The following is a 57,268-nucleotide window of genomic DNA, read 5'->3' on the forward strand; positions in this document are numbered from 1 at the left end:
TCACGCCGAGCTCTTCGGCGACCGAACGTATCGTCCGGTCGCCGCGTGAGTGCACCTTTACCAAGGCTTGTTCGATGAATGCTGCAGGATACTTCACTTGTACGCCTCCCATTGAAAAAGGAGGCGACAACTAGTCTGACATAGGGGGCGGCACGAAGATGCGCTGCTCGACGAACTTGTCGTAGGTCTGGCCGGACACCTTCTCGATGATGGCACCCAGCAGGAAGTAGCCGGAGTTGTTGTACCGGTAGCGCGAACCCGGCGCGAATTCCAGCGGATCGTTCTTGAAAGAGTCGACCATCTGCCGCACCGTGAGGTCCTTCTGCATGTTCGCCATGTAGTCCGGCTTGCCGGTATAGCTGACGATGCCCGAGGTATGGGTCAGCAGGTGCTCGATGGTGACCTTCTTGCCCTGGCTCGGATAGTCGGGCAGGTAGACGGTGATGTCGTCGTCCAGCTTGATCTTGCCCTCGTCGACCAGCATCAGGATCGCGGTCGAGGTGAACTGTTTGGTGATCGAGCCCAGGCGCATCGGCGTATCCGGGGCCAGCGGCTGCTTGTGCTCGACGTCGGCCAGCCCGTAGGCCTTGCGCAGGATGGTCTTGCCGTCCTTGACCACGATGACGGTGGCCCCCGGCGCATCGGCTTCATAGGTGGCGGCCAGTACCTGGTCGATGCGCGCCGCCACATCCTGGCCGCCATCCGGCGCGGCGTGGACGAGGGGCGCCGCCAGCAGGACGGCGATGGCGGCGCAGACGGGGGACGGCTTGAACATGGCGGCTCCTTCTCTCTCGATGGTTGTGGTCGAGACAAGATAAGAGATGTCATTACGTCAAGCAATGATTTTCCGACGAGCGGTGATCGCCGGAGATGAGCGGTCGGATCGGCGGGGCGAATGGGACTGAAAATAAAAGGCAACCCGCAGGCTGCCTTCCTTTTCAGCGTCGCCAGGCCGGCGCTCCACGGTTCAGGCGGCGCGCTCGTCGCGGTGAGGCAGGCGCCAGTCCTTGCGGATGAAGTGGCAGGTATAGCCGTTCGGATGCTTGACCAGGTAATCCTGGTGTTCCGGTTCCGCTTCCCAGAACGGGCCGGCAGCTTTCACTTCGGTCATGACCTTGCCGGGCCAGAGGCCGGAGGCATCGACGTCCTGGATCGTGTCCAGCGCGACCTCCTTCTGCGCGTCGTTGGTATAAAAGATCGCGGAACGGTAGCTGGCGCCGATATCGTTGCCCTGGCGATTGGCCGTGCTGGGGTCGTGGATCTGGAAGAAGAATTCGAGCAGGCGCCGGTAGCTGATTCTCTCCGGGTCGAACACGATCTCGATCGCCTCGGCGTGGGTGCCGTGATTGCGGTAGGTGGCGTTGGGCACGTCGCCGCCGGAATAGCCGACCCGGGTCGACAGCACGCCCGGCATCTTGCGGATCAGGTCTTGCATGCCCCAGAAGCAGCCCCCTGCGAGGATCGCAGTTTCTTGTTTCATGGTCCGTCCTTTCAAGCGATCGTTGTGATCCACGCTAGATAAGGACGAGAGGCCGTATTTCCAGAACGGCCAGGCAATAAAAAAAGGTAGCCCGCAGGATGCCTTGTTAGTCATTACAGCAACTCAATTATCGTTCGCCAAATTTTTAAATTGAACTCAACAATACTAGACAGGTTTCAAGTTGCTGTATGTTAGTCGTTCAAGCGCTATCCCAATTGCTCGATTGTCAAATAAGCGTACTTTTCTCTCAGCTGCACGCTCACCACCTCGCCAGTTTACAAGACCTTCACGCACAGCTTGAATACTTGGCTCGACGCTCTCTCTAGCTAAAAGCCAATCAACAGTTGCAAGCAATTCCATTCCAAAAGGGGACTCAAACCCGTCGATTAAGTCAGCAGTAGCTTCTAATGCTTCTAAGTAATCTCGTGCTTCGCTTTTCAGATAGGCTTGTAAAAAGTCTTTCCTCGTTTCCTCAAACCATATTACTTCCAAGGGATCAGCATCGCTTATACGCTTATTACAGTGTAGATAACTTCCGTCAAGGTTATTCAATAAATGATCTAGCCTATTTGCGTACGGTCCGTATTTGTGGGCAGTGAATTTCAGATTCAAAGGATTAGCTTTCGGATTAAATTTCTCGATTGCTCTTTCAAGGAACCAAGCTAACTTTTGAATTTCAAGCAAGCTGCACTCCATTCCCATAACCCAATATCTACGTACAAGTTCAGCGATTAATGCTCGAGCAGGAGTTAGCTTTTCGACGCCAGTTTTTTTCTCTACGTTTTGATATCTTTCCGTTGGCTCGAAAACGAGTATATCGATATCAAGTTGGCCTAATTCCTTTTCAATTTCTGGCTTAACTTTATCCCAATCCAATCCGCCGTTACCAGCCCCAAGCGGCGGAATAGCAATCGACGAAACGTTATTTTCAGTCAAGAATTTCCTGAGATCTTTAAGACCTTCAATCACCCATGCTAATTGTGATGGTGATCGCCAATGTTGTTTGGTCGGAAAATTTACAATCCATTGAGGTCCATCTAACTCATTGACACGAGTAACGAACATCTCTCCCGTACGGACCTTTTGAGCTTTGCACGCAGCAGCATATTGTCGGAAATTTTCAGGAAACCGCTCTTTAAACATCAAAGCGATACCTTTTCCCATGACTCCGACAGTATTTACCGTGTTCACTAGAACATCGGCTTTTGCTTCTAGTAGATTTCCGGTCGTAAATTTAATCATTGAAAGTACCAATCTTTTCTTGCATGGACTGTCAAGTCTAGGTCAAGTTCGGAGATTTGCTCTCTGATGTCATTTTTTTGAGAATCAGTATAGCAAATCATACCTAAGAGCGCTTTTACAGGCAGATTTTTATGAATTAATGCTTCAGCTTGATAACGTTCTACTTTGCGAGGATCATCTGGGTCCCGTTTAAAATCACGAGCTTGAAGCAGATTCCAATCAATTTGATCCAGATCTTCGAGCTCGCTGTAATAATTAGTCCAGCTAGGGTAAGCATGGGCATTCGTAAATAGAAATGGAAGGCCGAGCCTATCTATTCGGCGCAAGCTCGATACCAAAATTACAATTTCCTCGTTACGACGTTTTACAACACTTCTTCCTGAATGAATATTCATCATCATCACTGAAAATGGCGTGAAGTAAAAAGGAATGTAATCGGTCAACGTACCGCCTGGTTCTACAGGAACAATACGATGTCTGCGCTTGTCAATCAAATCTACGTTTCCAATGTTTACGTAGTTAGGATCTCGAATCTTTGAGTTCGCGCAGTGCAGACCATTCGTTAGAATCCAAGGAATATTATCTCTATGGACAATCCTCCATATCAGCGCTTTTTCCGGATTTAGACTTTTGTACATCATTAGTTAAACATTCCTGGAATCACTTCTACTTCAAGTTGAAGGCGCTCTACATTGATCAAATTCCTTACGGCTTGCGCTACCTGTTCGTTTGGAGCATAGATCCTGAAAAACTCGTTTGCCAAGACTGGACGCGGCGATACGCATTCGGCCATACATATACTCTTGCATTCGCTGTCGTGATAATCACGTTGATTCATTTTATTCCAGTCGATCGCACCAAAGCCAGCCTGATAATCTAACAGTTGCGGTGCCGCACTAGCTAACGGATGGCGTGGAATGACTTTCCAGCTCTCCGCTACAGCTAGTGTACGTCTCACGGAGATGAGCACAAAAGAAGTTTCTGGATGATCTCGCTGAACACGTCCATCGAACGGGTTACGAGCAAACCAATGGAAAGGAACGTAATGTTCCAAGCCGTGGTCCCTTCGGCCGTTTATGATCTCGGCATCCGCAATATCCGCGAAGTTACTGAGACTTGCTCTTGGTAGGAGACCAAAACGTAAGATAGATGGAACATTGTCTAACGCGGTCAGGTGGTAGAGAAGTTTCTGATCCTTGATATCAGGCATTGATCCTCCGAGCACAGGGCAGAGTGAGAGATGCATAATAAGTAGATGCGCGAAAGCTACTTACATGATACTCGTGATCAACGGAAACAGTGGCAGAAAGTTACGGTTTGCTGTGAAAGCTTTCTAATTTCCTGGCATGGCGTTAGAACGGTATAAAAAAGGCAGCCCGCAGGCTGCCTTTTTTTTCATCACTTGAAACCGCTAAAAATCAGCGGCCCTTGTGACGCAGCTTGGCGATGGCCGCCAGCTGGGCGATCGCGGCCGCCAGTTCGGCTTGCGCCTTGGCGTAGTCGATCGCGGATTCCTTGTTCAGCATCAGCTCTTCCGCCTGGCGCTTGGCTTCCTGGGCTTTCGCTTCGTCCAGGTCGGCGCCGCGGATGGCGGTGTCGGCCAGGACGGTCACGCCTTTCGGCTGGACTTCCAGGATGCCGCCGGCGACGAAGACGAATTCTTCTTCGGTACGGCCCGGCACTTTGATGCGCACGGCGCCCGGACGGATGCGCGTGATCAAGGGGGTGTGCATCGGGTAGATACCCAGCTCACCCGATTCACCCGGCAACGCGACGAACTCGGCTTCGCCCGAAAAGATCTGCTCTTCGGCCGAGACGACGTCAACGTGAATGGTATTTGCCATGTGTGTCCCTTAAAGGAGGCCGCTTAGGCAGCCAGCTTCTTGGCCTTCTCGATCGCTTCTTCGATGGTGCCGACCATGTAGAACGCCTGCTCCGGCAGGTGGTCCAGTTCGCCCGACGCGATCATCTTGAAGCCCTTGATCGTGTCTTTCAGCGAAACGTACTTGCCCGGTGCGCCGGTGAACACTTCAGCGACGTGGAACGGCTGCGACAGGAAACGCTGCATCTTGCGAGCGCGTGCGACGACCAGCTTGTCTTCCGGTGCCAGTTCGTCCATGCCCAGAATCGCGATGATGTCACGCAGTTCCTTGTAGCGCTGCAGGGTGCCCTGCACGGCGCGCGCGGTGGCGTAGTGCTCTTCACCGACGACCAGCGGGTCCAGCTGGCGCGAGGTCGAGTCCAGCGGGTCCACTGCCGGGTAGATACCCAGCGAAGCGATGTCACGCGACAGAACGACGGTCGAGTCCAGGTGGGCGAAGGTGGTTGCCGGCGACGGGTCGGTCAAGTCGTCCGCAGGGACGTACACGGCCTGGATCGAGGTGATCGAACCGGTCTTGGTCGAGGTGATGCGCTCTTGCAGGCGGCCCATCTCYTCGGCCAGGGTCGGCTGGTAGCCCACTGCCGACGGCATACGGCCCAGCAGTGCCGAGACTTCGGTACCGGCCAGGGTGTAGCGGTAGATGTTGTCGACGAAGAACAGAACGTCTTTACCCTCGTCACGGAAGGCTTCGGCCATGGTCAGGCCGGTCAGCGCGACGCGCAGACGGTTGCCCGGCGGTTCGTTCATCTGGCCGTAGACCATCGCGACCTTCGAGTTGCCCAGGTTGTCCAGATCGACGACCTTGGCATCGGCCATTTCGTGGTAGAAGTCGTTACCTTCACGGGTACGCTCACCCACGCCGGCGAACACGGACAGACCCGAGTGCGCTTTAGCGATGTTGTTGATCAGTTCCATCATGTTGACGGTCTTGCCGACGCCGGCGCCGCCGAACAGGCCGACCTTACCGCCTTTGGCGAACGGGCAGACCAGGTCGATCACCTTGATGCCGGTTTCCAGCAGGTCCTGCGACGGCGACAGCTCGTCGTAGGCCGGTGCGGTGCGGTGGATCGATGCGGTGCGCTCGGCGTTGACCGGGCCGCGCTCGTCGATCGGGTTGCCCAGCACGTCCATGATGCGGCCCAGGGTCGCGTTGCCAACCGGCACCATGATCGGGTTGCCGGTGTTCTGGATAATCATGCCGCGACGCAGGCCTTCCGAGCTGCCCAGCGCAATGGTACGGACGATGCCGTCGCCCAGCTGCTGCTGGACTTCCAGGGTCAGTTCGGAGCCTTCCATTTTCAGTGCGTCGTACACTTTCGGCATTGCGTTGCGCGGGAATTCCACGTCAACCACGGCGCCGATACACTGAACGATTTTGCCATCAGCCATGTTCGTTCCTTCAGATATAGTTTTAATTTCGTTTCGAGAGGTCGTTGATTCAGCTTAGCTGCCGCTTTTAAGCGCTGATTGCAGCTGCGCCCGACACGATCTCGGAGAGTTCTTTCGTGATCGCTGCCTGGCGGGTCTTGTTGTAGACCAGCTTCAGCTCGCCGATGACGTTGCCCGCGTTGTCGGTTGCGGCCTTCATCGCCACCATGCGCGCCGACTGCTCGGACGCCAGGTTCTCGGCCACCGACTGGTAGATCAGCGCTTCGACGTAGCGCATCAGCAGCTCGTCGATGACGACTTGCGCGTCCGGCTCGTAGATGTAGTCCCACGAGTGGCCGCCTTCGTCCGCCTTCAGGTGCCCGGCCGGCAGCGGGAGCAGCTGCTCGACCACCGGTTCCTGGCGCATGGTGTTGATGAACTTGGTGTAGCACAGGTACACCGCGTCCAGCTGACCATCCTGGTAAGCGTCGAGCATGACCTTGATCGGGCCGATCAGCTTTTCCAGGTGCGGGGTGTCGCCGATTTGCGTGACACTCGAAACGACCTTCACGCCGATGCGGTTCAGGAAGCCCAGACCTTTGTTGCCGATTGCAACGACTTCAATGCGATTGCCCGCGGCTTCCAGCTCGCGGGTCTTCTGCGTCACCTGGCGCAGCACGTTGGTGTTCATGCCGCCGCACAGACCCTTGTCGGTCGTGACGACGATGAAGCCGACGGCTTTCGCTTTCGTGTCCTTGGCATTCGCCATGAACGCGTGGGTGTACTCCGGGTTCGCAGTGGCGAGGTTGGCCGTGATGTTGCGGACCTTCTCGCTGTAGGGACGGGCGGCGCGCATCCGGTCCTGCGCCTTGCGCATCTTGGACGCGGCGACCATTTCCATCGCCTTGGTGATCTTCTTCGTATTTTCTACGCTTTTGATCTTGCCACGTATCTCTTTGCCTGCTGCCATGAGCCCTTACTCCTTATAGGGACCGGGTCGCCCCGGTCCCGCATTCCATCAGATAGCCGCGCTTAGAACGACTTCTTGAAGTCGGCGATGGCGGCGGCCAGCGCTGCTTCGCCGTCCTTGTCCAGGGCCTTGGTCTCGTCGATCTTCGACAGCAGGGCACCGTGGCTGGACTTCAGGAAGTTGTGCAGACCGGCTTCGAAATCCAGCACGCGCTTGACTTCGATATCGTCGAAATAACCTTTGTTGACGGCGAACAGCGATGCGGCCATCAGCGAGATCGGCAGCGGCGAGTACTGCTTCTGCTTCAGCAGTTCGGTCACGCGTGCACCGCGGTCCAGCTGTTTGCGGGTCGACTCGTCCAGGTCCGATGCGAACTGCGCGAACGCAGCCAGCTCACGGTACTGCGCCAGGTCGGTACGGATACCGCCGGACAGGCCCTTGATGACCTTGGTCTGGGCAGCGCCACCGACGCGCGACACCGAGATACCTGCGTTGATCGCCGGACGGATACCGGCGTTGAACAGCGAGGTTTCCAGGAAGATCTGGCCGTCGGTAATCGAGATCACGTTGGTCGGCACGAAGGCCGAGACGTCGCCAGCCTGGGTTTCGATGATCGGCAGTGCGGTCAGCGAACCGGTCTTGCCGGTCACGGCGCCGTTGGTGAAGGCGGACACGTAGTCGGCGTTCACGCGAGCGGCACGCTCCAGCAGACGGCTGTGCAGGTAGAACACGTCGCCCGGGTAAGCTTCGCGGCCCGGCGGACGGCGCAGCAGCAGCGAGATCTGGCGGTAGGCGACAGCCTGCTTCGACAGGTCGTCGTACACGATCAGCGCGTCTTCGCCGCGGTCGCGGAAGTATTCGCCCATCGCGCAGCCCGAGTAGGCCGAGATGTACTGCATGGCTGCCGATTCCGAAGCGGAAGCGGCGACGACGATGGTGTACTCCATCGCGCCATGCTCTTCCAGCGAGCGCACGATGTTCTTGATGGTCGAGGCCTTCTGGCCGATCGCCACGTACACGCAGGTCATGTTCTGACCCTTCTGGTTGATGATCGCATCAACTGCCACGGCCGACTTGCCGGTCTGGCGGTCGCCGATGATCAGCTCGCGCTGGCCACGGCCGATCGGCACCATCGCGTCGATCGACTTGATACCGGTCTGCATCGGCTGCGAGACGGATTCACGCGCGATCACGCCCGGGGCGATCTTTTCGATCGGAGCGGTCAGCTTGGCGTCGATCGGACCTTTGCCGTCGATCGGCTGGCCCAGTGCGTTGACGACGCGGCCACGCAGTTCCGGGCCGACCGGGACTTCCAGGATGCGGCCGGTGGTCTTGACGGTGTCGCCTTCGGAGATGTGCTCGTAAGCACCCAGAATCACGGCGCCGACCGAGTCACGCTCGAGGTTCATCGCCAGACCGAAGGTGTTACCCGGGAATTCCAGCATCTCGCCCTGCATCACGTCCGACAGACCATGGATGCGGCAGATACCGTCGGCGACGGAGATCACCGTGCCTTGGTTACGAACATCAGCCGAACCTTCGAGGCCCTGGATGCGGCTCTTGATCAGTTCGCTGATTTCAGACGAATTAAGTTGCATGAGTGCTAACTCCTAATAGTTTCTTGATGCGTAGGGCAAGGGCTTGGACGCGGTAGACGGTGCAAAGATCCTCAGGCCACCAGCGCGTTGTGCATCTGCTGCAGCTTCGCGCGGACCGAGGTATCCAGCACTTCGTCACCGACGACCACGCGCACACCACCGATCAGCGACGGGTCGACTTCGACCGTGGGGTTCAGCTTGCGGCCAAATTTCTTTTCGAGCGTGGCGGCCAGCGCATTCACCTGGTCGGCCGACATCTCGAAGGCGCTGTAGACAGTCGCGTCGGCAGCACCTTCTTGCGCATTCTTCAGCACAGTGAACTGGGCGGCGATTTCCGGCAACAACGCGATACGGCCGTTTTCGGCCAGCATCACGATGAAGTTTTTCGCTTCGGCGTTCAGCGGCGACTTGACCAGCGACGCAATCGTCTCGGCCAGTTGTGCCGCCGTGACGTTCGGATTGCCGGCAAAAGCCTGCACGTCCGGATTGGCGCCGATTTGCGCCAGTTCCGAGACGATGCCGGACCAGGCCGCCATGTCGCCGTTCTGGGCGACACGGAACAGGGCTTCGGCGTAGGGGCGGGCGACGGTTGCGAATTCAGCCATGATCAGAGCTCGGTCGACAGGCGGTTCAGCAGGTCGGCGTGGGCCGCTGCGTTCACTTCGCGCTTGAGGATCTGCGTGGCGCCGGCCACAGCCAGGCTTGCCACCTGGCCGCGCAGTTCTTCGCGCGCGCGGGTCACTTGCTGCTCGGCGTCGGCCTTGGCAGCTTCGACGATGCGGGCGGCTTCGACGGCAGCGGTCTGCTTGGCTTCTTCGATGATTGCGTGGGCACGCTTTTCGGCGTCGGCGATGCGCTTGGCGCTTTCTTCGCGGGTCGACGCCAGTTCGGCGGCGATGCGTTTTTCGGCGGCAGCCATTTCTGCCTTGCCGCGGTCAGCTGCGGCCAGGCCGTTCGCGATCCTCTGGGCGCGCTCGTCGAGCGCTTTCATCACCGGCGGCCACACGAATTTCATCGTGACGAACACCAGGATGAAGAAGACCACGAACTGAACAAACAGAGTTGCGTTCAGATTCACGGTAAATTCCTTCTCACAAAAACGGATGCCGAACCGCAGAGGTTCGGCTCATCAGATCACTTGTCGTGAAAAGCGTGATTAGCTGGTGAACGGCTTGGCGAACACGAACAGCATGGCGATACCGACACCGATCAGGAATGCCGCGTCGATCAGACCAGCCAGCAGGAACATCTTGGTCTGCAGGGTGTTCATCAGTTCAGGCTGACGTGCCGAGGCTTCCAGGTATTTACCGCCCATGATCGCGATACCGATACATGCGCCAATTGCGCCCAGGCCGATGATCAGACCGCAAGCCAGTGCAACGAAAGAAACGTCAGTCATGAGATTTACTCCAAAAGATTGAAAATTAAAAAACTAGGATTTTTACTACTTCTTTACTACCACTATCTTGTTCGTTCTTGCGATCGCGTCGGTCAGTGGCTCTCGTGGGCCTGACCGATATACACCAGTGTCAACATCATGAAGATGAATGCCTGGAGGAGCACGATCAGGATGTGGAAGATTGCCCAAGCCGAACCTGCAACGATTTGGCCGACGATGCCGAACGGACCCGCCAGGGCGCCGAGCAGGGCAATCAACAGGAACAGCAGCTCGCCGGCGTACATGTTGCCGAACAGTCGCATGCCGAGCGACACGGTACGTGCTGCGTATTCGATCATGTTCAACAGGAAGTTGAACGGAGCCATATAGATGCCAAACGGAGCGGCGAACAGTTCGTGGATCCAGCCGCCGACGCCCTTGACCTTGACGTTGTAGAACAGGACCACGGCCAGCACGCCCAGCGACATGCCCAGCGGACCGTTCAGGTCGGCGGTCGGGACGATGCGGAAGTGCGGCTCACCCATGCCCAGCAGGCGGAAGATGCCGGCGAACAGGTCGACCGGCAGGAAGTCCAGGCAGTTCATCAGGAAGACCCAGATGAAGACGGTCAGGGCCAGCGGCGCGATGAAGCGGCGATCGCCGTGGATGATCGACTTCGACTGGTCTTCGACCATTTCGACGACGGTTTCGAGCAGGCCCTGGAAACGGCCCGGCACGCCGGAGGTCGCCTTGCGGGCGCCCAGCCACATGACGAAAACACCGACAACGCCCATCAAAACCGACCAAAACACCGTGTCATAGTTGATCACGCTGAAGTCGACGATGAAGCCCTGATGGATGTTGGTCAGGTGACCGAGGTGGTGGGTGATGTACTCTCCCGCAGTCGGCGCGTGCGCCGCGGCGTTTTCTACCGTTGGACTCGTCATTGTGAATGCCTAAATAATAAGATGATGTAACTTTTCAGCGCCACGATGAAGCCACCCAACAGGGCCGGCCAGTTCAAATCGTGGTACACCCGCGCGATGATCACCAACAGCGCCAGTGTTAAAGCAATCTTTACAAATTCCCAGATGAAAAATGCGGCAGGGTTCGCTCCGCCCGGCTTCTGGGCGCCGGCAAACAGGCGCACCGCCATGACAGCATTGGGAACGACACAACACAACCCGCCAAGTACCGCCGAAAACATCGCAGACCACCCCCCTAGCAGTCCGGCGATCACGCCGGCTACAACTGTTGCCATCATTTGCAGGGAGACCAAGCGCAGCATTGTTTTTGTTCTTTCGCGCCAGCCGTGTGGAACCGAGTTACGGTATGGTAATTACATGAATCAGCGGGATTATAAGGGCTTATGAAGTGCAGAGTCAAACTCTTCCGTCCTTATATCGCGTCTACAACGATGTAAAAACGACAAAGAAATTTAACGTCAATCCCGGAAAAATCCTACGAAATTCAGCCTATTACAGGGAACATAGTGCGATCTACCAAAAGTCCTGTAGATGCATATACCGGCGATCGATGAGGGGGTGTACTGTGGGCAATTCGACACTTGCCCACAGCTTCGATGCGGATGCGGGATCAGTCGCGCAGGCGGGTCAGCACGCTTTCGAGCACGTCGAGGTCGGCAAAATCGATGATCATCTGCCCCTTGCCCTTCGGTCCCATCTTGAAGGCGACCGGGGTGGCGAGACGGTCGGACAGTTCTTCCTCGAGGCGGACGATGTCGCCCGACTTTTCCTTCTGGCGCGCGGTGGCCGCCGGCGCGTTCTGCTCTTCCAGGGTACGGGCGACCAGTTTTTCGGTTTCGCGTACCGACAGGCGTTTCGCGATCACCTGGGTGGCCAGCGCGATCTGGCTGGCGGCGTCGACCGCCAGCAGGGCGCGCGCATGGCCCATGTCGATATCCCCTGCCATCAGCATGGTCTGCACCGGCTGGGCCAGGTTCACCAGGCGCAGCAGGTTCGACACCGCACTGCGCGAGCGGCCAACCGCGGTGGCGGCCTGTTCATGGGTGAAGTCGAATTCCGAGATGAGGCGCGCGATGCCTTGCGCTTCTTCGAGGGGGTTCAGGTCTTCGCGCTGGATGTTCTCGATCAGGGCCATCGCGGCCGCGTTCTGATCGTCGACCTCGCGCACCAGCACCGGGATCTCTTCCAGGCCGGCCAGTTGCGCCGCGCGGAAGCGCCGTTCGCCGGCGATGATCTCGTAGCCGATCTCCCCTGCCCCGGTGATCGGACGCACCAGCACCGGCTGCATGATGCCCTGGCTCTTGATGGAGGCGGCCAGCTCGGACAGCGAGCCGTCGTCCATGCGGGTGCGCGGCTGGTACTTGCCGGCCTGGATGCGGGTGACAGGCAGGGCGGACGGGCTGCCGCTTGGTGCGGCCGGGGTCTCGTGGGCGTCGCCGCCGAGCAGGGCGTCGAGGCCGCGGCCGAGTCCCTTCAGTTTTTTGGTTGCCATGATGTTGGACTGTTCTGTTTATATGTGGATTACATGGTCTTGATGCGCTCGACCATCTCGGCGCCGAAGGCGATGTACGCCTGCGCCCCTTTCGACGAAGGATCGAACACCACGCCGGGGATGCCGTACGAGGGCGCCTCGGCCAGTCGAACGTTGCGCGGGATGATGGTCTTGAAGACCTTGTCGCCGAAGTGCTGCTCGAGCTGGCTTGACACCTGCTGCGACAAGGTCATGCGCGGATCGAACATCACCCGCAGCAGGCCGATGATGCGCAGGTCGTGGTTCAGGTTGGCGTGCACCTTCTTGATCGTGTTGACCAGGTCCGACAGGCCTTCCAGCGCGTAGTACTCGCACTGCATCGGGATGATCACGCCGTGCGCGCACACCAGGCCGTTCAGGGTCAGCATCGACAGCGCCGGCGGACAGTCGATCAGGATGAAGTCGTAGTCGGCGTCGACCTTGGCGAGAGCGTCCTTCAGACGGCGTTCGCGGTTTTCCAGTTCCACCATCTCGACTTCGGCGCCGGCCAGCTCGCGGTTCGCCGGCAGTACGTCGAAGCGCCCCGCTTCGCTGCGCAGCTTGCTGCTTGCGACGTCGGCCTCGCCGAGCAGCACCTCATAGATCGAGGAGCTCAGGCCGGCCTTGTTGATGCCCGCGCCCATGGTGGCGTTGCCCTGCGGGTCGAGGTCGACCAGCAGCACGCGCTGGTCCAGCTTGGCCAGTCCGGCGGACAGGTTGACGCTGGTGGTGGTCTTGCCGACGCCGCCCTTCTGGTTTGCTACGCAAAAAATTTTCGCCATGTATGCCTTCAAAAAGCCATACCGTTAATACCATTAAAACGATTTATACGATTTACTTGGTAATACGGTATAAACGGTTTATATCGTTTAGCTGGTTACCCTTTGGATGAAAACCAGATGACGTTCCGCCCCCAGTCTGGGCACCTGCAGGGGTTCCACTTTCGTCACCTTCCATTCGGCCGGCAGCCTCTGCCGCTCGTCCTCCGGCGCCACCCCTTTCAGGGCAATGTATCTGCCCTGCTCCGCCAGCAGGTGCGCAGACCACTCGACGAAATCCGAGAGGTCGGCAAAAGCACGCGAGGTGATGACGTCGAATTTGTCGCTCACCTCCAGCTCCTGCACCTTCATGGTGTACACGCTGACGTTGGCCAGGCCCAGCTGCGCCTTCACCTGGGTGAGGAAGGCGGTTTTCTTGTGCACGGTGTCGATCATCGACACTTTCATGTCCGGACGGACCACCGCCAGCACGATCCCGGGCAAGCCGCCGCCCGCGCCGACGTCCAGCACGTTTTTCGCACCGGCGAAGGCGGGCACCGCGGCCAGGGAATCGAGCAGGTGGTGGGTCACCATCTGCATCGGATCGCGCAGCGAAGTCAGGTTATAGACGGAATTCCACTTGAACATCAGGGCCAGGTAGTCCAGCAGCTGTTCCTGCTGGGCCGGGCTGACCTCGAGCTGCATCTCGGCGGTGCCGTCGCGCAGTACCTGAGCAAGAGCATTGCGGTCGAAATTCTTCATTCGGCAAGCTCCTGCTGCGGCGCCTCGCCGCTGCCTTCCGCTGGTGCATTGGTAAAGCCCTTGGCGCCCCGTTTTTTCAGGTGCACCAGCAGCAGGGAAATCGCCGCCGGGGTCACGCCGGAGATGCGCGACGCCTGGCCCAGGGTTTCCGGACGCTGTTTATCGAGCTTCTGGCGCACCTCGATCGACAGTGCCGTGATCTCCAGGTAGTTCAGGTTTTCCGGCAGTTTCAGGTTCTCGTAGTAGTCGTGGCGCTCCACTTCCCGCGCCTGGCGGTTGATGTAGCCCGAATACTTCAGCTGGATCTCGATCTGTTCCTTCACCGCCGGATCCTCGACGCCGGGGCCGGCCAGGGCCTGGCCCTCGTTGCCCTGCAGGGTCATCAGCTTGTCGTACTCGACGCCGGGACGGCGCAGCAGGTCGGCCAGGTTGTACTCGCGTTCGATGGCCTGGCCGATCACGCGTTCGGATTCGACGGCCGCCAGGATGCGCGGGTTGACCCAGGTCGAGCGCAGGCGTTCCAGTTCCAGGGCCACTGCTTCGCGCTTGCGCTCGAAAGCTTCCCATTGCGCATCGCCGACCACGCCCAGCTTGCGGCCGATTTCCGTCAGGCGCATGTCGGCATTGTCTTCGCGCAGCGACAGGCGGTACTCGGCACGGCTGGTGAACATGCGGTAAGGCTCGGCCACGCCCTGGGTGGTGAGGTCGTCGACCAGCACGCCGAGATAGGCTTCCGAGCGGCCCGGGGTCCAGGCTTCCTTGCCCTGGGTCTGGCGTGCCGCATTGATACCGGCAAGCATGCCTTGCGCCGCTGCTTCTTCGTAGCCGGTGGTGCCGTTGATCTGGCCGGCGAAGAACAGGCCGTTGATTGCCTTGGTTTCCAGCGACGCCTTCAGGCCGCGCGGGTCGAAGTAATCGTATTCGATCGCATAGCCGGGACGCAGGATGAAGGCGTTTTCCAGGCCGCGCATCGAGCGCACCAGGGCAAGCTGCACGTCGAAAGGCAGGCTGGTCGAGATCCCGTTCGGATAGAACTCGTTGGTCGTCAGCCCTTCCGGTTCGAGGAAGATCTGGTGCGATTCTTTCGAGGCGAAGCGGTGGATCTTGTCTTCGATCGACGGGCAGTAGCGCGGGCCGACGCCTTCGATCACCCCGGTGTACATCGGGCTGCGGTCCAGACCGTTACGGATGATCTCGTGGGTTTGTGCATTCGTGTGCGTGACCCAGCACGGCACCTGCTTCGGGTGCATGGCGACATTGCCCATGTACGAGAACACCGGCACCGGATCGAGGTCGCCCGGCTGCTCGCTCATGGCGGAAAAGTCGATGCTGCGACCGTCGATGCGCGGCGGCGTGCCGGTCTTCAGGCGGCCCTGCGGCAGCTTCAGCTCTTTCAGCCTGCTCGAAAGGGACACCGCCGCCGGATCGCCGGCGCGGCCGGCCGTGTAATTCTGCAGGCCGACGTGGATCTTCCCGTCGAGGAAAGTACCGGCCGTGAGCACCACGGCGCGGGCGCGGAACTGCAGGCCGATCTGGGTGACGGCGCCGATCACACGGTCGCCTTCGACCATCAGGTCGTCCACGGACTGCTGGAACAGCCACAGGTTCGGCTGGTTTTCCAGGCGCGAGCGGATCGCGGCCTTGTAGAGCACACGGTCGGCCTGGGCGCGGGTGGCGCGCACGGCCGGGCCCTTGGACGAGTTCAGGATGCGGAACTGGATGCCGGCCTCGTCGGTGGCGATTGCCATCGCGCCGCCCATGGCGTCCACTTCCTTGACCAGGTGGCCCTTGCCGATACCGCCGATCGACGGGTTGCAGGACATCGCACCGAGGGTCTCGATGTTGTGAGTAAGCAATAGGGTCTTTTGCCCCATGCGTGCAGACGCGAGCGCCGCTTCGGTGCCGGCATGGCCGCCGCCAACGACGATCACGTCGAATTCTGTCGGAAATAACATGATGGAATGTGCTGCGAGGAGAGTTAAGCTGGGATTATAGATTCTTTTTTCCGTGCAGCTTCAAGTCGGTCCCGAAAACCACAGAATTTTGTTTCACGTGAAACCTTTTTGGAGGAAGGCGGATGAGGCCACAGTTGCTCGCCGCTCACGGAATGTTCGCCGCCCTCCCCGCCATCGCGGCCGGTAAGGTGCCCAGGTCAGGGCCCTGCCGGTCCAGGTGCGCACGCTGGTCGGTACACGCTGCCGGCTCGCGGCCTGCACTAGCGGCGCTACCTAATGGATCGTCAACAGCCACCCGCCGTATGCGCCGCTGCCCGTCGCCACCGATGCCAACGTCTGCGACAAGGCAAGCTGGTGTCCGAACAAAAAGGCCATGGACCCGGCGATTGCTGGTGCATGGCCGGGTGGACCTGGGATGGCAAGGCCTTCGCCTAGAGCGCCGCCTGGGATACCGGCAGGCGCCGGCTGATCGCGCCCGGCGGCGCCGGGCTGTTGCCCACTCTCCTTATAACCGTCACACCGATATGATGAGGCCGCACTGTTTCACGTGAAACATTACCAGCCGAGGTGGCGGAAGGTATCGAAGGCTGTCTTTACAATCAGCAAGGACACGACGACCAGGAAGAGCTTGCGCACGAAACCGCTGCCGTGCTTCAGCGCAAGCCGGGTACCGACCAGCGAGCCGCCGATCTGGCACACCGCCATCACCGCCGCCAGTTTCCAGATCAGGTGGCCGCTGTAGCCGAACCAGATCAGGGCCGAAACATTGCAGGCCACGTTGACGATCTTCGCCGCCGCCGAGGCGCCGAGGAAATCGAAGCCGAAGAACCGCACGAACAGGAAGATCAGGAAGCTGCCGGTCCCTGGACCGAAGAAGCCGTCATAAAAGCCGATCGCGGCGCCGACCCCGACCGCCAGCAGGCGCTCCGTCATGCCGCTGTGGACCGGCGCATGGACCGAACCGAAGTCCTTTTTCTTGAAGGTGTAGACGGCCACCGCCAGCAGGATCAGCGGCAGCAGGCTGCGCACGAAGTCGCCCGGCACGCGGGTCACGGTCCAGGCGCCGACGAAGGCCAGGGCGAAGGCGGCGACGGCTGCCGGCGCCGCCGTGCTCCAGGCCACCTGCACCCGGCGCGCATATTTCACCGCCGCGACCGTGGTGCCGCACATCGATGCCAGCTTGTTCGTTCCCAGCAGGGTCGCCGGCACTTCCTTCGGAAACACGGCGAAGATCGCCGGGATCTGGATCAATCCTCCCCCTCCCACCACAGCATCGACTAGACCGGCAAGAAAGGCCGCGCAGGCCAGGGTGACGAGATCAAACATGGGAACAAATGCATAGAGGGAAATCGCCATTGTACGGTAATGAAAGAGGCCAGCTGGTGTAAGCTTGAGCAAACGCAAAACCAACAAGGAGACGCCGTCGATGAGTATCGCCATCCCCGCATTCAGCTTCAGCACCGTGTCCAGCATCGTGTCCGAAGCCGGCGCCTCGCTCAGGCTCGGACAGCTCGTCGCCGAACGTTTCCCGGGCCTGCGTCGGGTGCTGATCGTCACCGATCCCGGCTTCCTGCGCACCGGCCTGGTCGAGCCGCCGCGCGCCAGCCTGGAACGCCAGGGCATGCAAGTGATGGTTTATTCGGACGTGCTCGCCGATCCGCCGGAAGCCGTGGTCGAGGCCGCGGCCCGCTTCGCGCGCAGGCAGGGAACGGAACTGGTGATCGGCCTGGGCGGCGGCAGCTCGATGGACGTCGCCAAGCTGGTCGCGGTGCTGGCCGGCAGCGAACAGCCGCTGGCCGAGATGTACGGCATCGGCAAGGTCGCCGGCAAGCGCCTGCCGCTGGTGCAGGTGCCGACCACCGCCGGCACCGGTTCGGAAGTCACCAACATCGCCATCGTCACCACCGGCGAGACCACCAAGATGGGCGTGGTCGCTCCCCAGCTCTACGCCGACCTGGCGCTGCTGGATGCGAGCCTGACGGTCGGCCTGCCGCCGGTGGTCACCGCCGCCACCGGCATCGACGCCATRGTGCACGCGATCGAAGCCTATACCAGCCGCCACAAGAAGAATCCGCTGTCGGACATGCTGGCGCGCCAGGCGCTGTCCCTGCTGTCGGCAAACATCGTCAAAGCCTGCGAGAACGGCCACGACCTCGACGCCCGCCAGGCCATGCTGCTGGGCGCCTGCCTGGCCGGCCAGGCCTTTTCCAACGCCCCGGTGGCCGCCGTCCATGCGCTGGCTTACCCGATCGGCGGCATCTTCCACGTTGCCCACGGACTGTCGAACTCGCTCGTGCTGCCGCACGTGCTGCGTTTCAATCTGCCGGTGGCCAGCGGGCACTATGCGGAACTGGCCGGCATCGTCGTGCCCCACGCCAGCGGCAGCGAAGAGGCGCGCGCCCAGGCCTTGATTGTTGCGATGCAGCAGATCGCCAAGATCACGGGGGTCGAGACGACGCTGCAGCAGGTCGGCATTATGGAACGCGACCTGGATCGTTTGGCTGACGATGCGATGCTGCAGACCAGGTTGCTGGGGAACAATCCGAGGGAGCTGACGCGCGAGGATGCGCGGGCGATTTACGCGGCGGCGCTCTAACTGTCGTTCCCGGCATTGCCGGAAACGACTTCCCGGCATTGCCGGGAACGACGAGCTAAACGGTACTCCTTTTCGCCCCAAGAAAATCCAGCAGCAAGGCATTCACCCGCTCATGCGCCGTCAGCTGCAGCCAGTGGTCGGCATCGCGGATCCGTTCGAAGCGGAATTCGCCATCCACGTAATGCGCCGAATCGCGCATCTGCTTTTCGCCCAGCGCCGGGTCGCGGTCGCTCCAGATGCCCATCACCGGCACTTTGACGCGTGGATAGGACTGCGGCAGCGCCAGCTTGAGGTTGGCGCGGTAATAGTTCAGCGCCGCAGTCAGCCGTCCCGGCGGACCGAGATCGCGCTTCCAGAAATCGGCCTGGCCCGGCTCGCTGGTGAACTGGCGCAGCGCGAACCAGTCGGCCGCGCGCAGCGTAGCTTCGGCAATGCCCGGCATGCAGAACAGCGGGATATAGGCCATCCGCAACTGCTGCAGGATGCCGGCGTGGGCGATCGCCTTCGGATGGCCGGTCGACAGGACCACCAGGCGCTCGACGCGCTGCGGCACCATGGACGCCAGCTGCCAGCCGAGGATGCCGCCCCAGTCGTGGCCGACGATGCTCACCTTGTCGATCTTCAGCGCATCCAGCAGACCCAGTATGTCGGCCCGGATCTTGTCGAGGGTGTAGTCGAGCACGTGGGGCGGCGCATCCGTGCGGCCGTAGCCGCGCAGGTCGGGCGCCAGCACGCGGAAACCGGCCTGGGCCAGCACCGGTATCTGCTTGCGCCAGACGATGTGGGTATCGGGAAAACCGTGCAGGAGGAGGACCACCGGCCCCTGCCCGGTCGTGGTGGCGTGCATGTGGATGCCGTTCGCATCCAGCATCAGGGATTCGTCGATCACAGCCCCTCCTGTGTGTTAGGCCGCCCTGCTCCCGCGCTTGGCGGCATTGAAAGCCGCCGCGATCTCGCCGACGATGCCGCGCCGGAACAGCAGCACGCAGGCAACAAAGATCAGCCCGGTAACGATGCCGACCGATTCGCCGAGTGACGCAAACCATTCTACATGGGTCGCTTCGGCGAGGAAGTTCCCTACGTCGCCGAGCTTGTTTTCGAGGGCGACAACCAGGAAGGCGCCCAGCACCGGCCCGGCCAGCGTGCCCATGCCGCCTACCAGGGTCATCAGGATGACGAGGCCGGACATGGTCCAGTGCACGTCGGTGAGGGTCTCGAAGCCCAGCACCACGGTCTTGGTGGCCCCTGCGAGGCCCGCCAGGGCGCTCGAGAGCACGAAGGCCAGCAGCTTGACCTTGTCCACGTCGTAGCCCAGGGAAATGGCGCGTGGCTCGTTTTCCTTGACCGCCTTCAGCACCTGGCCGAAAGGCGAATGGATGATGCGCACGATCAGCGCGAAACCGGCCACGAACAGCGCCAGCACCACGTAGTACATGGTCAAATCGTTGCCGAGGTCGAGCAGGCCCAGCAGCTTGCCGCGTGGCACGCCCTGCAGGCCATCCTCGCCGTGCGTGAAGGGCGCGCGCAAGGCGCCGAAGTACACCATCTGGGCCAGCGCCAGGGTGATCATCGAGAAATAGATGCCCTGGCGCCGGATCGCCAGCAGACCCATCACGAGGCCGATGGCGCCGGCCGCCAGCACGCCCAGCACGAGGCCGGCCTCGAAAGGCAGACCCAAGGCCGTCAGTGCATAGCCGGTCACGTAGCCGGCGCCGCCGAAGAAGGCGGCATGGCCGAAGGACAGCAGGCCCGTATAGCCGATCAGCAGGTTGAAGGCGCAGGCGAACAGGCCGAAGCACAGCAGCTTCATCAGGAACACCGGATAGCCGACGAAGGGCGCGGCCAGGGCGACCAGCAGGGCCAGGGTGTAGCCGAGTTTTCGATTCATATCACTTTTCCTTGCCGAACAAACCTGCCGGACGCAGCAGCAGCACGATCACCATCACGACGAACACCACCACCTCCGACGCTTCCGGGTAATAGACGCGGGTCAGGCCCTCGATCACGCCCAGGCCCAGGCCGGTGACGATGGAACCGAGGATCGAGCCCATGCCGCCGATCACGACCACGGCGAACACGACGATGATGAGGTTGGAGCCCATCAGCGGCGTGACGTTGATGACGGGCGCCGCCAGTACCCCGGCAAAGCCCGCCAGGGCGACGCCGAAGCCATAGGTGAGGGTCACCATCAGCGGCACGTTGACGCCGAAGGCTTCGACCAGTTTCGGGTTCTCGGTACCGGCGCGCAGGTAGGCGCCCAATCTCGTCTTTTCGATCACGAACCAGGTCGCCAGGCAGACCGTCAGCGAGGCCGCGACCACCCAGGCGCGGTAGTTCGGCAGGATCATGAAGCCGAGGTCGGTGGCGCCGGACAGGGCCTCCGGCACGTCGAGGGTCTGGCCGGAAACGCCGTAGAAGGAGCGGAACACGCCTTCCAGCAGCAGGGTGATGCCGAAGGTCAGCAGCAGGCCGTACAGATGGTCCAGCTTGTACAGCCAGCGCAGCATCGACTTCTCGACCAGGATGCCGAACACCCCGACCAGCAGCGGCGCCAGCACCAGCATCACCCAGTAGTTCAGGCCGAAGGAAGTGACGCCGATGAAGGCGGCAAAGGCGCCCATCATGTATAGCGCGCCATGCGAGAAATTGATGACGTTGAGCAGGCCGAAGATGACGGCCAGGCCCAGCGACAGCATCGCATAGAAAGAGCCGTTGACCAGGCCCAGCAGGAGCTGGCTCAGCATGGCTTGCAGGGGGACGCCGAAGATTTCCATATGAGTTCAGGCTAAGTGAGCATGTCATACCCGCGAACATCTGCCCGTCATCCCCGCGAAGGCGGGGATCCAGGCGTCCATGGTCGCTACGAACTTGGTTTCCCGCCTGCGCGGGAAGTCGGTTCCGGCAATGCCGGGAGCGACAGTCAGCTGATTACTTCCACGCCGCGCACTTCGATTCCGCCTTGGTCGTGTAAGCCTGCGAACCCGGAATGGTCGCCACAACCTTGTAGTAGTCCCAGGCCCCCTTCGATTCCTTCGGTGTTTTGACCTGCATCAGGTACATGTCGTAGACCATGCGGCCGTCCGGGCGGATTTCGCCGTTCTTGGCGAACATGTCGTTGATCTTGGTCTTTTTCAGGTGGGCCATGACCTTGTCGGCGTCGTCGCTGCCGACCGCCTTCACTGCGTTCAGGTAGTTCGTCGTGGCCGAGTAGTCGGCCGCCTGCAGCATCGAGGGCTGCTTCTTCATCTTGGCGAAGTAGCGCTTCGACCAGGCGCGGGTGGTGTCGTTCTGGTCCCAGTACCAGCCGTCGGTCAGGTACAGGCCCTGGGTCGTGTTCAGGCCGAGGGTGTGGATATCGTTGATGAACACCAGCAGGCCGGCCACCTTCATCTTCTTGGTCAGGCCGAATTCGTTGGCGGCCTTGACGGAGTTGATGAAGTCGCCGCCAGCATTCGCCAGGCCCAGCACCTGGGCCTTGGAGGACTGGGCCTGCAGCAGGAAGGACGAGAAGTCGGAGGCGCCCAGCGGGTGCTTCACGCTGCCGAGCACGGTGCCGCCGTTGGCCTTGATGACCTCGGTGGTGTCCTTCTCCAGCGACTGGCCGAAGGCGTAGTCGGCGGTCAGGAAATACCAGGACTTGCCGCCCTGCTTGACCATGGTGGCGCCGGTGCCGCGCGCCAGCGCCACGGTGTCGTAGGCGTAGTGCACGGTGTAGGGCGAGCATTCCTCGTTGGTGAGCCTGGCCGAACCGGCGCCGATGGCGATGAAGACTTTTTTCTTTTCCGCGGCAACCTTGGCCATCGCCAGGCTGGCGCCCGAGTTGGTGCCGCCGATCAGCATGTCGACGCCCTGCTGGTCGAACCATTCCCTCGCCTTGCTGGCGGCGATGTCCGCCTTGTTCTGGTGGTCGGCGACGATGAACTGGATCTTCTTGCCGTTGATGGCGCCGCCCATGTCGGCGATCGCCATGCGCACCGCTTCGGCGCCGCCGTTGCCGTCGATGTCCGAGTAGACACCGGACAGGTCGGTGATCATGCCGATCTTGATGGTGTCGCCCGAGACCTGGGCCTGGGCGGGAATGGACAAAAAGGCGGCCGCGGCGGTGGCGGCGATGGCGGTGGCAATGGCGGTGCGTTTCATGGGTCGTCTCCGTTAATGAAAGTTGTTATTCAAACGCCTAGCAATTCGGTGAGTTCGGGCATGCTGGCCTGCAGCTCGGCCGCGTGGATGGTCTTGACGATCTGGCCGTGCTCCATCACGTAGAAGCGGTCGGCCAGCGGCGCCGCGAAGCGAAAGTTCTGTTCCACCATCACGATCGTGTAGCCCTTGGCTTTCAGGGTCGTGATCATGCGGGCCAGGGCCTGCACGATGACGGGCGCCAGGCCTTCCGAGATCTCGTCCAGCAGCAGCAGCCGCGCGCCGGTGCGCAGGATGCGCGCCACCGCCAGCATCTGCTGCTCGCCGCCGGACAGCCGCGTGCCCTGGCTGTTTCGGCGCTCGTACAGGTTCGGGAACATCTCGTAGATCTCGTCCAGCGACATGCCGGCCGCCCTGCCCTTCGAGGCCGCCAGCACGGGCGGCAGCAGCAGGTTTTCCTCGGTCGACAGCGAGGAAAAGATGCCGCGCTCTTCCGGACAATAGCCGATGCCGAGGTGGGCGATCTTGTAGGTGGGAAGGTGGATGGCCTCGGTGCCGTGGATGCGGATCGAGCCGCGCCGCGTGCCGGTCAGGCCCATGATGGCGCGCAGGGTCGTCGTGCGTCCCGCGCCGTTGCGGCCGAGCAGGGTCACGACCTCGCCCTCGTCGACGGACAGGGAGACGTCGTGCAGGATGTGCGATTCGCCGTACCAGGCCTGCAAGCCCTGGATTTCCAGTGCCGCCGCCATCAGTGCGCTCCTTCGAGTGGCGCTTCGGTGCCCATGTAGGCTTCCATCACCTGTGGATTACGCGAGACTTCGGCATAGTTTCCCTCGGCCAAAATGGCGCCGCGCTGCAGCACCGAGATGCGGTCGCAGATGCCGGACACCACGTTCATATTGTGCTCGACCATCAGGATCGTGCGGCCGGCCGACACTTTTTTGATCAGTTCCGTCACCCGGTGCACGTCTTCGTGGCCCATGCCCTGGGTCGGTTCGTCGAGCAGCATCAGTTCCGGCTCCATGCCCAGGGTAGTGGCGATCTCGAGCGCGCGCTTGCGGCCGTAGGGCAGATCGGCGGTCAGCGTATCGGCAAAGCTGCCGAGGTCGACTTCCTCGAGCAGCGCCATCGCGCGCTGGTTCAGCTGGTCGAGGGAGCGTTCGCTGCGCCAGAAATGGAAACTCGTGCCCAGCGCGCGCTGCAGGCCGATGCGGACGTTTTCCAGCACCGTCAGGTGGGGAAAGACGGCCGAGATCTGGAAGGAACGGATGATGCCCATGCGGGCGATCTGGGCCGGTTTCGCGCCTGTGATGTCGCGCCCGTTGAACAGGATCCGGCCCGAGGATGGCACCAGGAACTTGGTCAGCAGGTTGAAACAGGTGGTCTTGCCGGCGCCGTTGGGGCCGATCAGCGCATGAATATGGCCGCGCTGCACCTGCAGGTCGACGCTGCTGACCGCCGTAAAACCCTTGAACTCCTTGGTCAGCTCGCGCGTCTCCAGAATGACGTCCGCCATCACTCCTCCATTGCCAAACTTACATATTTTCAGGATTCCCCAAGATACAACACATCGTTTGCCGCTGCGTCCGTGTCACGTACTGTACAAACGCAAACCCGTTGTGCATTTTTGCGCACCCTGCGCGGCGATCAGCTGGGCCGTCTTCTCGGCGATCATCAGGGTGGGCGAATTCGTGTTGCCGGAAGTGATGAAAGGCATGACGGAAGCGTCGACCACGCGCAGGCCGTGCACGCCCTTGACCCGCAATTCGCTGTCGACCACCGCCATCGGATCCTCGCGCCTGCCCATCTTGCAGGTGCCGACCGGGTGGAAGATCGTGGTGCCGATCAGGCTGGCAGCCTCGGCGAGTTCCTCTTCCGTGCGGTAGTGCGGACCCGGTTTGAATTCTTCCGGCCGGTACTTGGCCAGCGCCGGCGAGGCCACGATGCGCCGGGTCAGCGCCAGCGCCTGCGCCGCCACTTGCCGGTCTTCCGGCGTACTCAGGTAGTTCGGCGTGATTTTCGGCGGCGCGTAGCTGTCGTTCGAGGCGGCGCGTACGTGGCCGCGCGAGCTCGGGCGCAGGTTGCAGACGCTGGCGGTGAAGGCGGGAAAGCCGTGCAGCGGGTCGCCGAACTTGTCCAGCGACAGCGGCTGCACGTGGTATTGCAGATTCGGCGACACCTGGCTCGCGTCGGAACGGGCGAATGCGCCCAGCTGGGACGGCGCCATCGACATCGGTCCGCTCTGGAACAGCATGTATTCCAGGCCGATCTTCGCCTTGCCGAACCAGCTCGAGGCCGTCGTGTTCAGCGAGGGCGCGCCGGTGATGCGGTAGACCATGCGCAGCTGCAGATGGTCCTGCAGGTTTTCGCCGACGCCCGGGGAATCGACCAGCGGTTCGATGCCCTGCCTGGCCAGGCTGACGGCTGGGCCGATGCCGGACAGCTGCAGGATGTGCGGCGAGCCGATCGCGCCGGCGGCAAGCAAGGTTTCGCGGCGCGCGCTGGCGCTGAAGGCCCGTCCGCCGCCGGTAAATTGCACGCCGCGGCAGACCTTGCCCTGCTCGGTCGCTTCGATGAGCAGCTTTTCCACGTGGCAGCCGGTCATGATGGTCAGGTTCGGGCGCTGCGAAGCGGGTTTCAGGAAGGCCTTGGCCGTGTTCAGGCGGATGCCGCGGCGCTGGTTGACTTCGAAATAGGCACAGCCGGCGTTATCGCCGCCGTTGAAATCCGCAACTTTCGGAATGCCGTTCTGGGCGGCCGCCTCGCGGAAGGCATCCAGGATTTCCCAGGACAGGCGCTGGCGCTCGACCCGCCATTCGCCGCCGCTGCCGTGGATCTCGCTGGCGCCGCCGTGATGGTCTTCGCTCTGCCGGAACAGGGGAAGCACGTTTTCCCAGCGCCAGGACGGATCGCCGCTGACCTCGGCCCAGCGGTCGTAATCGCCGGCCTGGCCGCGCATATAGATCATGCCGTTGATCGAAGACGACCCGCCCAGCACCTTGCCGCGCGGGTAGATCAGCGAGCGCCCGGCCAGTCCGGGATCGGATTCGGTGCGGAACAGCCAGTCGGTGCGCGGATTGTCGATGCAGTAGAGATAGCCGACCGGAATGTGGATCCACAGGTAGTCGTCCTTGCCGCCTGCCTCGATCAGCAAGACCTCGACATCCGGCTTGCGGGTCAGGCGGTTGGCGAGCACGCAACCGGCGGTGCCGGCGCCCACGATGATGTAGTCGTATTCCCCTGCCGATTCCACGCTGCCCCCTCCATGTCACACGGTTGATGCTTCGCTTCATCAAGCTTACCAGATCGTCAAGCTGCGGCAACTGTGGATAAGCTTTTGTATATCCACAGGTACGGAATGTGCGAAAACCGCACTTTCCGCACAGCGGGATTTTTTATCCATATTTTCCACCAGGCACATACAAGGCAGGTCCACCGCCTTATGCGGCGCGTAAACGCCTGATCTTGTGGACAAAACCGGGGTTATCCACAGATGAGACCCCCCGTTAACTATTACCACTATTCTGTATACATACTTTTGGGGGTAAACCTGAGGACCCTTTTCAAAAGCCGGCCCTGGCCGAAAAAAAAATTTTCGACTTCGGCCAGGCCACAGCACGACGACTCACCCGGCTTCGACCGCAACGACTGGTAAATGATCCAGTCTTGCCGACCATTTCCTGGCTAAAAAAATTTCCGACTCCGGCAACGCCGCCTCAGCGTCCGAAAAAACCGGCTTCGACCATGCCCGCAAACACCGAAACCATCCGCTCTGTGGACAAACCCATGAATATCCACAGGAGCGAATGTGCGAAACCACCCGACTTGGCCACAACCGGTTTTTTGTCCAGTTTTGGTCCCCGCCGGAAACAAGCCTTGTTCAGCAGCTTCGATCACAGGTAAACCCTTGAGCATGTGGGGAAAATCGGCCTTATCCACAGATCCGGCAACGTTTACTATCACTACCAATTTATATATCTATTCAAGTTAACTAAAACAAAGAAGCGACTCTGCGTGGACAAGACGGAAAAATCGCGCTTCGCTGTCGCTGGCGACAGATGGCAAGGCCGCTACTCGGCAAACGCCCGATTGGTCTACAGGAAGAACGCGATGCGACGTCCATCGCAGGGAATGGCGAATCTGGACTGCAGACAAGGAAGAGCGAGCAGGAAAGATGACGAGACGACGCGAACGCCAGCGGATCAGGCAAACGCGGCCGCTGCACAGCCGTTTCTGCTGAAGCTTTTGCTGAACCACATGCAAAACTGGCAAGTTCAGCTGCCCAATCAGCTGCAAAACCACATCGTCTGTGGAAAAACGCCTGCATATCCACAGCGGCAAATGTGCAGAAGCCAGTTTTTTGCTGGCCAAAGCGTTTTTGTCCAAGATCGGTTCAAGCTGGATACAATGTTTTTCCAGCTCATCCGGCAGCACGTAAACCGTTGACGCTGTAGACAAATCTCCTCTTATCCACAGCAGAAGCGGCGTTTACTATCTACTACCAGTTTTTATATACATCTTGTTTTATTAAAACACTGGGCAGCAAAACCGCCGTCAACCCGCCATCCAGGCCATCCAGGACAGAAAAAACATGCGATTAGGGATCATCAGTGCCTTGCACGAAGAACAGCAGGGGCTCGTAGAAGCCATGGAAGGGCCCTACAAGCTCATCCACGGTATGCGTGAGTACTGGGTAGGAAAACTCTGGGAAATCGACGCTGTGGCCGTTCTATCGCGTATAGGCAAGGTTGCGGCTGCCATGACAGCCACCACGCTTGTGGAGAAGTTCGGAGTTACGCACATCCTCTTTACCGGTGTGGCCGGTTCCGGCGATGCTTCGGTGCGTGTCGGCGACATCGTGGTAGCCGAATCCCTGGTCCAGCACGACATGGATGCGAGTCCGCTGTTTCCGCGTCACGAGGTACCGTTGACGGGCCTGAGCCATTTTTCCAGCGACCGCCAGATGGCGCTGGAACTCGGTCATGCCGCCCAGTACTTCCTCGAGCGTGATCTCGTCCAGGCCATCGATGCCCAGGAAAGGGCCGTATTCGGGCTACAGGCGCCGCGGGTGCACCGTGGTCTCGTCGGTAGCGGCGACCAGTTCGTCAGCCACAGGGAGCGTATCCGGGCCCTTGGCGAGGCTCTGCCGGGTCTGCTGGCGGTGGAAATGGAAGGCGCCGCGGTCGCGCAGGTGTGTTTCGAGCTGGGCATCCCCTTCGGCGTGATCCGCACGATTTCCGACAATGCCAATGAAAACGCGGCCACCGACTTCATGCGTTTCGTGAAGTCGGTGGCCGCGCAGTATGCCTTTTACATCGTCAGGCAGTTCTGTCAGGCGAGCAATCAGGCCAACAGGGTGTCGGCCGGCACGTAGTCGTAGCCGAGGTCTTTCGCCACCGCCGCATAGCTCACCTTGCCCTGGCAGACGTTCAGGCCGTTTTTCAGGTGCGGATCGTCGCGCAGCGCCTGCCGCCAGCCCTTGGTGGCCAGCGCGACCGCATGGCCGATGGTGGCGTTGTTCAAGGCGAAGGTCGAGGTCCGCGCCACCGCGCCCGGCATGTTCGCCACGCAGTAGTGCACCACGCCGTCGACCACGAAGGTCGGATCGGTGTGCGTGGTCGGATGCGAGGTCTCGAAGCAGCCGCCCTGGTCGATCGCGACGTCGACCACCACCGCGCCCTTCTTCATGCGCGAAACCATGCTGCGCGTCACCAGCTTCGGCGCCGCCGCACCGGGCACCAGCACGCCGCCGATCACCAGGTCGGCCGTCAGCACTGCTTCCTCGATCGCGTGGGCGTTCGAGTACAGGGTGGCGATGCGGTTGCCGTAGACCAGGTCGAGCTGGCGCAGGCGATCGACGTTTTTATCGAGAACGGTGACCCGGGCGCCGGTGCCGACCGCCATCTGCAGCGCATTCGTACCGACCACGCCGGCGCCGATGATCACCACATGACCCGGCGCCACGCCCGGCACGCCGCCCAGCAGCAGGCCCATGCCGCCCTTCGATTTTTCCAAGTGGCTGGCGCCGGCCTGGATCGACATCCGTCCCGCCACCTCGCTCATCGGCGCCAGCAGCGGCAGGCCGCCCCCGGGGCCGGTGATGGTTTCGTAGGCGATGCAGACGGCGCCCGACTTCACCAGGGCCGCGGTCTGCTCCGGATCCGGCGCCAGGTGCAGATAGGTGTACAGGATCTGGCCTTCGCGCAGCATCGCGCATTCCTGTGGCTGCGGCTCCTTGACCTTCACGATCATGTCCGCGCGCGCAAAAATCTCCTGCGCGCCGGCGACGATGCTTGCACCCGCCGCCACGTATTGCTCGTCTGTCAGGCCGATCTCGGCCCCAGCGCCGGCCTGGACMAGGACCTGATGTCCACGCGCCACCAGTTCGTGGACGCTGGGCGGGGTCAGGCCGACGCGATATTCATGGTTTTTGATTTCCTTTGGAACGCCAACTAGCATGTCTACCTCCAAGTTGAACAACTCAAACGACTGCGCATGTGAAAACCGGGGCGTGCGCCCCGGTCATTTCTTCTTATGATTACAAGCTCAGCGTCATCAGGCTTGCGTTACCGCCAGCCGCCGTCGTGTTGACGCACAGGGCCCGTTCGGCCACCAGCCGCCACAGGGCGGCCGGCCGGTCCGGCTGGGTATCGACGATGCCGACGATGGCGCCGGGACGGGCCGCCAGTGTCGCCTGCAGATTTCCTTTCAAACCGCGTTCGACCATCGCCATCTGGATCTCGACGCTGTCCAGCTCGGCTTCACCGATGAAGCGCAGGCGCTCCCTCACTTCCGCCGGCAGGGTCGCCAGCACCGGGTCGCGCGCATCCGCCAGCACCAGGGCGCGGTTGCCGGTGACCAGCACCGCCGCCAGCTGGTTCAGCAGGCCTTTCGTCCCGCTGGCCGCGCACAGGATGGCGCCGCGCGGCACGAAGCCGAGCACATTGCGCTCGCCGGTCGGGCCCGGCAAAGTGAGGCTGATGCCGTCCAGGGTCGTGGTGGCGTATTGCTCGGCCAGCACGGCGATATCGCCATGGCCGTTCGCCTGCGCCCAGCCCATCAGGGCGTCCAGCGCCGGGTTGCTGTGGCGCGCACGCTGCAGCAGCGCTGCGGCGTCCTTCTGCAGGCGCTTCAGGTAGAGCGGACCGCCGGCCTTCGGACCGGTGCCCGATTTGCCCTCGCCGCCGAAAGGCTGCACGCCTACCACGGCGCCGACGATGTTACGGTTCACGTAGATATTGCCGACGTGGGCGCGCGAGACGATGAAATCGATGGTCTCGTCGATGCGCGAATGCACGCCCAAAGTCAGGCCGTAGCCGGTGCCGTTGATGGTGTCGACCACCTTGCCCAGGTCCGCGCGGCGGTAGCGCACGATGTGCAGCACCGGACCGAAGACTTCGCGCTGCAGTTCCGCCATCGAGCCGATTTCCAGCACGGTCGGCGGCACGAAGGTGCCCTGGGCCTCGAGCGCCGCCGGCAGCTCCAGCGCAAAATGGGCCTTGGCGCTGGCCTTGGTACGTTCGATGTGGGCCAGCAGGTTTTGCTGGGCTTCGCGGTCGATCACCGGGCCGATGTCGGTGGCCAGGCGGTCCGGTACGCCGACGCGCAGTTCCTGCATCGCGCCCTTCAGCATCTTGATGGTTTTATCCGCAATGTCTTCCTGCAGGAACAGCACGCGCAGGGCCGAGCAGCGCTGGCCGGCGCTGTCGAACGCCGAGCTCAGCACGTCCTGCACCACCTGCTCCGGCAGCGCCGAGGAATCCACGATCAGCGCGTTCTGGCCGCCGGTTTCGGCAATCAAGGGAATGTCATAGCCTTCGCGCTGGGCGCGTTCGGCCAGGGTGCGGTTGATCAGCTGGGCGACTTCGGTCGAACCGGTGAAGATCACGGCCTTCACACGCGCATCGGAGGTCAGGGCGGCACCCACGGTTTCGCCGCGGCCCGGCAGCAGCTGCAGCGCGCCCRCCGGCACGCCGGCTTCGTGGAACAGCTGCACGGCGCGCCAGGCGATCAGCGGGGTCTGCTCGGCCGGCTTGGCCAGCACCACGTTGCCGGCGGCCAGCGCAGCCGCCACCTGGCCCGTGAAGATCGCCAGCGGGAAGTTCCACGGGCTGATGCAGGTCACCGAACCCAGTGCCGGTGCGTCGCCGCTTTCGCGGATCTCGTTCGCGTAGTAGCGAAGGAAGTCGACCGCCTCGCGGATCTCGGCGATCGCGTTCGGCAGCGATTTGCCGGCTTCGCGCACGGCCAGGGCCATCAGCTCGCCCATATCGCGTTCGAACAGGCTGCCGACCCTGGCGATGATGTCGGCGCGGGCGCCGGCGCCCAGGCCCTCCCAGGCAGGGAAGGCTTGCGCGGCCGCCTGCAGCGCGGTGTCGACGTCGGCGACCGTCGCTTCGGTCACCTGGCCGACGATATCGGCCGATTGCGCTGGGTTGATCACGTTGACGGCGCCCACGGCATTCAGCGGACCGTCGACCAGCGGCGCCGCCAGGTACTGGCGCCGCGTGGCAAGCTCGGCCGCCAGGGCGCGCAGCACGTCTTCGTTGGCCAGGTCGAGGCCGGTGGAGTTCTTGCGTTCGGCGCCGTACAGGTCGAGCGGCAGCGGAATGCGCGGATGCGGCAGGCATTTGGCGGCGCGCGCCTGCTCGAAGGGATCGGCCAGCAGGGTGTCGATCGGCACGCTCTCGTCGACGATCTGGTTCACGAAGGACGAGTTGGCGCCGTTTTCCAGCAGGCGGCGCACCAGGTAGGCCAGCAGGGTTTCGTGCGAACCGACCGGCGCGTAGATGCGGCAGGCCTTACCGAGCTTATCGGCGCCCACGACCTGGTCGTACAGGGTTTCGCCCATGCCGTGCAGGCACTGGAACTCGTAGTTCGACACACCGTCGGCCTTGGCCCAGGTGTAGATCACGGATAAGGTGTGCGCGTTGTGGGTCGCGAACTGGGCGTAGATGACGTCGGTCGCGGCCAGCAGCTTTTTCGCGCAGGTCAGGTACGAAACGTCGGTGTACACCTTGCGCGTGTAGACCGGATAGCCGGGCAGGCCGTCGACCTGGGCGCGCTTGATCTCGGCGTCCCAGTAGGCGCCTTTCACCAGGCGCACCATGAACTTGCGGCCGCTGCGGCGCGCGAGGTCGACCACGTAGTCGATCACGAAGGGGCAGCGTTTCTGGTAAGCCTGGATCACCAGGCCGATGCCTTCGAATCCAGCCAGTTCGACGTCGAAGGCCAGCGCTTCCAGCATGTCCAGCGAAATCTCGAGGCGGTCGGCTTCCTCGGCGTCGATATTGATGCCGATGTTGTACTGCTTGGCCAGCAGCACCAGTTTTTTCACGCGCGGCAGCAGCTCACCCATCACGCGGGCGTATTGTGCGCGGCTGTATCTCGCGTGCAGGGCCGACAGCTTGATCGAGATGCCCGGACCGTCCTTGATGCCGCGGCCGTTCGAGGCCTTGCCGATCGCGTGGATCGCGGCTTCGTAGGAGGCGTAGTAGTTTTCGGCGTCGAGTTCCGTCAGCGCCGCTTCGCCCAGCATGTCGTAGGAGTAGCGGTAGCCGCGGGTTTCATTCTCCCGGCTGTTCTTCAGCGCTTCGGCGATGGTCTGGCCGGTCACGAACTGGTTGCCCAGCATGCGCATGGCCATGTCGACGCCCTTGCGGATCAGCGGTTCGCCGCCCTTGGCGATCAGGCGGGTCAGCGCCGAACCGAGACCCTTTTCGCTGCTGCTCGAGACCAGCTTGCCGGTGATGAGCAGGCCCCAGGTCGCGGCGTTCACGAACAGCGACGGTGATTCGCCCAGGTGCTTCTTCCAGTCGCCCTTGCTGATCTTGTCGGCGATCAGACGGTCGGCGGTGTCGCTGTCCGGAATGCGCAGCAGGGCTTCCGCCAGGCACATCAGGGCCACGCCCTCTTCCGACGACAGCGAGAATTCGTGCATCAGCGCGTCCACGCCGGAGGAGCGGGTGCGCTTTTCGCGCACGGCCGAGACCAGGCGGTGCGCCAGCATATAGGCGTCGGCGGAAGCGGCTGCGCCCTGGGACAGCAGCCATTCGACGGCCTGGGCCTCGTCGCGGCGGTAGGCGGCGGTGATCGCGGCGCGCAGCGGGGTCTGTTCGCGTTTGGTCTCGGCCTGCAGGGCGTCGAAGGGAACGAAGGTGATGGCCGGGGTGGCGGCAATGTTCATGGAAGTTCTGGGAAAAAGAATAAAAATCGGGACCGGGCTCACATGTGCAAAGCGCCGGTCCATCGGGCGATGGCCGGCGCAAGCGCAAATGTGAATACATGATTCGATTGTAGAGGGAAATCTTCTGGATTAATTCTGTTTTTACAGAAGACTAGCAATAGATAGTTTTTGGTGAGAGAATTTCACCAAATAATATTTATAGTGGAGAGAGAAGAACATGCTGGACAAGATCAGCAAGAAAATCCTTGCCGAGCTGCAGAACGACGGGCGTATCAGCAACGTCGAACTGGCCGCCCGCGTCAACCTGTCGCCCGCGGCCTGCCTGGAACGCGTGCGCAAGCTGCACGAGTCCGGCTACATCATGGGTTACACGGCCCAGCTGAATCCCGTGCTGCTGGACGTATCGCTGCTGGTCTTCATCGAAGTGGTGCTGGACCGCACCACGCCGGAAGTCTTCGACGCCTTCAAACAGAGCGTCCAGCTGATTCCCGAGGTGCTGGAATGCCATATGGTCGCCGGCGGCTTCGACTACCTGGTCAAGGCGCGCGTGAAGGACATGGCGGCGTACCGGGAGTTCCTGGGCAAGACCCTGCTGCAGAAGGGGGTGCGCGAGACGCACACCTATGCGGTGATGGAGGAAGTGAAGAATACGACCAAGCTGCCTATCAAATAAGCAAATCGCTTGTTAGTACCTGCGGCTTCTAAACGTCATCCCCGCTTACTTGAATAACGTCGCCCCCGCGAAGGCGGGGGTCCAAGTTTGTCAGTGTTTCGATAACTCACGCAGAACTTGGGTCCCCGCCTACGCGGGGATGACGGGGTTTAGCGGGAACGCCGCTTAAGCAATCTTCTCCATCTTCACATTCGCCTCCGAAGCCTGCGGCAGCGTCTTCTGCGCCGCAGCCGACATCTGTTCGAGGTTCTTGCGCAGCCAGCGGTGGGCCGGGCTGCGGCCGTCGCGTTCGTGCCACAGCATGTCCAGGTGCACGGCCGGCAGCTGGAAGGGCAGTTCGCGCCATACCAGGGCGTCGGCGGCGCCGGTCGAGGCGATCAGGTGCTTCGGCAGCACCGTCACCAGGTCCGAATTGGCGACCACGCGGCCGGCGGTGAAGAACTGGTTCACGGTCAGCAGGATGCGGCGCTCGCGGCCGACCTGGGCCAGGGCTTCGTCGACCAGGCCATGGGCGCGGCCGGAAAAACTCACCAGCAGGTGGTTCGCCTTGCAGTAATCGTCCAGTTCCAGCTTGCCCTGGGCCAGCGGGTGGTTCTTGCGCATCACCGCCACATATTCACCCGAATACAGGCGCTCATGGCGGATCGGCGAGCCGGTTTCGTACGATAACTGGGCCGCCACGCCTGGGAAGAAGCCGACGGCCAGGTCGATGTCGCCGCGCAGCAGCATCGGCCGCGGCTCGCGCGTGGTCAGCGGCACCATGCGGATATTCACCCCCTGCGCTTCCTTTTCGATCGAGCGCACCAGCGACGGCAGCCACAGCGCCGCGGTGGCGTCCGCCATCGCCAGGCGGAAGGTGGCCTGGGCCTTGGAGACGTCGAAGGTTTCCGGCATCACCGCCGCTTCCAGCGCGGCCAGCGCCTGGCGCACGGCCGGCCACAGCGCTTCGGCGCGCGGGGTCGGCTTGACGCCGTAGGCGGTGCGGATCAGGAGCTCGTCGCCCAGGCTTTCGCGCAGGCGCTTGATGGCGTTCGACACGGCGGGCTGGGTCATCGCCAGGTGGCCGGCGGCGCGGGTCAGGTTTTGCTCGGTCATGACGGCGTCGAAGACGCGGAGCAGGTTCAGGTCAAGCGTGAGGAAGCTCATGGGGGTCCGTTCTGGGGCTGCGTATGTGATGTTTGCAAGTGTACCCGATTTCCATTCACGATCAATATAAGACTCATCAGAGAACGTGATTAGATTTATATGTTGCGTTGCACTATAGTTACCTCGAACCTTAACGTTGAACACTTTCCTGAGCCATGTCTTTCACTGACGCCCTGTTACAAGCACCGATGACGGCCCTGCCGTTCATGCATCTGTTCACCAGCATGCTCCAGCTGGTCCTGCTGGGTGGGCTGCTGATGTTCTTCCGTCCCCTCCTGATCGGCATCGCCCGTGCGCTGGTGCTGGTTGTGCGCCCGCGTCCGTCGAAGGACGAGCTGGCCGCACGTCGCAAGCTGCGCGACGCCAAGCTGGCGCAACAGGCCGCAGTGGCCGTCGCCGGCCCCGCCGAGGTGCGCGCGCTGCGTTCCTGACCAGTTCATACAGAATTTCTCCTTGAACGGCACCCGGGCAACCGGTGCCGTTTTTTTTTCGTCCGTTCACCCCGTTCACCCCCTCGTTTCCTGCCCGCCCTGAGTGGGAATGAAGAATCGCGGTCGACTTCCGGTCGCTCCGGTTTTCTGGGGATTTTTTAAGCAACCGATTTAACAATTAGTCGATATCGTATGCATGGCGCATAAATTCGAATATTCATAAAAATGCATGATGCATGAATATTGATGAGTTTTGCAGTGATTTTAAGAGAGGATGATTTCATCATTGGCATTCTGCGTAAGACAGTCGATGCAGCTTCCTGATAGACGATGTGAAGGCTAGAACGATGCAGATGCGCGTAATTTAATGATGAGATATCGCTACGAAGAAAGAAGTTCAAGAAGAGTCGTTATGTGTGGTTGAATTATCGTAGTTTCGATCTTATCGAAGACATGGGCCGCCAGCGGCCTCGGCATGCCTGATGGGGGCCGGCCTCATCCGGAAATCCGGCAGCTGCGCAGTAAAAAAAATCAGGGTGAAAAAAAACGCGGCGCCGGTTGCCCGGGGCCGCGTCGAACCAGGATGATGCGAGGGTCTTAAATCACTTGGCTTCGCCGAGCAGGGCCGGCTTCAGCGAGCGGTCGACCGGCTTGTCGCCCAGCCAGATGCGCAGGATGGCGTTGTAGAAGTTGATGTCGGGGATGGGGTCGCCCAGCTTCTTGCCGTTCAGCTCAGCCTGGGTACCGGTGCCCGGAATCCAGTCCAGATGCAGCACATCGCCCTTCTTGAGAGCATCGACCGAGGCGAACAGCTCGCCCATCTTGCCGATCTGGGCCACGATCTTCTGCTTCTCGGCCTTGTCGACGTTTTCGTTCAGGCCATCCATGAAGGCCTTGCCGAAGTCTTCGGACGAGATGTCGCGCGCCATCTGCAGGGTCACGCGGCGCGGGCCTTCCAGTTTCATGATGTCGGCGGTGGCGGTCTTCTTTTCCGGCAGGTAGAGGCCGGCCGCATAGACCTTGATGATCAGCTTGGTGCGCATGCCGGCGCCGTTCAGTTTCAGGTCCTTGCCGGCGACCTTGGCGGTGTCCTCGAACTTGTAGCCGCTGACGTCGACCGACGCCTGGGCCGGCAGGCTGATGGCGGCGGCCAGCAGGGCGCCGGCCATCATGCCTTTGACGACCAGTCGGCGCGCAAAGGAGGTGTTGGAAATGGAAGTCATGTGTGTCTCCTCAGAATGAACGGTAATGCATTAGTAATGGCTTAGCCCAGCGTCAGCCGGGGTTCGGACGACAGGCGGGACGGCGCCTGCGCAGTATCCTGGTCGAGCTTGAAGACGCTGACCGCACGCGCCAGACGCGCCRCCTGTTCCTGCATCGTCGACGCGCTTGCTGCCGCCTCCTCGACCAGCGCCGCGTTCTGCTGCGTAGTCTGGTCCATCTCGACGATGGTCTGGCTGACCTGGGCGATGCCGGCGCTCTGCTCGACGCTGGCGGCCGTGATTTCTCCCATGATGTCGGTCACGCGGCGCACGCTCTCGACCACCTCGGCCATCGTCACGCCGGCCTGCTCGACCAGGCTGCTGCCTTCATGCACTTTATCCACAGAATCGCTGATCAGCAACTTGATCTCCTTCGCCGCCGCCGCCGAGCGCTGGGCCAGGTTGCGTACTTCGGACGCCACCACGGCAAAGCCGCGTCCCTGTTCTCCGGCGCGCGCCGCCTCCACCGCGGCGTTCAGGGCCAGGATATTGGTCTGGAAGGCAATGCCGTCGATCACGCCGATGATGTCGACGATCTTTTTCGAGGAACCGGTAATGGAAGCCATGGTGGCGATCACGTGCGACACGACGGAGCCGCCGCGCGCCGCCACTTCGGAAGCCTGGGCCGCCAGCGTATTCGCCTGGCGCGCGTTGTCCGCGTTCTGCTGCACGGTATCGGTCAGTTCGCGCATCGAGCTCGAGGTCTGGGCCAGGGAACTGGCCTGGGCTTCGGTGCGGCTCGAGAGGTCGAGGTTGCCGCTGGCGATTTCACCGGTCACGCCGGCCATCGATTCGGTGCTGGTGCGCACCTCGCCGACGATGCGGATCAGGCTGTCGTTCATGTGGCGCAGCGCTTCCATCATCTGGCCGGCCTCGTCGCGGCTGTCGACGGCGATGTCGCTGGTGAGATCGCCGTCGGCGACGCGGCGGGCGATCTCCACCACCTGAGCCAGCGGCCCGGTGATGCTGCTCGTCGACAGCACCGCCACGCCGAGCGACAGCAGGCAGGCCGCGCCGGCGAGAAGCAGGATCAGCATCTGGGTGCGGCGGGTGACGGCGGCGGCATCCTGGCCGGCCTTGTTCATGGCCGCGTTCTGGTAGGCGACGAACTTGTCGAGCTGCTCGAAATAACGGGTTTGCTGCGGACGCAGCGAGAACATGAATTTCACCATGGCCTCGTCCTTCTTGTCTTCGTTGACCAGGCCGATGAATTTTGTCTGGGCCGGCAGGAATTTGTCCTGGATGGCGGCGATCGCCTTCAGGATGCCCTCGCCTTCGGCATCGCCGACGTGCTTGGCCAGTTGCGCCACCGCCGCGGTCGCCTTGGCGCTGCGCGCTTCGGTATTGGCCAGTTCCTTCTTGATCTGCTCGGGGTCGCTCATGATCAGGACGTTGAGCATGCTGCGCGTGGCTTCGCTCACGTCTTCCTTGACCAGGTTGGCGGCCACCGTATTCGCGTAGCGCACCCGCACCAGCGTTTCCATCTCCTTGTTCAGGCTTTCCATCCGCAGCCAGGAGATCGCCGCCAACAGCACCAGCAAGGCAATCACGAAGCCGAAGCCCACGGCCAGGCGCTGGCCGATCCGCATATTCCTAATCATATGTCTCCCCGTTCCCATCAAAAATAGAATGGACGTGCTATTTTTTTGATAACAAATATAGCACCAATCAATTTGCCCAAATTAAATATTCGGAACTATTTCGATGCTGCGGATGCACAAGCGACAGTCATGCCGACGTCGCCGGAGAGGAAAAGAGGGAGTTTGCTGTGCAACACGGACGCTGGCGGATAGCGGCGCAGTGTTGCGCGAATGTCATAGTCGACGGGGGAAGGACCGGCAGGCGCCGGCCCGAACTTGAAGCACGCTCTCAGGCTGCGGCCTTGGCGGCGGTCAGCTTTTCGTACTTGGCCTGGAGTTCTTCGCGGGTTTCGCGCCACTCCGGATTGAAGGGGATGCAGGCGACCGGGCACAGTGCCACGCACTGCGGTTCGTCAAAGTGGCCGACGCATTCGGTGCACTTGTGCGGGTCGATCTGGTAATACTCCGCGCCCATCGAGATGGCGTCGTTCGGGCACTCGGGCTCGCACACGTCGCAATTGATGCAGTCGTCGGTAATCAGCAAAGCCATTTTTACAACCTCTTGCGTGAAGCTCAGGCCTTCGGTGCGGCGCCGGTGATGGCCGCGATCTTCTTCTGCAGCCAGCGGTCGACCGAAGGGAACACGAATTTGGAGACGTCGCCGCCCAGCATCGCGATCTCGCGCACGATGGTGCCGGAGATGAACTGGTACTGGTCGGACGGGGTCAGGAACAGGGTTTCGACGTCGGGCAACAGGTAGCGGTTCATGCCGGCCATCTGGAACTCGTACTCGAAGTCGGACACGGCGCGCAGGCCGCGCACGATCACGCGCGCATCATGCTTGCGCACGAAATCCTTGAGCAGGCCACTGAAGCTTTCGACCTTCACGTTCGGATAGTGGCCAAGCACTTCGTTGGCGATTTCCAGGCGTTCGTCGAGCGAAAAGAACGGTTTCTTGTTCTTGCTGTCGGCGACACCGACGACCAGGGTGTCGAACAGACCCGATGCGCGACGCACCAAATCCTCGTGGCCGCGGGTCAGCGGATCGAACGTACCTGGATAAACGGCTACAACCATTGCGGCTCCCCTGGAGAAATGCACCTGAATAAGCGCGCATTATGCCTGAAAATTCGGCAGCCGCCCCAGGATAGGGCTGAAATTGCCGTGTTTTAGTGCAACTTCAGCAGGTGAAAGTAGACCATGCCGGCCTTGTCGCCACGCACCAGCTGCCAGCCCGACAGCCACTCCGGCGTACTGTCCTGTTCCGTTTCCGCGAACGGCAGGGCCGCACCCGCCTCCGCATACACCAGGCCGCCCTCCTTCAGCAGGCCGGCGCACAGCGGCAGGGCCTGGCTCAGGAAATCCTGTTGATAAGGCGGGTCCAGGAAGATCAGGTCGAAACGCTGGCCGCGCTGGGCCAGGTCGCGTGCGACGGCCAGCGCATCGGCACGCAGGATCCTGACGTTGTCGGCTTTCAGCTTTTCCTTGATGGTTTCGAGCTGGCGCACCACCGGCCCGAGGGTATCGATCATGGTGACGGAATGCACGCCGCGGCTGGCCGCCTCGAAGCCGAGGGCGCCGCTGCCGGCGAACAGGTCCAGGCAGTCGAGCTGGTCCCAGTCGCCGCCAGTCTGGTGGCGGATCCAGTTGAACACGGTCTCGCGCACGCGGTCGGGTGTGGGACGCAGGCCGAAGGCATCAAGCACGGGCAGCGGCGTGCGTTTCCAGGCGCCGCCGATGATGCGCACCTGTTGCGGCGGGCCCGGGCGGCGGGGATACGAAGGTTTGTGTGAGGACTTCTTTTGCATGGCCGGACTATAGCATGCAGGTGGGCACGGGGTGCCCACCCTACGGCCGAGTCAGGTAGGGCGGGCATCCATGTCCACGATCGCGATTATTTCCCCTGCGCCAGGGCGTTGAAATCGTTGATCCAGCCCTGTATCCGCTTCTGCGCGTGCTGTTTCTGCTCCGGCGTGGTCAGCTTGATCGCGGTCAGGATGAACTTCGAGGTGCTGTCCACATAGGCATCGTAGAAGGCTTTGCGCTCCGGCGCCTCCATGCGGTCGAACATCTCGCGCAACAGGTCGTGCACGGCCGACATGGTCTGTTCCTTGTTCAGCTTCTGGTCGTGCACGCGGCGCAGCAGGGCCACGATCTTCTTCTGGCGCAGCATGCGTTCCTGCAGGAAGACGTCGTTGTCCAGCGGGCGCGCATCCGAGGCCCGGCGCAGCGCCGCTTCCTGGTCGCGGCTGAAGCTGCCGAGCCACAGCTCGAACTGGCTCATCGCCTTCTTGAAGCGGGCCTTGTGCTGATCCTCGACGCTGCCGCTCATGAACTCCTTGCGGAATTTGTCGTTATTCTTGGCAAACTTCTGCTCTATCTGGGCGATCTGGTCGGGCTTGATCGACATCGCCAGGTCGGCCAGCTGGGGCAGCGCCTTGAAGGCCAGCAGCTCGGTGCGCGCCTTGATGTCGCGGTAATCGGACAGCAGCTCGTCCTGGGTGACGTTGCCGTCGCCGAGCTGGCGCTGCATCTTGCCCAGCAGGCCGGCGTAGTCGCGCAACTGGGTCGCGCGGTGCCACTGGAACAGGTTGTCGATATCCTTCTTGACCCAGTCGGACTGGTCGCTGTCGAGGTCGACGTAAGTGTTCAACCACCAGTACAGCAAGGTATCGCCATGATTGTAGGTAAAGCGGATCGTGCTGCAACCTGCGGCAAGAACCATCAGCGCGACCAGAAACAGCAGGCGTGCGCGCTGGAGCAACGATTGGGGCGTGTTAAAATTTTTCATATTATTCAACTACTTTTTCTATTGAGAACGGCATATGAACGTAGTCATCCTCGCCGCCGGCATGGGAAAACGCATGCAATCCGCCCTGCCCAAAGTCTTGCATCCACTGGCTGGGAAGCCGCTGTTACAGCATGTCATCGACACGGCGCGCAGCTTAAAGCCGAGTAAATTATGCGTGATTTATGGCCACGGCGGCGCAGCTGTGCCGAGTGCGGTTCACGAATGGGGCCTTGACGCCGGCATCGTCATCGACACCGCCCTGCAGCAGCCCCAGCTCGGCACCGGCCACGCAGTGATGCAGGCCCTGCCCCAGGTCGACGAGAACGCGCCGACCCTGGTGCTGTACGGCGACGTGCCGCTGACCACCAGCGCCAGCCTGCAGCGCCTGGTCGAGGCCGCCGGCGACGACAAGCTGGCGATCCTGACCGTGGTGCAGGACAACCCCTTCGGCCTGGGCCGCATTATCCGCGAAGACGGCAAGATCGTGYGCATCGTCGAAGAGAAGGATGCCAACGAGGAAGAGCGCGCGATCAAGGAAATCAACAGCGGCATCATGGTGATCCCGACCAGGCACCTGAACGGCTGGCTGGGCGCGCTCAAGAACAATAACGCCCAAGGCGAATATTACCTCACCGACATCGTGGCCCAGGCGGTGGCGAACGGCGTGCCGGTGGTGTCGGCGCATCCATCCGCCGAGTGGGAAGTCGCCGGTGTGAACAGCAAGGTGCAGCTGGCCGAACTCGAGCGCCGCCACCAGCTGAACATCGCGAATGCGCTGCTGGAAAAGGGCGTGCACCTGCTGGATCCGGCCCGCATCGACGTGCGCGGCGAACTGATCTGCGGCCGCGACGTTTCGATCGACGTCGGCTGCGTGTTCGAAGGCCGTGTCGAACTGGCGGACGGCGTGACCATCGGCGCCAACTGCGTGCTGGTGAATACCAGGGTCGGCGCCGGCGTCCAGATCAAACCCTTCTGCCACCTGGAAGATGCGATCGTTGGCGACAAATCGCAGATCGGCCCCTACGCGCGCCTGCGCCCGGGTACCGAGCTGGCCGAAGATGTCCACATCGGCAACTTCGTCGAAGTGAAGAACAGCAAGGTCGCCGCCCACAGCAAGGCGAACCACCTGGCCTATGTGGGCGATGCCGACGTCGGTTCGCGTGTAAACATCGGCGCCGGCACCATCACCTGCAACTACGATGGCGCGAATAAATTCCGCACCGTGATCGAAGATGAAGCCTTCATCGGCAGCGATAGCCAGCTGGTGGCCCCGGTGCGCGTCGGCAAGGGCGCGACCCTGGGTGCCGGCACCACGCTGACCAAGGATGCGCCGGCCGGCAAGCTGACGATCTCGCGTCCGAAGCAGATGACGATCGAGAACTGGACGCGTCCGGTCAAGAAGAAGTAATCCACCGGCTGCGCACAGTATAGCCACAGCTTGGCAACAGCTTGGGCACAGCCTGGTCCACCGGCTTTGCACAGGGTTTTCGCCCAGTCATCCACAAAGTCATCCACAGGCCCGTACGGTGATCCGACGGGCCTGTTGTCTTTATTGGTGTTTGTTTTATCAAGCTTTTCTTCTCTGGCGCTGGAAGCGGCTGCGGCATATCGGGGTGTTGATTGCCGGGGTTATCCACAACGCATGAAACGGGTGCTCGTCCCCGTCGAGCGGCCGTTTTTGCGGCCGATGACACCCTCTGCTCACAAATTCGGCAATGTCACAATCTGTCCACAACCGACTGTGGATGAGTTGTGCATTACTTGGTCGATGGCAAAGTTTACAGGTAAACAGCTTATCCACATTATCCACAAGCCCCTGTGGATGACTTGTGCGTGACCGTATTTTTACACCACGATACGGGTCTCGAACTTGCTGCGAAAGGTCGAGAAATAGGCTTTTACGTTACGCACGTTCTTATGCGTGGTGAACAGGCGGTGCGCCAGCGCGTGGTAGGCCGGCATGTCGGCAACCTGCACCACCAGCACGAAATCGGGGCCGGGCGCGACCCGGTAGCACTGCAGCACCGCGGCGTCCTCTGCGACGACGAGTTCGAACTCCTCCATGCGGTCGGCGGCCTGCACGTCCAGCGTGATCTCGACGATGGCAGTCAGGCGCGCGCCCACCTTGTCCGGCGAGACGATCGCAACTTGCCGTTCGATAACACCGTTTTCGGTCAGCTGTTTGACGCGCCGCAGGCAAGTTGGCTGCGATACGTGTACCAATTCCGCCAATTCGGCGTTCGTATGAGATGCATCAACTTGTAGCGTATTTAAGATGCGACGATCAAGTTCGTCCAAGACATGGGGCTCTGTCGACATTTTTGTAAAGATTTCTTTAAAATTTGAAAGAATATTCCATACTGGATAGCTCGTGAAATAATCTATCAAAAATGGTTGGATTTTGAAAGCTTATTTCATAACGTCTGCTCTACATTATTGACATCTGTTAATTTCTATTGGAGTCCAACCATGTGCGGTATCGTCGGAGCTGTAGCTCAACGCAACATTACCCCTATCCTGATCGAAGGTCTGAAGCGCCTTGAATACCGTGGCTACGATTCCTGCGGCGTTGCCCTGCACGTCGACGGCCGTCTGCAGCGTTCGCGCAGCACTTCGCGCGTGGCCGACCTCGAATCCCAGATCAAGGAAACCGGGCTGCAGGGCTTCACCGGCATCGCCCACACCCGCTGGGCCACCCACGGCGCCCCGGCCACCAAGAACGCCCACCCGCACTTCTCGCCGACCGAAGAGAACGCCCGTATCGCCCTGGTCCACAACGGCATCATTGAGAACCACGACGAGCTGCGCCGCGAACTGACGGATCTCGGCTACAAATTCACCAGCCAGACCGACACCGAAGTCATCGCCCACCTGGTCGACCACATGTACAACGGCGACCTGTTCGAGACCGTCCAGCAGGCCGTGAAACGCCTGCACGGCGCCTACGCCATCGCCGTATTCTGCCGCGAAGAGCCGCACCGCGTGGTGGCCGCGCGCCAGGGCTCGCCGCTGATCGTCGGCCTGGGCAAGGGCGAGAACTTCGTCGCCTCGGACGCGATGGCGCTGGCCGGCACCACCGACCAGATCATCTACCTGGAAGAAGGCGACGTAGTCGACCTGCAACTGGCCCGCTACTGGATCGTCGACGTCGACGGCCGCCCGGCCGAGCGCGAAGTGAAAACCGTGCACGCCCACACCGGCGCCGCCGAACTCGGCCCCTACCGCCACTACATGCAGAAGGAAATCTTCGAGCAGCCGCGCGTGGTCGGCGACACCCTCGAAGGCGTCACCGGCATCATGCCGGAACTGTTCGGCGACCAAGCCTTCCGCGTGTTCAAGGAAATCGACCGTGTGCTGATCCTGGCCTGCGGCACCAGCTACTACGCGGGCCTCACCGCCAAGTACTGGATCGAATCGGTGGCCAAGATCCCGGTGAGCGTCGAGATCGCCAGCGAATACCGCTACCGCGACAGCGTCCCGCACCCGCAGACCCTGGTGGTGACGATCTCGCAGTCGGGCGAAACCGCCGACACCCTGGCCGCGCTGAAGCACGCCCGCAGCCTGGGCATGGTCCACACGCTCACCATCTGCAACGTCGCCACCAGCGCCATGGTGCGCGAGTGCAAGCTGGCCTACATCACCCGCGCCGGCGTCGAAGTCGGCGTGGCCTCGACCAAGGCCTTCACCACCCAGCTGGCCGCCCTGTTCCTGCTGACCCTGACTCTGGCGCAAGTGAACGGCCGCCTGAGCGACGAGGAAGAAGCCACTTACCTGAAGCAGATGCGCCACCTGCCGGTCGCGCTGAGCTCGGTGCTGGCGCTGGAACCGCAGATCATCGCCTGGGCCGAGGAATTCGCGCGCAAGGAAAACGCCCTCTTCCTGGGTCGCGGCATCCACTATCCGATCGCCCTCGAAGGCGCACTGAAGCTGAAGGAAATCTCGTACATCCACGCCGAAGCCTACCCGGCAGGCGAGCTGAAGCACGGCCCGCTGGCGCTGGTGACCGAAGAGATGCCGGTGGTGACGATCGCCCCGAACGACGCCCTGCTGGAAAAGCTGAAGTCGAACATGCAGGAAGTCCGCGCCCGCGGCGGCCAGCTGTACTGCTTCGCCGACGTCGACACCCACATCACCTCGAGCGAAGGCCTGCACGTGATCCGTCTGCCGGAGCACTACGGCCTGCTGTCGCCGATCCTGCACGTGGCGGCGCTGCAGCTGCTGGCGTATCACACGGCGCTGGCGCGTGGTACCGATGTGGATAAGCCGCGTAATCTGGCGAAGTCGGTGACGGTCGAGTAAGAACCCGCTTTATCCCAGCCAGAACAGGCCGCGAACGAAAGCTCGCGGCCTTTTTTTTTCGTCTTGTTCCCGCTTTCACTCCTGCTCCGGCAACACCGAAGAATGATGGCTAGTAATCAACCACTGCTCCCCATCCCATCGGTAAGTAAAGGTATAACGCGCAGGCACCACCTGCCCGGTCCTGCCGAAGGTGAAGGTGTACAGGCCGGCATCGACGGCGACGTTACAGCCGAGGTAGATGCGCCGCAGGTCGATCTTGCCCGACGGTTCATTGAGCAGGAAAGTCTCGAAATACTCCTCTCTTTCCGCCGGCGTCAGCTTGGGCTGGCTGGACACGGTCGCCAGCAGGATGGCGTCGTCCGCATAGTTGGCCACGACCTTGTGCGGATCACCCGACTCCAGCGAGTCGTTCCAGCGGTCGAACAGGGCCGCGATCTTCTTTTCGGAGGTCGGCTTGCACTTTTCCGTGCGTGGTACGTGGGTGTAGGTCTTGCCGGGGTAAGCGGGTGGCGAGGAGCAGCCGGCCAGCGCCAGGGCTGCAACCAGGGTCAGCAGTTTCATGGCGGATCTCCTTTGATGGCTTCAGGTCAGGGATCACTCATCAATATGCGGGCCTATCATAGGACCGTGCGCGGCCAGCTCCGGCGCGCTTGAACTTATGTCGCATAAACGCTGCAAGCGCGCTTGCAGCCGGACGGATAATGCGAAGAACAGCGCCGTTCAGAATGTTTCAATTGTGTTAATACATGGCCGTCAGTTGTCTTAGAATCTTTCCGGATACTTTCGCAAAACTAAGTTTGCATCGAGCTACTACAGCTGGCGCCGGCAATGCGCCCGGCAGACTGTTGCGCCGCCGCATGCTAAGCTGACACACTTATGAGGAGTGAATCGATGAACGAACTGGTCAAGACGGGCATTACCGGACTGGACGAGGTACTGCACGGAGGCATTCCCCGCAATAACAACCTGATCGTCGAAGGTCCGCCCGGCTCGGGCAAGACCACGCTCGGGCTGGGCTTCATTTACCACGGCGCGCTCGACTACGACGAGCCGGGCGCCATCGTGTCCTTCGAACTCGATCCCGCCAAGCTGATGCGCGATGCCGCCGGCTTCAACTGGGACCTGCAGGGCATGATCGACCAGGGCAAGATCAAGATCATCCAGACCAGTCCGGCCGTGCTGCTGAGCGAGTTCCGCAGTGACGACGGCGCCTTCGCCGCCTCGCTCGTCGAGATGGGGGCCAAGCGCCTGCTGATCGACGGCCTGACGCCGCTGCGCCTGTACGCGGAAGTGAACGACATGCCCTTCCGCGAAGACGTGCACCTGCTGATCGAAGGCCTGACGCGTCTGGGCGTGACCACCATGGTCACGGCGGAAAAGGACGAATCGCTGACCGGCGTGCTGGCGCACGAGCGCTTCGTTTTCGACACCATCATTTCGCTTACGTTCGGCGAGGCAAGGCGCCGGGCGCACCGCCGCCTGAAGGTCACGAAGTCGCGCGGCCAGGATTTCATCGGCGGCAGCCACACCATGCGCATCGAACCGGAGATCGGTGTGCATGTGTACCGCCGTGCCCAGTCGCGCCCGGTCGCCTCGCCCGACCAGCCGACCTCGGAACGGCGCCTGTCGACCGGTTCGCCGGCCATCGACAAGATGATGGCTGGCGGTATCTACGAAGGATCGGTGACGCTGGTGAGCGGTATTTCCGGCACCGGCAAGACCGTGTTCAGCGTCCAGTTTTTGACCGACGCCATCAAGAATGGCCACAAGGCGCTGCTGGTCAGCCTGGACGAACATCCGCGCCAATTGATCCGCAACGCCAAGTCGCTCGGATTCGATCTGCAGGGCCTGATCGACGATGGCAAGCTCTTCATCCATTACGAGTCGCCGCTGGAACTCGAACTGGACGTGCACTTCGACCGCATCGTCAAGCTGGTCGAGCAGGAGAACATCGACTGTATCGCGCTCGATTCGGTGGCTGTGTATGAAATGACCAGTGCCGACGAGGTTGCCGATTACCTGTACGCGTTGGCGAGCTTCTTCAAGAACCGCCTGGCAACGACCCTGTTCAACTACGAAAGCCCGGAACTGCTGGGCGTGTCGCAGATCAGCGAGGAACTGAAAGGTTCTCACCTGGTCGACAACATCATCCTGCTCAACTACGTGGAAATCTCGACCGTGCTGCGGCGCGCGCTGGCCGTGCCGAAGGTGCGCGGCAGCCGCAATGTGCAAGTCACGCGCGAATACGAAATCGGCGTCGGCGGCCTGGTTCTGCTGGATGAAAACGGCAGCGATACCCAGGCCGTGCCGCAACTGCCGTTCTCGTCCTACTACGGATTGCTGTCGCGCTCGCCATCGCGCCAGAGCCCGGCCATCGAAGAAGCCGTGGCCAGCGGCAACCCTCTGCCCGACTCGGCGCGCATGCCGAACGAAAATCCCAGGTGATCAAGGCCGAACTGCCAGACAACACACCGGTCGACTGGAGCGACTGGCATACGCCGCTACGGCAGTTCACGGAAGCGACGGGCCTCGTCACGTCGGCCTATGACGCGGCAGGCGTGCGCCACATCGGTCCCCTGACGGGTTCGCGCATGTCGGCCTTGCTGGCGGAACGCTCGACCCTGTGGGCCGAGGACGGTCCCGGTACGGCTTTCGAGCGCGCGCTGGTGCAGCAGGCATGCGCGCAGGCGGATTCCGCATCCGGGCAATTCGGCGAAGGCTTCCGCGTGTGCGCCCAGCCGCTGCTGCTGCGCGGCCAGGTCTACGGCGTGCTGGTGTTTGGCTGGCGCTTCGCCGACTTCAGCTCGCCGCTGGCCTGCGAGCGTATCGCCAAGCAGATCGGACTGGCTGGCCACCTGCTGTGGAACGAGGCGCGGCTCGATGCGCCCGTGTCCGACAAACGCATGAGCACCTATGCGGGCCTCCTGAAAACACTGTCGAGCACGCTCGACCGCCAGCGCGAAACCATCGATGACCTGACACGCGTAAACCGGACACGCGAACTGTTCCTGGCGGCGGTCTCGCACGAGATGCGCACGCCGCTCTCGGCCCTGTCGATGCGCATCGAAATACTGCTTCGCACGATTCCCGACCTGCCGCCCAAAGCGGTCAGCGGGCTCGAATCGATGCGCGTGCATGTGCGCCAGGAAGCCGGGATGGTCGAGGACCTGATCGACGCCGCACGCACGCTGACCGGGCAAATGTCGATCACACGCACGCGTGTCGTGCTGGGACAGGTCTTGCGCGACGCCATCTCGACGGTGGAGCCCCATGCGCACGCCAAGCAGATCCAGATACGGGTGACGCCGGCCGATTACGGCGACCCTATCCGCTTCGATGCGGACGGGCGGCGCCTCCAGCAGGTCATCTGGAACCTGCTGTTCAATGCAGTCAAATTCACGCCGGTGGGCGGCGTCATCCGCATCACCATCCGGCGGCTCGATGGCATGGTCGAGATCGACATCACGGATTCCGGCCAGGGCATCGAAGCGGAAGACCTGCCGCACGTGTTCGGTGCCTTCAGGCTGCAGCAGCACGACAATGCCACCGGTCTCGGGCTCGGCCTGTATATCGCCCGCCGTATCGTCGAGCTGCACGAGGGCACGCTCAGCGTCAGCAGCGCCGGCCGCGGCCAGGGCGCCACCTTCTCCATTCGGCTGCCTGTCGTGGCAGAACTGCCTTCCAGACCTTAGCTTAGGGTCACTTTTCTCCACGCTTTAGCCGCTGAGTTCGATCAAGAAGCCGCGGCAGCTTTGTCACGATAGTAGCTGATGCCGGAATCGCCAAAAAAGGGAAAGCCCATCTTCGGTAAGTCCGAATCGAAGTAGGAATATTCCGCTTCGTGCTCCGGTACACGCCTCAGACACGCAACGCGCATCGCGCATCGCAATTCATTTCAGGCAAAAGGAGAAACACCATGGAACATTCGTTCATCGAGGCTGACGCAAAGCTCGAAGCAAGTCCCGCGCAGACCAGGACCCTGGACACCATGATGGAGGACATGCGGAACATGCCGGCGCCCGCTCAGAATCTTTCGGCGCAGCAGCGCATGAAGCCCTTCCTGCCGACCATGCCCGCCGCCGACTATGCGGAGATGAAGGCCAGGCTGCAGGAAGCGGGGGCGACGGCCGACAAGCCCGCCGATGTGCACACCGCGCTGCATGCCGAAGCGCAGCCGCGCGTCCCGATCGTGCTGGTCGGGCCGAATTTCCAGGGCGCCTCGAATGTCGACGGGCTCACGCCGCCCGACACCCATGGCGCGATCGGACGCGAGCATTTCGTCGAGGTCACCAATTCGCACATCGACATCTATGCGCGGGATAACCCGACCCAGCGCACCAGCATTTCGCTGGCGTCCTTCTTCGGCTACACCGCCCAGATCCTGTTCGATCCGCGCGCGGTGTACGACACCACCTGGAACCGCTGGATCGTGACCGCCGTCGCCTTCCAGGAGTCGGCCACGCGCCAGCTGTATTTCATCGCCGTCTCGACCTCGTCGAATGCGGCGGGTCCGTATTTCATCTATGGACTGAACGTCATCTTCGCCGCCGGCGACTTCTGGGATTATCCACAGCTCGGCATGGACCAGGATTCGATCATCCTGACGGCGAATATCTTCGCCGCCTCCGGCGGCTTCCGCGGCGCCGACATGTTCGCCGTCGCCAAGGCGCGCCTCTACAACGGGCTGGGCTTCGCGGTGCCCGTGTTCACCGGCCTGCGCGGCACGCTGGCGCCGCCGAACGTCCTCGACCAGAACGCGCGCACCTACCTCGTCGCGGCCGCGGGCGGCAGCGCGCTGAGCCTGTACACCCTGACCAATTCGAGCCGGCCGAACGGCATCCAGCTGAGCGGGCCGGTGAACGTAGCCGTGGCCGCGTATTCGGCGCCGCCGGACGCGCCGCAGCCCGGCACCGGCACGCTGCTCGATACCCTCGACGGCCGCTTCGTCAATGCCAGTACGCAGATGGGCAACTCCCTCTGGCAGGTGCACACGATCAACCTGGTCGGCTATGCCGCCCCCAGGTTTTACGAGATCAATACCGCCACCAACTCGATCATCCAGAGCGCCTTCTTCTTCGGCACCTCGACCTCCTACGATTTCAATGCCTCGATCGCGGCGAACGCCGGGGACGATATCTTCGTGACATGGACGATGACGGACCCGAGGAACGGCACCAATGCCCAGGTGCGCTTCTCCGGCTACGACCATAACGACGGCCTGCCGTATATCCTTGGACCGGGCACGGCGGCATTCACGAGCCCGACCTGGTACGGCGGCGGCCGCTGGGGCGATTACTCGGCGGTGACGCTCGACACCCGCAACGCCAGGCGCGCCTGGCTGGTCAACGAGTATGTGCAGAGGAACCAGGACTGGACCAGCCGCATCGTCGGCTTCGGCTTCGCTACTTAGCACCTGTGCTCAGCGGATACCGCTGTCGACAACGATGCGGACAGCGGTGTAGCGCTTCTTTTCCACGGTCACGGTCTGCGGGGGCGCCCGCGGGCCGGCCACGTCCGGCTCGGCATGCAGGACATAGGTGCCGGGCGGGAGGTCGGCCCGGAAGCGCCCGTCGGGACCGCTCCGGCATTCGGTCACCGTGCGGCCGCTCTCATCCATGATGCGGATGCCGGCCGCGTAGGGGCGATGGGTGGGTATCCCCGGCCCTTCGACCGGACTGACGGGGCGGAGGATGACTTCGCCCGCGATGCCGCTGGAGGCGTTCATGAGCTTGCCTATTGTCCCTTGACGATCTTCCAGATGCCGCTCGCGGTCAGCACATACAGCTCGCCCTGCCCGTCCCGGCCGAAGGATTGCACCTGGCCGGGCTTGACGATGTTCCAGTCGCGCTGTTCGGAGACGGCCAGGCCGGAGGCCAGGAAACTGCGCACGAAACCGGCGCAGTAATCGGAATAGAAATAGCGCCCGGCTAGCTCCGGGATCGCCGTCCCGCGGTACACGAAGCCGCCCGTGATCGCGCACGGACTGCCGGGATCGGCATGGCTGTACTCGAGCACCGGCAGCGCCAGGCCGCTGCGGTTGCAACTGGCCGCCTGGTAGCAGGTGCTGCCTTCCATGAGCTTCCATCCATAGTTCAGCCCGCCTTGCGACGCCGGCGCCAGGTCGACTTCCTCGCGCAGGTTCTGGCCGACGTCGGCGATGTAGAGCTTGTCGGCATCGAAAGCGAAACGCCAGGGGTTGCGCAGGCCGTTCGCCCAGATCTCGGGCCGCACGTCCGCCTGGCCAAGATAGGGATTGGTGGACGGGATCCGGTAGGGCAGTGCAGAGCTGGCGCCGCTCACGTCCAGGCGCAGCATCTTGCCCAGCAGCGAGCCCAGGTTCTGCGCATTGCCGTTCGGATCGCCTTCGGAACCGCCGTCGCCGGTGCCGAGGTAGAGATAGCCGTCGGGACCGAAGGCGACCAGGCCGCCGAAGTGATTGATATAGGTCGGGTGCGGGATCTGGATGATGGCGAGCGCCGACGCGGCATCCGCGCGGTTGGGATCGCCGGACACCGTGTAGCGCTCGACCACGATGTCGTGATTCGCATTCGTGCGGTAGACGTAGAAGCGGCCGTTGGTCGCATAGCCGGGATCGAAGGCCATCGACAGCAGTCCGCCCTCGCCGGCGACGTCGGTGACGCTGCGCAGGTCGAGGAAGGGCTGGGCCAGCAGGCTGCCGCCCTGCATGACCAGGATGCGGCCGGCGCGTTCGACGATGAACTGGCGCGCGTCGCCCGGCGGTGCGGTGAGGAAGGTGGGACTGGACAGGTTGGTGGCGAAGGGGGCCAGCGCCAGGGTGAGGGCGGCGGGCGGCGGTGTGGGAGGCAGCACCGGTGTGCCGCCGCCGGAGGTACCGCCACCGCCGCCGCAGGCGGTCAGCAGTAGGGACAAGGGTATAAGGATGCGCCAGGAAAGCATGGGAGCCTCCGGATCGGTCGCCAGACTCGCGTTGCCGCAGGATGAAGCAAACCTGCCACTGGCGGCGCGCGCTTGACGCCGAAAAGCGCGAAAGGGTGGTGTCCGCCTGAAAAGCGGTGCATAATATGGCGCTTGTCTTCTGTCTTATATAAGACTTGGCCATGCGGCAAAATGATCCGCCTGGCGAAAAGCTCCTCGCATCGGAGTAGATCGGTTAGGATCATCGCCTGACATCATCGCCTGATGGCGTGCGCGATCCGCGAGCCCAGACAGTTGATATCTTTTTAGTATTAGTTTCCCTTACCTTCGCGAACACCGAGGAAAAAGCGTATGAGCAGCGATTCGACCATCATCTACACCCTTACCGACGAGGCGCCCCTGCTGGCCACCCACGCCTTCCTGCCCGTCATCAGCACCTTCACCAAGCCCGCCGGCATCACCATCCAGGAAAGCGACATCTCGGTCGCTGCCCGTATCCTGGCCCAGTTCCCAGAGCGCCTGACGCCGGAACAGCGCGTGCCCGATGCCCTGAGCGAGCTGGGCAAGTTGACCCTGACGCCGGAAGTCAACATCATCAAGCTGCCGAACATCAGCGCCTCGGTAGGCCAGCTGACCGCCGCGATCAAGGAACTGCAGGGCAAGGGCTACAACCTGCCCGACTACCCGGCCGATCCGAAGACCGACGAAGAAAAAGAGATCAAGGCCAGGTACGGCAAGTGCATCGGCTCGTCCGTGAACCCGGTCCTGCGCGAAGGTAATTCCGACCGCCGCGCACCGAAGGCCGTCAAGGAATACGCCCGCAAGAACCCGCACTCGATGGGCGAATGGTCGCCGGCCTCGCGCACCCACGTGTCGCACATGACCCACGGCGACTTCTACCACGGCGAGAAGTCGATGACCCTCGACCGCGCCCGCGACGTCAAGATGGAACTGCTGACCAAGAGCGGCCAGACCATCGTGCTGAAGCCGAAGGTCTCCCTGCAGGACGGCGAGGTCATCGATTCGATGTTCATGAGCCGCAAGGCCCTGCTGGACTTCTACGAACAGCAGATCGAAGACGCGCGCAAGACCGGCGTGATGTTCTCGCTGCACGTGAAGGCGACCATGATGAAGGTCTCGCACCCGATCGTGTTCGGCCACGCCGTGCGCATCTTCTACAAGGACGCTTTCGCAAAGCACGGCGCCCTGTTCGACAGCCTGGGCGTGAACGTCAACAACGGCATGGCCGATCTGTACAACAAGATCGCCACCCTGCCGGATTCGCAGCGCGAAGAGATCATCCGCGACCTGCACGCCTGCCAGGAGCACCGTCCGGAACTGGCCATGGTCGATTCGGCCAAGGGCATCACCAACTTCCACTCGCCGAACGACGTGATCGTCGACGCGTCGATGCCGGCCATGATCCGTGCCGGCGGCAAGATGTACGGCGCCGACGGCCGCCTGAAGGAAGTCAAGGCCGTGCTGCCGGAATCGACCTTCGCCCGTATCTACCAGGAGATCATCAACTTCTGCAAATGGCATGGCGCCTTCGATCCGAAGACCATGGGCACCGTTCCGAACGTGGGCCTGATGGCGCAGCAGGCCGAGGAATACGGCTCGCACGACAAGACCTTCGAGATTCAGGAAGACGGCGTCGCCAACATCACCGACCTCGCCACCGGCGAAGTCCTGATGTCGCAGAACGTCGAGAAGGGCGACATCTGGCGCATGTGCCAGGTGAAGGACGCACCGATCCGCGACTGGGTCAAGCTGGCCGTCACCCGCGCCCGCAACTCCGGCATGCCGGCCGTGTTCTGGCTGGACCCGTACCGCCCGCACGAGAATGAACTGATCAAGAAGGTCAAGACCTACCTGAAGGATCACGACACCACCGGCCTGGACATCCAGATCATGTCGCAGGTGCGCGCGATGCGCTACACCCTGGAGCGCGTGGCCCGCGGCCTGGACACCATCTCGGTGACCGGCAACATCCTGCGCGACTACCTGACCGACCTGTTCCCGATCCTGGAACTGGGCACCAGCGCCAAGATGCTGTCGATCGTTCCGCTGATGGCGGGCGGCGGCATGTACGAAACCGGCGCCGGCGGCTCGGCACCGAAGCACGTGCAGCAGCTGACCGAAGAAAACCACCTGCGCTGGGATTCGCTGGGCGAGTTCCTGGCACTGGCGGTGAGCCTGGAAGACATGGGCATCAAGACCGGCAACGCGAAAGCCAAACTGCTGGCCAAGACCCTGGACGCCGCCACCGGCAAGCTGCTGGACAACCGCAAGTCGCCGTCGCCGAAGACCGGTGAACTCGACAACCGCGGCAGCCAGTTCTACCTGTCGCTGTACTGGGCCCAGGAACTGGCGCAGCAAGCCGAGGATGCCGAGCTGGCCGCCTTCTTCGCGCCGCTGGCCGAGACCCTGGCCGAGAACGAGCAGAAGATCGTGGCCGAGCTGCTGGAAATCCAGGGCAAGCCGGTCGACATCGGCGGCTACTACCAGCCGGACAACGCCAAGGTGAAAGCCGTGATGCGTCCGAGCGCGACCYTCAACCAGGCACTGGCTTCGGCTGCCTGATAGAAGCAGGTTCTCCACGGAGGACCGGGCCCTTGAATACCTTAGGGCCGCGCTCTTGAATCCGTCGTCCCCGCGCAGGCGGGGATCCAAGTTTTGTTCGCGCTATGAAAGCGCTTGCAAACTTGGGTCCCCTCCTCCGCGGGGACGACGCTTTTTTGGGGATGAACACATGATGATCGGTGCAGGACTCGGGCAGGTGCTGGCGCTGGCGGACGGCGCGCCGCATGCCGAGGCCATCGCCGGCGTGGGCCTGGCCGGCGAGCGCCATGCCGATCCGCTGTCGCCGCGCCAGGTGCTGCTGGCCGGCGCCCCGGCCTATGCCGATTTCAAACTGCCCGCGCAGGCGCTGGGCGAGAACCTGCTGGTCGACTTCGACACTTCGCAGCTGGTCTCCGGCAGTGTGCTGCGCATCGGCGACGAGATCCTGCTGCGGCTGATGTTCCAGTGCGAAGCCTGCGGCCACCTCGATGCCTTCCAGGCCGGCGTGGCGGCGCGGATCGGCCCGCGCCGCGACGTGCTGGCGCGCGTGCTGGCCGGCGGCGTCATCCGGCCCGGCGACCGCATCCGCGACCTGGGCCGCATGCTGCCGGCCTGGGATGAGGACTGGCGCCTGCGGGTGGCCCGAGTGCTGCGCGCCGTGCCGGACGGGATGGTGCTGAGCCATGCCAGGCTGGCGCGCCTGGCCGGGGTACAGTCGAGCTACTGCCGCGCCTTCCCGCGCCTGGCCGCAAATCTGGGCCTTGCCGGCAAGGCGGTGTCGGGCCAGGCCGCGGCAGGCCTGCGCTGCTGGGATGGGGAAGGCCTGTTCGACGACGAGGGCGGCTACAGCGAATTCAGTTCGTAACGCACGTCGCGGCGGTCCGCGTGCTGGGGACCGTCGACCAGATAGGCATCCCAGCCCAGGCGGCCGATATGGGTGCCATCCCGCAGGGTGACCTCGCGCACGTCGGCCGCGCGCAGCACCAGTTCCACTTCGTATTCGAGGGTCACGCCGGTGAACAGGGTCAGCAGGGAGTGCAGGGCTTTCGCCGCCAGGCCACCGGGCAGGAAGGCGCCGAAGCTGGCGCGGTCCAGCGGTCCGATCACGAGGCGCAGGCGCAGGTCGCGCTGCCACACGCGCACGCCCGCCATCGCACCGGCGCCCAGCACGGCGGTGGCCTGGCCGAGGATGGTCTGCTGCGCGGGCGGCACCTCGTACCATTGGCCGACGAACTGTTCGGCCGCCACCGGCTGGCCGAAGTATTCGCTCAGCACGCGCGCGAGCTGGCTGCTGGAGGCCGGCCGGTGCCGGATCGCGGCGGCGAAGTAGCCGACCGATTCGTCGAGCACCGCGCCGTTGTGTCCTTGCGCCAGGCGCTGGCGCAGCGCGGCATTGCCGAAGCCGGCCAGCCCGAGCAGCAGGGGCAGGAAGCTGTCCCTGCCCTCGAGCTGGTACTTGAAGGGCAGCCGGTATTTGCGCCAGGCTTCGTAGAACAGGGCCAGCGAGCGGTTCGAGAAGGTGTCGAGGAAGGCGCGCGGGCCTTCGTCCTTGTGGCGCTGCTCGTGCTCGGCGATGCGTTCGTTGTAGTGGGCCGGCAGCACGCCGTTGCAGCCCAACAGGCCCATGAAGGCGGGCGTGAGGTGGACGTGGCGCAGGCTTTCGTCGTCGTGGGTCTCGAGGTGGATGGCTTCGAGCTGGCTGGCCGGGAAGCCGTGCGAGGTCGAATTCCGGAAGCGCAGCACCTGCGCCACCGGGTCAAGCCGGGACTGGCGCTGGCGCCTGAGCCAGAGCTCGAGCAGGCGCACCGCCTGGAAGTATTCGAAGCGCCAGGGTTCCTTGAACAGGCGCTCGATTACAGCAGGCTCGAATCGCCGCTTCTTGGCGAACATGCGAGTAGCTCCTCTCCGGTCTTGTGCGAGACGATGGTCAGCCTGGTAAAGCTGTTGGCGTGGACGTAGAGGGCCAGGAAGCGCTCGATCAGGTGGGCGAAGGCGTGGATGCCGCTGCCGACGAAGGCTTCCTCGTCGATGGTCAGGCGCACCTCGACCCCGCGCACCAGGCAGGTGAACGGATTCCCCGGCAGCCAGGCGCTGGCGGCCTTTTGTTCGATGCCATTGATGCCGGCGATCTGGCGCTGCGAAGAGGCCGAGCGCGGCAGGTCGTACAGGGCCAGCATCTCGCGGAAGGCGTCGATGCCGTCCGAGGTCAGCGACAGGTGGTTCAGCGACAGGTGGGAGATCAGGCGCCAGTGGGTGCCGCGTCCGTGCTCGAAGCGCCAGGAATTGGTGGGCTTGCGCAGGAAAACGATCGACTTCACGCTGGATCCGCCTTCGAGGAACAGGTCGCCGCCGCGCTGGCCGTAGGCGAGCTGGGAAGGCAGGTCGCGGTTGGTGCAGATGAGTTCGAGGTTCAGCGTGTCGGTCTCCACCGCGGCGGGATCGAAGTCGACGTCGACGATCGTGATCTGGGTCTCGAAGCCCGGGCTTCTGTCGCGCAGGGTCTCGTCGCGCCGCAGGGCCCAGTAATGGCCGCCGATCGAAGGCGCCTGCGCATGCTTGAGCGAATAGAAGGGCTGGTATTCGATGATGGATTCGCCCTGCGGCGTCTGGCGCACCAGCGAGACCGACTCGATCGTCTGCACCTCGTAGGCGAAGGCGCGGCGCCCATCGGCCAGCACCGGATAGCTGGCGCTGGCATGGGTCAGGCGGATCGGCTCTCCCTTCTGGCGGAACAGGTTGACCACCGGGGTGCAGCCGAGCAGCACGTTGTTCGTCGACAGCGTCTCCAGCATGCGCGCGGTGTTCGAATCGGCGCGCAG

General features: G+C 62.2%; 53 protein-coding genes (1 of these 53 cut by a window edge). 12 read left to right on the top strand and 41 right to left on the bottom strand.

Annotated elements, in window-relative coordinates; all coding sequences use genetic code 11:
- Positions 1-130: 130 nt before the first annotated feature.
- The 19 genes from AC1DIX_RS07950 to AC1DIX_RS08040 form a co-directional block, all read right to left on the bottom strand.
- Positions 131-775, bottom strand: coding sequence for a serine hydrolase domain-containing protein (locus tag AC1DIX_RS07950; protein WP_477323392.1), 645 nt, complete (start codon positions 773-775; stop codon positions 131-133).
- A gap of 192 nt (positions 776-967) precedes the next feature.
- Positions 968-1,480: a peptide-methionine (S)-S-oxide reductase MsrA gene (gene msrA, locus AC1DIX_RS07955; protein WP_477323394.1), complete on the bottom strand. Its 513-nt coding sequence runs from the start codon at positions 1,478-1,480 to the stop codon at positions 968-970.
- A gap of 165 nt (positions 1,481-1,645) precedes the next feature.
- Positions 1,646-2,722, bottom strand: coding sequence for a type II toxin-antitoxin system antitoxin DNA ADP-ribosyl glycohydrolase DarG (gene darG / locus AC1DIX_RS07960; protein ID WP_477323396.1), 1,077 nt, complete (start codon positions 2,720-2,722; stop codon positions 1,646-1,648).
- The gene (darT, locus tag AC1DIX_RS07965) at positions 2,719-3,363 is read right to left on the bottom strand and encodes a type II toxin-antitoxin system toxin DNA ADP-ribosyl transferase DarT (RefSeq protein ID WP_477323398.1); all 645 of its coding nucleotides are present in this window, start codon (positions 3,361-3,363) and stop codon (positions 2,719-2,721) included. The genes darG and darT overlap by 4 nt, the downstream gene beginning before the upstream one ends.
- Positions 3,363-3,932 carry a DarT ssDNA thymidine ADP-ribosyltransferase family protein gene (locus tag AC1DIX_RS07970; RefSeq protein ID WP_477323400.1) on the bottom strand — a complete coding sequence of 190 codons (570 nt, stop codon included), beginning with the start codon at positions 3,930-3,932 and terminating at the stop codon, positions 3,363-3,365. The genes darT and AC1DIX_RS07970 overlap by 1 nt, the downstream gene beginning before the upstream one ends.
- Before the next feature lie 208 nt (positions 3,933-4,140).
- Positions 4,141-4,566, bottom strand: a complete 426-nt coding sequence (locus AC1DIX_RS07975; RefSeq protein ID WP_442123898.1) for a F0F1 ATP synthase subunit epsilon — start codon at positions 4,564-4,566, stop codon at positions 4,141-4,143.
- A gap of 23 nt (positions 4,567-4,589) precedes the next feature.
- Positions 4,590-5,993, bottom strand: coding sequence for a F0F1 ATP synthase subunit beta (gene atpD / locus AC1DIX_RS07980; RefSeq protein ID WP_442123899.1), 1,404 nt, complete (start codon positions 5,991-5,993; stop codon positions 4,590-4,592).
- Positions 5,994-6,060: 67 nt separating this feature from the next.
- The gene (gene atpG / locus AC1DIX_RS07985) at positions 6,061-6,942 is read right to left on the bottom strand and encodes a F0F1 ATP synthase subunit gamma (protein WP_442123900.1); all 882 of its coding nucleotides are present in this window, start codon (positions 6,940-6,942) and stop codon (positions 6,061-6,063) included.
- A gap of 62 nt (positions 6,943-7,004) precedes the next feature.
- Entirely contained in the window at positions 7,005-8,540 is a 1,536-nt protein-coding gene (gene atpA / locus AC1DIX_RS07990) for a F0F1 ATP synthase subunit alpha (protein WP_442123901.1), read from the bottom strand.
- Positions 8,541-8,611: 71 nt separating this feature from the next.
- On the bottom strand, positions 8,612-9,145 hold the full coding sequence (locus AC1DIX_RS07995; protein ID WP_442123902.1) for a F0F1 ATP synthase subunit delta: 534 nt from the start codon (positions 9,143-9,145) through the stop codon (positions 8,612-8,614).
- Between the two features lie 2 nt (positions 9,146-9,147).
- On the bottom strand, positions 9,148-9,618 hold the full coding sequence (locus tag AC1DIX_RS08000) for a F0F1 ATP synthase subunit B (protein WP_477323402.1): 471 nt from the start codon (positions 9,616-9,618) through the stop codon (positions 9,148-9,150).
- Between the two features lie 78 nt (positions 9,619-9,696).
- Positions 9,697-9,939, bottom strand: a complete 243-nt coding sequence (gene atpE / locus AC1DIX_RS08005) for a F0F1 ATP synthase subunit C (protein ID WP_091665119.1) — start codon at positions 9,937-9,939, stop codon at positions 9,697-9,699.
- A gap of 92 nt (positions 9,940-10,031) precedes the next feature.
- Complete coding sequence (gene atpB / locus AC1DIX_RS08010; RefSeq protein WP_477323405.1) at positions 10,032-10,865, bottom strand: F0F1 ATP synthase subunit A; 834 nt, start codon at positions 10,863-10,865, stop codon at positions 10,032-10,034.
- Entirely contained in the window at positions 10,862-11,206 is a 345-nt protein-coding gene (locus tag AC1DIX_RS08015) for an ATP synthase subunit I (RefSeq protein WP_477323407.1), read from the bottom strand. Before AC1DIX_RS08015 ends, atpB begins: the two co-directional genes overlap by 4 nt.
- 308 nt (positions 11,207-11,514) lie before the next feature.
- A complete protein-coding gene (locus tag AC1DIX_RS08020; protein WP_477323409.1) occupies positions 11,515-12,396 on the bottom strand; it encodes a ParB/RepB/Spo0J family partition protein in 882 nt (293 codons plus the stop codon).
- 29 nt (positions 12,397-12,425) lie between these two features.
- Positions 12,426-13,196: a ParA family protein gene (locus AC1DIX_RS08025; protein ID WP_477323411.1), complete on the bottom strand. Its 771-nt coding sequence runs from the start codon at positions 13,194-13,196 to the stop codon at positions 12,426-12,428.
- A gap of 87 nt (positions 13,197-13,283) precedes the next feature.
- Positions 13,284-13,934, bottom strand: coding sequence for a 16S rRNA (guanine(527)-N(7))-methyltransferase RsmG (gene rsmG / locus AC1DIX_RS08030; RefSeq protein WP_477323413.1), 651 nt, complete (start codon positions 13,932-13,934; stop codon positions 13,284-13,286).
- Complete coding sequence (gene mnmG, locus AC1DIX_RS08035) at positions 13,931-15,889, bottom strand: tRNA uridine-5-carboxymethylaminomethyl(34) synthesis enzyme MnmG (protein WP_477323415.1); 1,959 nt, start codon at positions 15,887-15,889, stop codon at positions 13,931-13,933. Before mnmG ends, rsmG begins: the two co-directional genes overlap by 4 nt.
- Positions 15,890-16,444: 555 nt before the next feature.
- Positions 16,445-17,215, bottom strand: coding sequence for a sulfite exporter TauE/SafE family protein (locus AC1DIX_RS08040; protein ID WP_477323417.1), 771 nt, complete (start codon positions 17,213-17,215; stop codon positions 16,445-16,447).
- 112 nt (positions 17,216-17,327) lie between these two features.
- Here AC1DIX_RS08040 and AC1DIX_RS08045 point away from each other — a divergent pair, with 112 nt between their 5' ends.
- A complete protein-coding gene (locus tag AC1DIX_RS08045; protein WP_477323555.1) occupies positions 17,328-18,485 on the top strand; it encodes an iron-containing alcohol dehydrogenase in 1,158 nt (385 codons plus the stop codon).
- A gap of 55 nt (positions 18,486-18,540) precedes the next feature.
- On the opposite strand, the gene AC1DIX_RS08050 is transcribed toward AC1DIX_RS08045, so the two are convergent.
- The 7 genes from AC1DIX_RS08050 to AC1DIX_RS08080 form a co-directional block, all read right to left on the bottom strand.
- The gene (locus AC1DIX_RS08050) at positions 18,541-19,374 is read right to left on the bottom strand and encodes an alpha/beta fold hydrolase (protein ID WP_442123911.1); all 834 of its coding nucleotides are present in this window, start codon (positions 19,372-19,374) and stop codon (positions 18,541-18,543) included.
- A gap of 15 nt (positions 19,375-19,389) precedes the next feature.
- Positions 19,390-20,373: a branched-chain amino acid ABC transporter permease gene (locus AC1DIX_RS08055; RefSeq protein ID WP_477323420.1), complete on the bottom strand. Its 984-nt coding sequence runs from the start codon at positions 20,371-20,373 to the stop codon at positions 19,390-19,392.
- A 1-nt stretch (position 20,374) separates the two neighbouring features.
- The gene (locus AC1DIX_RS08060; protein WP_442123913.1) at positions 20,375-21,259 is read right to left on the bottom strand and encodes a branched-chain amino acid ABC transporter permease; all 885 of its coding nucleotides are present in this window, start codon (positions 21,257-21,259) and stop codon (positions 20,375-20,377) included.
- Between the two features lie 154 nt (positions 21,260-21,413).
- A complete protein-coding gene (locus AC1DIX_RS08065) occupies positions 21,414-22,625 on the bottom strand; it encodes an ABC transporter substrate-binding protein (protein ID WP_477323422.1) in 1,212 nt (403 codons plus the stop codon).
- 29 nt (positions 22,626-22,654) lie between these two features.
- Complete coding sequence (locus AC1DIX_RS08070; RefSeq protein ID WP_442123915.1) at positions 22,655-23,371, bottom strand: ABC transporter ATP-binding protein; 717 nt, start codon at positions 23,369-23,371, stop codon at positions 22,655-22,657.
- Positions 23,371-24,138, bottom strand: coding sequence for an ABC transporter ATP-binding protein (locus tag AC1DIX_RS08075; RefSeq protein ID WP_477253809.1), 768 nt, complete (start codon positions 24,136-24,138; stop codon positions 23,371-23,373). The genes AC1DIX_RS08070 and AC1DIX_RS08075 overlap by 1 nt, the downstream gene beginning before the upstream one ends.
- A gap of 75 nt (positions 24,139-24,213) precedes the next feature.
- Positions 24,214-25,875 carry a GMC family oxidoreductase gene (locus AC1DIX_RS08080; RefSeq protein WP_477253811.1) on the bottom strand — a complete coding sequence of 554 codons (1,662 nt, stop codon included), beginning with the start codon at positions 25,873-25,875 and terminating at the stop codon, positions 24,214-24,216.
- A 761-nt stretch (positions 25,876-26,636) separates the two neighbouring features.
- Here AC1DIX_RS08080 and AC1DIX_RS08085 point away from each other — a divergent pair.
- Both AC1DIX_RS08085 and AC1DIX_RS08090 read left to right on the top strand, forming a co-directional pair.
- Complete coding sequence (locus AC1DIX_RS08085) at positions 26,637-27,068, top strand: hypothetical protein (RefSeq protein WP_477323425.1); 432 nt, start codon at positions 26,637-26,639, stop codon at positions 27,066-27,068.
- A gap of 145 nt (positions 27,069-27,213) precedes the next feature.
- Positions 27,214-27,996 carry a 5'-methylthioadenosine/adenosylhomocysteine nucleosidase gene (locus AC1DIX_RS08090; RefSeq protein WP_477323427.1) on the top strand — a complete coding sequence of 261 codons (783 nt, stop codon included), beginning with the start codon at positions 27,214-27,216 and terminating at the stop codon, positions 27,994-27,996.
- Here AC1DIX_RS08090 and ald read toward each other — a convergent pair.
- Positions 27,966-29,081, bottom strand: a complete 1,116-nt coding sequence (gene ald, locus AC1DIX_RS08095; RefSeq protein ID WP_477253817.1) for an alanine dehydrogenase — start codon at positions 29,079-29,081, stop codon at positions 27,966-27,968. The two genes, AC1DIX_RS08090 and ald, sit on opposite strands and share 31 nt — an antisense overlap.
- Positions 29,082-29,160: 79 nt before the next feature.
- Entirely contained in the window at positions 29,161-32,808 is a 3,648-nt protein-coding gene (putA, locus tag AC1DIX_RS08100; protein ID WP_477323429.1) for a trifunctional transcriptional regulator/proline dehydrogenase/L-glutamate gamma-semialdehyde dehydrogenase, read from the bottom strand.
- Positions 32,809-33,025: 217 nt separating this feature from the next.
- Between putA and AC1DIX_RS08105 the strand changes: the two genes are divergently transcribed.
- On the top strand, positions 33,026-33,481 hold the full coding sequence (locus AC1DIX_RS08105) for an Lrp/AsnC ligand binding domain-containing protein (protein WP_435570377.1): 456 nt from the start codon (positions 33,026-33,028) through the stop codon (positions 33,479-33,481).
- Between the two features lie 165 nt (positions 33,482-33,646).
- Here AC1DIX_RS08105 and AC1DIX_RS08110 read toward each other — a convergent pair whose 3' ends face one another.
- Complete coding sequence (locus tag AC1DIX_RS08110; RefSeq protein WP_442123922.1) at positions 33,647-34,627, bottom strand: LysR family transcriptional regulator; 981 nt, start codon at positions 34,625-34,627, stop codon at positions 33,647-33,649.
- A 155-nt stretch (positions 34,628-34,782) separates the two neighbouring features.
- Between AC1DIX_RS08110 and AC1DIX_RS08115 the strand changes: the two genes are divergently transcribed.
- Positions 34,783-35,058 (top strand): hypothetical protein, encoded by a 276-nt coding sequence (locus tag AC1DIX_RS08115; RefSeq protein ID WP_477323431.1) that lies wholly within the window; start codon positions 34,783-34,785, stop codon positions 35,056-35,058.
- Between the two features lie 602 nt (positions 35,059-35,660).
- Here the strand turns inward: AC1DIX_RS08115 and AC1DIX_RS08120 are convergent.
- From AC1DIX_RS08120 to AC1DIX_RS08145, 6 genes are all read right to left on the bottom strand, one after another.
- Positions 35,661-36,281 carry a chalcone isomerase family protein gene (locus tag AC1DIX_RS08120; protein WP_441935126.1) on the bottom strand — a complete coding sequence of 207 codons (621 nt, stop codon included), beginning with the start codon at positions 36,279-36,281 and terminating at the stop codon, positions 35,661-35,663.
- A 41-nt stretch (positions 36,282-36,322) separates the two neighbouring features.
- Complete coding sequence (locus tag AC1DIX_RS08125; RefSeq protein WP_477323433.1) at positions 36,323-37,921, bottom strand: methyl-accepting chemotaxis protein; 1,599 nt, start codon at positions 37,919-37,921, stop codon at positions 36,323-36,325.
- Positions 37,922-38,189: 268 nt separating this feature from the next.
- Entirely contained in the window at positions 38,190-38,450 is a 261-nt protein-coding gene (locus AC1DIX_RS08130; RefSeq protein ID WP_441935128.1) for a YfhL family 4Fe-4S dicluster ferredoxin, read from the bottom strand.
- Positions 38,451-38,473: 23 nt separating this feature from the next.
- On the bottom strand, positions 38,474-38,977 hold the full coding sequence (gene coaD, locus AC1DIX_RS08135) for a pantetheine-phosphate adenylyltransferase (protein ID WP_441935129.1): 504 nt from the start codon (positions 38,975-38,977) through the stop codon (positions 38,474-38,476).
- A 92-nt stretch (positions 38,978-39,069) separates the two neighbouring features.
- Positions 39,070-39,708, bottom strand: coding sequence for a 16S rRNA (guanine(966)-N(2))-methyltransferase RsmD (gene rsmD / locus AC1DIX_RS08140; protein WP_441935130.1), 639 nt, complete (start codon positions 39,706-39,708; stop codon positions 39,070-39,072).
- Positions 39,709-39,794: 86 nt separating this feature from the next.
- Positions 39,795-40,691: a DUF6279 family lipoprotein gene (locus tag AC1DIX_RS08145; protein WP_477323435.1), complete on the bottom strand. Its 897-nt coding sequence runs from the start codon at positions 40,689-40,691 to the stop codon at positions 39,795-39,797.
- Positions 40,692-40,725: 34 nt separating this feature from the next.
- Here AC1DIX_RS08145 and glmU point away from each other — a divergent pair, with 34 nt between their 5' ends.
- On the top strand, positions 40,726-42,099 hold the full coding sequence (glmU, locus tag AC1DIX_RS08150; protein ID WP_477323437.1) for a bifunctional UDP-N-acetylglucosamine diphosphorylase/glucosamine-1-phosphate N-acetyltransferase GlmU: 1,374 nt from the start codon (positions 40,726-40,728) through the stop codon (positions 42,097-42,099).
- 437 nt (positions 42,100-42,536) lie between these two features.
- On the opposite strand, the gene AC1DIX_RS08155 is transcribed toward glmU, so the two are convergent.
- The gene (locus tag AC1DIX_RS08155; protein ID WP_477323439.1) at positions 42,537-43,010 is read right to left on the bottom strand and encodes an Lrp/AsnC family transcriptional regulator; all 474 of its coding nucleotides are present in this window, start codon (positions 43,008-43,010) and stop codon (positions 42,537-42,539) included.
- Between the two features lie 150 nt (positions 43,011-43,160).
- On the opposite strand from AC1DIX_RS08155, the gene glmS reads away from it, so the two are divergent.
- Positions 43,161-44,990, top strand: a complete 1,830-nt coding sequence (glmS, locus tag AC1DIX_RS08160) for a glutamine--fructose-6-phosphate transaminase (isomerizing) (protein WP_477323441.1) — start codon at positions 43,161-43,163, stop codon at positions 44,988-44,990.
- 75 nt (positions 44,991-45,065) lie between these two features.
- Here glmS and AC1DIX_RS08165 read toward each other — a convergent pair whose 3' ends face one another.
- Positions 45,066-45,551 (bottom strand): SgcJ/EcaC family oxidoreductase, encoded by a 486-nt coding sequence (locus tag AC1DIX_RS08165; protein WP_477323443.1) that lies wholly within the window; start codon positions 45,549-45,551, stop codon positions 45,066-45,068.
- Between the two features lie 330 nt (positions 45,552-45,881).
- Between AC1DIX_RS08165 and AC1DIX_RS08170 the strand changes: the two genes are divergently transcribed.
- The 3 genes from AC1DIX_RS08170 to AC1DIX_RS08180 all read left to right on the top strand — a co-directional run bounded on the left by AC1DIX_RS08170 (position 45,882) and on the right by AC1DIX_RS08180 (position 50,400).
- Entirely contained in the window at positions 45,882-47,435 is a 1,554-nt protein-coding gene (locus AC1DIX_RS08170) for an ATPase domain-containing protein (protein ID WP_441935136.1), read from the top strand.
- Entirely contained in the window at positions 47,432-48,682 is a 1,251-nt protein-coding gene (locus AC1DIX_RS08175) for a sensor histidine kinase (protein WP_477323445.1), read from the top strand. The genes AC1DIX_RS08170 and AC1DIX_RS08175 overlap by 4 nt, the downstream gene beginning before the upstream one ends.
- Positions 48,683-48,906: 224 nt before the next feature.
- Positions 48,907-50,400, top strand: coding sequence for a hypothetical protein (locus AC1DIX_RS08180; RefSeq protein ID WP_477323447.1), 1,494 nt, complete (start codon positions 48,907-48,909; stop codon positions 50,398-50,400).
- A 9-nt stretch (positions 50,401-50,409) separates the two neighbouring features.
- Here the strand turns inward: AC1DIX_RS08180 and AC1DIX_RS08185 are convergent, their stop codons facing one another.
- Both AC1DIX_RS08185 and AC1DIX_RS08190 read right to left on the bottom strand, forming a co-directional pair.
- On the bottom strand, positions 50,410-50,715 hold the full coding sequence (locus AC1DIX_RS08185) for a hypothetical protein (protein WP_441935139.1): 306 nt from the start codon (positions 50,713-50,715) through the stop codon (positions 50,410-50,412).
- 8 nt (positions 50,716-50,723) lie between these two features.
- Positions 50,724-51,908 (bottom strand): PQQ-dependent sugar dehydrogenase, encoded by a 1,185-nt coding sequence (locus AC1DIX_RS08190; RefSeq protein WP_477323449.1) that lies wholly within the window; start codon positions 51,906-51,908, stop codon positions 50,724-50,726.
- 330 nt (positions 51,909-52,238) lie between these two features.
- Between AC1DIX_RS08190 and AC1DIX_RS08195 the strand changes: the two genes are divergently transcribed.
- Both AC1DIX_RS08195 and AC1DIX_RS08200 read left to right on the top strand, forming a co-directional pair.
- Positions 52,239-54,470, top strand: a complete 2,232-nt coding sequence (locus AC1DIX_RS08195) for an NADP-dependent isocitrate dehydrogenase (RefSeq protein WP_477323451.1) — start codon at positions 52,239-52,241, stop codon at positions 54,468-54,470.
- Positions 54,471-54,639: 169 nt separating this feature from the next.
- The gene (locus AC1DIX_RS08200) at positions 54,640-55,314 is read left to right on the top strand and encodes an MOSC domain-containing protein (RefSeq protein WP_477323453.1); all 675 of its coding nucleotides are present in this window, start codon (positions 54,640-54,642) and stop codon (positions 55,312-55,314) included.
- Here the strand turns inward: AC1DIX_RS08200 and tssG are convergent.
- Together tssG and tssF are read right to left on the bottom strand one after the other, a co-directional pair.
- Complete coding sequence (gene tssG, locus AC1DIX_RS08205) at positions 55,293-56,339, bottom strand: type VI secretion system baseplate subunit TssG (RefSeq protein WP_441935143.1); 1,047 nt, start codon at positions 56,337-56,339, stop codon at positions 55,293-55,295. The two genes, AC1DIX_RS08200 and tssG, sit on opposite strands and share 22 nt — an antisense overlap.
- A protein-coding gene (tssF, locus tag AC1DIX_RS08210; protein ID WP_477323455.1) for a type VI secretion system baseplate subunit TssF crosses the window boundary here: on the bottom strand, positions 56,303-57,268 show its 3' portion. It continues 876 nt past the right edge of the window; 966 of the gene's 1,842 nt are visible here — the last part of the coding sequence; its start codon lies off the right edge, out of view; the stop codon is at positions 56,303-56,305. Before tssF ends, tssG begins: the two co-directional genes overlap by 37 nt.

The sequence above is a fragment of the Massilia sp. 05N420 genome (genome assembly GCF_056397205.1).

Excerpts from the sequence above, each read along its gene's own strand:
- AC1DIX_RS08070 (WP_442123915.1), bottom strand. The coding sequence starts at position 23,371 with ATGGCGGCGGCACTGGAAATCCAGGGCTTGCAGGCCTGGTACGGCGAA.
- AC1DIX_RS08105 (WP_435570377.1), top strand. The coding sequence starts at position 33,026 with ATGCTGGACAAGATCAGCAAGAAAATCCTTGCCGAGCTGCAGAACGAC.
- AC1DIX_RS07970 (WP_477323400.1), bottom strand. The coding sequence starts at position 3,932 with ATGCCTGATATCAAGGATCAGAAACTTCTCTACCACCTGACCGCGTTA.
- atpG (WP_442123900.1), bottom strand. The coding sequence starts at position 6,942 with ATGGCAGCAGGCAAAGAGATACGTGGCAAGATCAAAAGCGTAGAAAAT.
- glmS (WP_477323441.1), top strand. The coding sequence starts at position 43,161 with ATGTGCGGTATCGTCGGAGCTGTAGCTCAACGCAACATTACCCCTATC.
- atpE (WP_091665119.1), bottom strand. The coding sequence starts at position 9,939 with ATGACTGACGTTTCTTTCGTTGCACTGGCTTGCGGTCTGATCATCGGC.
- AC1DIX_RS08025 (WP_477323411.1), bottom strand. The coding sequence starts at position 13,196 with ATGGCGAAAATTTTTTGCGTAGCAAACCAGAAGGGCGGCGTCGGCAAG.
- AC1DIX_RS07975 (WP_442123898.1), bottom strand. The coding sequence starts at position 4,566 with ATGGCAAATACCATTCACGTTGACGTCGTCTCGGCCGAAGAGCAGATC.
- AC1DIX_RS07995 (WP_442123902.1), bottom strand. The coding sequence starts at position 9,145 with ATGGCTGAATTCGCAACCGTCGCCCGCCCCTACGCCGAAGCCCTGTTC.
- AC1DIX_RS08075 (WP_477253809.1), bottom strand. The coding sequence starts at position 24,138 with ATGGCGGACGTCATTCTGGAGACGCGCGAGCTGACCAAGGAGTTCAAG.
- darT (WP_477323398.1), bottom strand. The coding sequence starts at position 3,363 with ATGATGTACAAAAGTCTAAATCCGGAAAAAGCGCTGATATGGAGGATT.
- AC1DIX_RS08110 (WP_442123922.1), bottom strand. The coding sequence starts at position 34,627 with ATGAGCTTCCTCACGCTTGACCTGAACCTGCTCCGCGTCTTCGACGCC.
- AC1DIX_RS08170 (WP_441935136.1), top strand. The coding sequence starts at position 45,882 with ATGAACGAACTGGTCAAGACGGGCATTACCGGACTGGACGAGGTACTG.
- AC1DIX_RS08020 (WP_477323409.1), bottom strand. The coding sequence starts at position 12,396 with ATGGCAACCAAAAAACTGAAGGGACTCGGCCGCGGCCTCGACGCCCTG.
- darG (WP_477323396.1), bottom strand. The coding sequence starts at position 2,722 with ATGATTAAATTTACGACCGGAAATCTACTAGAAGCAAAAGCCGATGTT.
- AC1DIX_RS08065 (WP_477323422.1), bottom strand. The coding sequence starts at position 22,625 with ATGAAACGCACCGCCATTGCCACCGCCATCGCCGCCACCGCCGCGGCC.
- AC1DIX_RS08130 (WP_441935128.1), bottom strand. The coding sequence starts at position 38,450 with ATGGCTTTGCTGATTACCGACGACTGCATCAATTGCGACGTGTGCGAG.
- atpA (WP_442123901.1), bottom strand. The coding sequence starts at position 8,540 with ATGCAACTTAATTCGTCTGAAATCAGCGAACTGATCAAGAGCCGCATC.
- AC1DIX_RS08180 (WP_477323447.1), top strand. The coding sequence starts at position 48,907 with ATGGAACATTCGTTCATCGAGGCTGACGCAAAGCTCGAAGCAAGTCCC.
- tssG (WP_441935143.1), bottom strand. The coding sequence starts at position 56,339 with ATGTTCGCCAAGAAGCGGCGATTCGAGCCTGCTGTAATCGAGCGCCTG.
- rsmD (WP_441935130.1), bottom strand. The coding sequence starts at position 39,708 with ATGCAAAAGAAGTCCTCACACAAACCTTCGTATCCCCGCCGCCCGGGC.
- AC1DIX_RS08120 (WP_441935126.1), bottom strand. The coding sequence starts at position 36,281 with ATGACTTCCATTTCCAACACCTCCTTTGCGCGCCGACTGGTCGTCAAA.
- AC1DIX_RS08060 (WP_442123913.1), bottom strand. The coding sequence starts at position 21,259 with ATGGAAATCTTCGGCGTCCCCCTGCAAGCCATGCTGAGCCAGCTCCTG.
- msrA (WP_477323394.1), bottom strand. The coding sequence starts at position 1,480 with ATGAAACAAGAAACTGCGATCCTCGCAGGGGGCTGCTTCTGGGGCATG.
- AC1DIX_RS08165 (WP_477323443.1), bottom strand. The coding sequence starts at position 45,551 with ATGAAACTGCTGACCCTGGTTGCAGCCCTGGCGCTGGCCGGCTGCTCC.
- AC1DIX_RS08155 (WP_477323439.1), bottom strand. The coding sequence starts at position 43,010 with ATGTCGACAGAGCCCCATGTCTTGGACGAACTTGATCGTCGCATCTTA.
- coaD (WP_441935129.1), bottom strand. The coding sequence starts at position 38,977 with ATGGTTGTAGCCGTTTATCCAGGTACGTTCGATCCGCTGACCCGCGGC.
- atpB (WP_477323405.1), bottom strand. The coding sequence starts at position 10,865 with ATGACGAGTCCAACGGTAGAAAACGCCGCGGCGCACGCGCCGACTGCG.
- AC1DIX_RS08145 (WP_477323435.1), bottom strand. The coding sequence starts at position 40,691 with ATGAAAAATTTTAACACGCCCCAATCGTTGCTCCAGCGCGCACGCCTG.
- AC1DIX_RS08015 (WP_477323407.1), bottom strand. The coding sequence starts at position 11,206 with ATGCTGCGCTTGGTCTCCCTGCAAATGATGGCAACAGTTGTAGCCGGC.
- rsmG (WP_477323413.1), bottom strand. The coding sequence starts at position 13,934 with ATGAAGAATTTCGACCGCAATGCTCTTGCTCAGGTACTGCGCGACGGC.
- AC1DIX_RS08190 (WP_477323449.1), bottom strand. The coding sequence starts at position 51,908 with ATGCTTTCCTGGCGCATCCTTATACCCTTGTCCCTACTGCTGACCGCC.
- AC1DIX_RS08200 (WP_477323453.1), top strand. The coding sequence starts at position 54,640 with ATGATGATCGGTGCAGGACTCGGGCAGGTGCTGGCGCTGGCGGACGGC.
- AC1DIX_RS08185 (WP_441935139.1), bottom strand. The coding sequence starts at position 50,715 with ATGAACGCCTCCAGCGGCATCGCGGGCGAAGTCATCCTCCGCCCCGTC.
- AC1DIX_RS08115 (WP_477323431.1), top strand. The coding sequence starts at position 34,783 with ATGTCTTTCACTGACGCCCTGTTACAAGCACCGATGACGGCCCTGCCG.
- mnmG (WP_477323415.1), bottom strand. The coding sequence starts at position 15,889 with ATGTTATTTCCGACAGAATTCGACGTGATCGTCGTTGGCGGCGGCCAT.
- AC1DIX_RS08055 (WP_477323420.1), bottom strand. The coding sequence starts at position 20,373 with ATGAATCGAAAACTCGGCTACACCCTGGCCCTGCTGGTCGCCCTGGCC.
- AC1DIX_RS07950 (WP_477323392.1), bottom strand. The coding sequence starts at position 775 with ATGTTCAAGCCGTCCCCCGTCTGCGCCGCCATCGCCGTCCTGCTGGCG.
- AC1DIX_RS08040 (WP_477323417.1), bottom strand. The coding sequence starts at position 17,215 with ATGTTTGATCTCGTCACCCTGGCCTGCGCGGCCTTTCTTGCCGGTCTA.
- AC1DIX_RS08090 (WP_477323427.1), top strand. The coding sequence starts at position 27,214 with ATGCGATTAGGGATCATCAGTGCCTTGCACGAAGAACAGCAGGGGCTC.